Source organism: bacterium, assembly GCA_035703895.1.
Lineage (GTDB): Bacteria > Sysuimicrobiota > Sysuimicrobiia > Sysuimicrobiales > Segetimicrobiaceae > Segetimicrobium.
Genome location: DASSXJ010000263.1, coordinates 1 through 45,819, shown reverse-complemented (window position 1 = coordinate 45,819; position 45,819 = coordinate 1). Strand labels below are relative to the sequence as shown.

At 67.3% G+C, this 45,819-nt stretch carries 41 protein-coding genes; 8 read left to right on the top strand and 33 right to left on the bottom strand.

Features of this window, described 5'->3' with window-relative positions:
• From VFP86_17560 to VFP86_17535, 6 genes are all read left to right on the top strand, one after another.
• The coding region (locus VFP86_17560; GenBank protein HET9001451.1) for a sulfocyanin-like copper-binding protein at window positions 1–303 on the top strand (303 nt) is incomplete at its 5' end.
• A 164-nt stretch (window positions 304–467) separates the two neighbouring features.
• Window positions 468–1,295 carry a cytochrome c oxidase subunit II gene (gene coxB, locus VFP86_17555; GenBank protein ID HET9001450.1) on the top strand — a complete coding sequence of 276 codons (828 nt, stop codon included), beginning with the start codon at window positions 468–470 and terminating at the stop codon, window positions 1,293–1,295.
• 27 nt (window positions 1,296–1,322) lie between these two features.
• Complete coding sequence (locus VFP86_17550; protein HET9001449.1) at window positions 1,323–3,122, top strand: cbb3-type cytochrome c oxidase subunit I; 1,800 nt, start codon at window positions 1,323–1,325, stop codon at window positions 3,120–3,122.
• Window positions 3,123–3,124: 2 nt separating this feature from the next.
• The gene (locus VFP86_17545) at window positions 3,125–3,790 is read left to right on the top strand and encodes a cytochrome c oxidase subunit 3 (protein ID HET9001448.1); all 666 of its coding nucleotides are present in this window, start codon (window positions 3,125–3,127) and stop codon (window positions 3,788–3,790) included.
• 28 nt (window positions 3,791–3,818) lie between these two features.
• On the top strand, window positions 3,819–4,475 hold the full coding sequence (locus VFP86_17540) for a cytochrome c oxidase subunit 3 (GenBank protein ID HET9001447.1): 657 nt from the start codon (window positions 3,819–3,821) through the stop codon (window positions 4,473–4,475).
• 19 nt (window positions 4,476–4,494) lie between these two features.
• The gene (locus VFP86_17535) at window positions 4,495–4,794 is read left to right on the top strand and encodes a cytochrome C oxidase subunit IV family protein (protein ID HET9001446.1); all 300 of its coding nucleotides are present in this window, start codon (window positions 4,495–4,497) and stop codon (window positions 4,792–4,794) included.
• A gap of 11 nt (window positions 4,795–4,805) precedes the next feature.
• On the opposite strand, the gene VFP86_17530 is transcribed toward VFP86_17535, so the two are convergent.
• Both VFP86_17530 and VFP86_17525 read right to left on the bottom strand, forming a co-directional pair.
• Entirely contained in the window at window positions 4,806–6,419 is a 1,614-nt protein-coding gene (locus VFP86_17530) for a hypothetical protein (GenBank protein HET9001445.1), read from the bottom strand.
• The gene (locus tag VFP86_17525) at window positions 6,416–8,191 is read right to left on the bottom strand and encodes an NAD(P)/FAD-dependent oxidoreductase (protein HET9001444.1); all 1,776 of its coding nucleotides are present in this window, start codon (window positions 8,189–8,191) and stop codon (window positions 6,416–6,418) included. The genes VFP86_17530 and VFP86_17525 overlap by 4 nt, the downstream gene beginning before the upstream one ends.
• A gap of 120 nt (window positions 8,192–8,311) precedes the next feature.
• Between VFP86_17525 and VFP86_17520 the strand changes: the two genes are divergently transcribed.
• The gene (locus VFP86_17520) at window positions 8,312–8,953 is read left to right on the top strand and encodes a hypothetical protein (GenBank protein ID HET9001443.1); all 642 of its coding nucleotides are present in this window, start codon (window positions 8,312–8,314) and stop codon (window positions 8,951–8,953) included.
• 15 nt (window positions 8,954–8,968) lie between these two features.
• Here the strand turns inward: VFP86_17520 and VFP86_17515 are convergent, their stop codons facing one another.
• From VFP86_17515 to argC, 29 genes are all read right to left on the bottom strand, one after another.
• Window positions 8,969–10,333: an MmgE/PrpD family protein gene (locus tag VFP86_17515; protein HET9001442.1), complete on the bottom strand. Its 1,365-nt coding sequence runs from the start codon at window positions 10,331–10,333 to the stop codon at window positions 8,969–8,971.
• Window positions 10,334–10,358: 25 nt separating this feature from the next.
• Window positions 10,359–11,726, bottom strand: coding sequence for an MmgE/PrpD family protein (locus VFP86_17510; GenBank protein HET9001441.1), 1,368 nt, complete (start codon window positions 11,724–11,726; stop codon window positions 10,359–10,361).
• Window positions 11,723–13,102, bottom strand: a complete 1,380-nt coding sequence (locus VFP86_17505) for a M20/M25/M40 family metallo-hydrolase (GenBank protein HET9001440.1) — start codon at window positions 13,100–13,102, stop codon at window positions 11,723–11,725. The genes VFP86_17510 and VFP86_17505 overlap by 4 nt, the downstream gene beginning before the upstream one ends.
• A 39-nt stretch (window positions 13,103–13,141) precedes the next feature.
• Window positions 13,142–14,017 (bottom strand): ABC transporter permease, encoded by an 876-nt coding sequence (locus VFP86_17500; protein ID HET9001439.1) that lies wholly within the window; start codon window positions 14,015–14,017, stop codon window positions 13,142–13,144.
• Window positions 14,018–14,947 carry an ABC transporter permease gene (locus VFP86_17495; protein HET9001438.1) on the bottom strand — a complete coding sequence of 310 codons (930 nt, stop codon included), beginning with the start codon at window positions 14,945–14,947 and terminating at the stop codon, window positions 14,018–14,020.
• A gap of 21 nt (window positions 14,948–14,968) precedes the next feature.
• The gene (locus VFP86_17490) at window positions 14,969–16,612 is read right to left on the bottom strand and encodes an ABC transporter substrate-binding protein (protein ID HET9001437.1); all 1,644 of its coding nucleotides are present in this window, start codon (window positions 16,610–16,612) and stop codon (window positions 14,969–14,971) included.
• On the bottom strand, window positions 16,605–18,038 hold the full coding sequence (locus tag VFP86_17485; GenBank protein HET9001436.1) for an MmgE/PrpD family protein: 1,434 nt from the start codon (window positions 18,036–18,038) through the stop codon (window positions 16,605–16,607). The genes VFP86_17490 and VFP86_17485 overlap by 8 nt, the downstream gene beginning before the upstream one ends.
• 48 nt (window positions 18,039–18,086) lie before the next feature.
• Window positions 18,087–19,520 (bottom strand): 4-hydroxyphenylacetate 3-hydroxylase N-terminal domain-containing protein, encoded by a 1,434-nt coding sequence (locus VFP86_17480; protein HET9001435.1) that lies wholly within the window; start codon window positions 19,518–19,520, stop codon window positions 18,087–18,089.
• A 47-nt stretch (window positions 19,521–19,567) separates the two neighbouring features.
• Window positions 19,568–20,653, bottom strand: coding sequence for a deoxyguanosinetriphosphate triphosphohydrolase (locus VFP86_17475; protein HET9001434.1), 1,086 nt, complete (start codon window positions 20,651–20,653; stop codon window positions 19,568–19,570).
• Window positions 20,654–20,659: 6 nt separating this feature from the next.
• On the bottom strand, window positions 20,660–23,434 hold the full coding sequence (ppdK, locus tag VFP86_17470; protein ID HET9001433.1) for a pyruvate, phosphate dikinase: 2,775 nt from the start codon (window positions 23,432–23,434) through the stop codon (window positions 20,660–20,662).
• A gap of 61 nt (window positions 23,435–23,495) precedes the next feature.
• Window positions 23,496–25,631, bottom strand: a complete 2,136-nt coding sequence (gene glyS / locus VFP86_17465; GenBank protein HET9001432.1) for a glycine--tRNA ligase subunit beta — start codon at window positions 25,629–25,631, stop codon at window positions 23,496–23,498.
• Window positions 25,621–26,502: a glycine--tRNA ligase subunit alpha gene (locus VFP86_17460; GenBank protein HET9001431.1), complete on the bottom strand. Its 882-nt coding sequence runs from the start codon at window positions 26,500–26,502 to the stop codon at window positions 25,621–25,623. The genes glyS and VFP86_17460 overlap by 11 nt, the downstream gene beginning before the upstream one ends.
• A 44-nt stretch (window positions 26,503–26,546) precedes the next feature.
• A complete protein-coding gene (locus VFP86_17455; protein HET9001430.1) occupies window positions 26,547–26,789 on the bottom strand; it encodes a hypothetical protein in 243 nt (80 codons plus the stop codon).
• Window positions 26,790–26,843: 54 nt separating this feature from the next.
• Complete coding sequence (locus tag VFP86_17450) at window positions 26,844–27,485, bottom strand: isochorismatase family cysteine hydrolase (protein ID HET9001429.1); 642 nt, start codon at window positions 27,483–27,485, stop codon at window positions 26,844–26,846.
• A 65-nt stretch (window positions 27,486–27,550) separates the two neighbouring features.
• Window positions 27,551–28,342: a DNA repair protein RecO gene (gene recO, locus VFP86_17445; protein ID HET9001428.1), complete on the bottom strand. Its 792-nt coding sequence runs from the start codon at window positions 28,340–28,342 to the stop codon at window positions 27,551–27,553.
• Window positions 28,329–28,742: a cytidine deaminase gene (locus VFP86_17440; GenBank protein ID HET9001427.1), complete on the bottom strand. Its 414-nt coding sequence runs from the start codon at window positions 28,740–28,742 to the stop codon at window positions 28,329–28,331. Before VFP86_17440 ends, recO begins: the two co-directional genes overlap by 14 nt.
• 65 nt (window positions 28,743–28,807) lie before the next feature.
• The gene (locus tag VFP86_17435) at window positions 28,808–29,737 is read right to left on the bottom strand and encodes a dienelactone hydrolase family protein (protein HET9001426.1); all 930 of its coding nucleotides are present in this window, start codon (window positions 29,735–29,737) and stop codon (window positions 28,808–28,810) included.
• An 18-nt stretch (window positions 29,738–29,755) separates the two neighbouring features.
• Window positions 29,756–30,382 carry a YceI family protein gene (locus VFP86_17430; protein ID HET9001425.1) on the bottom strand — a complete coding sequence of 209 codons (627 nt, stop codon included), beginning with the start codon at window positions 30,380–30,382 and terminating at the stop codon, window positions 29,756–29,758.
• Between the two features lie 80 nt (window positions 30,383–30,462).
• On the bottom strand, window positions 30,463–31,113 hold the full coding sequence (locus VFP86_17425; protein HET9001424.1) for a DUF502 domain-containing protein: 651 nt from the start codon (window positions 31,111–31,113) through the stop codon (window positions 30,463–30,465).
• Window positions 31,110–32,384, bottom strand: a complete 1,275-nt coding sequence (locus VFP86_17420; GenBank protein HET9001423.1) for a hemolysin family protein — start codon at window positions 32,382–32,384, stop codon at window positions 31,110–31,112. Before VFP86_17420 ends, VFP86_17425 begins: the two co-directional genes overlap by 4 nt.
• Before the next feature lie 93 nt (window positions 32,385–32,477).
• Window positions 32,478–32,915, bottom strand: coding sequence for a diacylglycerol kinase family protein (locus VFP86_17415; protein HET9001422.1), 438 nt, complete (start codon window positions 32,913–32,915; stop codon window positions 32,478–32,480).
• Between the two features lie 19 nt (window positions 32,916–32,934).
• Window positions 32,935–33,390 carry an rRNA maturation RNase YbeY gene (ybeY, locus tag VFP86_17410; GenBank protein ID HET9001421.1) on the bottom strand — a complete coding sequence of 152 codons (456 nt, stop codon included), beginning with the start codon at window positions 33,388–33,390 and terminating at the stop codon, window positions 32,935–32,937.
• Between the two features lie 83 nt (window positions 33,391–33,473).
• Window positions 33,474–34,013 (bottom strand): arginine repressor, encoded by a 540-nt coding sequence (gene argR / locus VFP86_17405; protein ID HET9001420.1) that lies wholly within the window; start codon window positions 34,011–34,013, stop codon window positions 33,474–33,476.
• Window positions 34,014–34,016: 3 nt separating this feature from the next.
• Window positions 34,017–35,522, bottom strand: a complete 1,506-nt coding sequence (gene argH, locus VFP86_17400) for an argininosuccinate lyase (protein HET9001419.1) — start codon at window positions 35,520–35,522, stop codon at window positions 34,017–34,019.
• A 4-nt stretch (window positions 35,523–35,526) separates the two neighbouring features.
• Complete coding sequence (locus tag VFP86_17395) at window positions 35,527–36,801, bottom strand: argininosuccinate synthase (GenBank protein ID HET9001418.1); 1,275 nt, start codon at window positions 36,799–36,801, stop codon at window positions 35,527–35,529.
• A 5-nt stretch (window positions 36,802–36,806) separates the two neighbouring features.
• Complete coding sequence (locus tag VFP86_17390; protein ID HET9001417.1) at window positions 36,807–38,033, bottom strand: acetylornithine transaminase; 1,227 nt, start codon at window positions 38,031–38,033, stop codon at window positions 36,807–36,809.
• 35 nt (window positions 38,034–38,068) lie between these two features.
• Complete coding sequence (gene argB / locus VFP86_17385; GenBank protein HET9001416.1) at window positions 38,069–38,950, bottom strand: acetylglutamate kinase; 882 nt, start codon at window positions 38,948–38,950, stop codon at window positions 38,069–38,071.
• On the bottom strand, window positions 38,931–40,148 hold the full coding sequence (gene argJ, locus VFP86_17380; protein ID HET9001415.1) for a bifunctional glutamate N-acetyltransferase/amino-acid acetyltransferase ArgJ: 1,218 nt from the start codon (window positions 40,146–40,148) through the stop codon (window positions 38,931–38,933). Before argJ ends, argB begins: the two co-directional genes overlap by 20 nt.
• 15 nt (window positions 40,149–40,163) lie before the next feature.
• Window positions 40,164–41,210 (bottom strand): N-acetyl-gamma-glutamyl-phosphate reductase, encoded by a 1,047-nt coding sequence (gene argC, locus VFP86_17375; GenBank protein HET9001414.1) that lies wholly within the window; start codon window positions 41,208–41,210, stop codon window positions 40,164–40,166.
• 250 nt (window positions 41,211–41,460) lie between these two features.
• Here argC and VFP86_17370 point away from each other — a divergent pair, with 250 nt between their 5' ends.
• Window positions 41,461–42,051 (top strand): hypothetical protein, encoded by a 591-nt coding sequence (locus tag VFP86_17370; protein HET9001413.1) that lies wholly within the window; start codon window positions 41,461–41,463, stop codon window positions 42,049–42,051.
• 1 nt (window position 42,052) lies between these two features.
• Here the strand turns inward: VFP86_17370 and carB are convergent, their stop codons facing one another.
• Both carB and VFP86_17360 read right to left on the bottom strand, forming a co-directional pair.
• Window positions 42,053–45,253 carry a carbamoyl-phosphate synthase large subunit gene (carB, locus tag VFP86_17365; GenBank protein HET9001412.1) on the bottom strand — a complete coding sequence of 1,067 codons (3,201 nt, stop codon included), beginning with the start codon at window positions 45,251–45,253 and terminating at the stop codon, window positions 42,053–42,055.
• Window positions 45,240–45,819: carbamoyl phosphate synthase small subunit (locus VFP86_17360; GenBank protein ID HET9001411.1), on the bottom strand; the 580-nt coding region annotated here is incomplete at its 5' end. The genes VFP86_17360 and carB, both read right to left, overlap by 14 nt.

Here is a 45,819-nt window from a genome sequence, read left to right as displayed (position 1 = left end):
GCCACGGTCCAACTGACCTTGTCGAACAATGGGACCCTCCCTCACAGCATGGAGGTCATCCCGTTCACGACCACGCTGCCGGCGGCCGCGACCTCTACGCCGGCCTTTCCCGGGGCCGTGATGAAAAACGCCCAAGTGGGTATCACGAAGGGGCAGAGTGCGACGGTTCAATTCACCGTCAACAAAGCCGGCAAGTATCTCTTGATCTGCGGGTTCCCTGGGCACGCCCTCCTCGGCATGTACGGCACCTTCGAGGTCTCCCCGTCCGCGGCGGCTCAACCGACCATGGTGGTGAAGAAATAGCGGACACGCGCACCGGCTCCCCGATGCTGTGGGGAAGGGTTCCACGGGGTACAACGAGAACGAAAGACGCAGGAACCACGGCGGGACGCGGCGCGCGCTGTCACTAATGCCGAGCCGTGTTCTCGCTTTTGGGAGTCGCGACCACGCCAGGGAAAGGACCGCCGATGGCATCGTGGAGTGAGGCGCAGGACCACCGGCGGGCGGGGGTGTGGACCGGGATCCTCGTCCTCGCCATCCTCGTCGCCGGGGTCGGCTCGTTTGTGATCGCGAAATACAAGTGGTGGCTCCAACCCCTGGCCTCGGTACAAGGCAGGGTGATCGATCAGTACTTCAACTGGATTCTCCTCGTCACCGCGATCGCGTTCATCGCGACCCATCTGTTCCTCGCCGCCGCCCTCATGCGCTACGGTGCGCGGGGCGGGGAACGCGCCAGTTACTGGCACGAGCACTTGGGGGCGGAACTGACCTGGACAATCGTTCCGGGAGTGGCGTTCATCGCGCTGGGGATCCTCGGGGTGTTCACCTGGTCGAAGTTGTACAGCGCCCCTCCGCCAAACGCCCAGGTCGTGGAAGTCACCGGACGGCAGTTTTTCTGGTACGTTCGCTATCCGGGCGCTGACGGCAGGTTCGCCAGGACCGATCCCAAGTTCGTCTCCCAGAGCAACCCCCTGGGACTCGATCCCGGCGATCCCGCCGTGAAGACGAACCTCGTCGTCCTCAACGAACTGCACATGGTCAACAACCGTCCGATCGAGGTTCGTGTCCGCTCGGTCGACGTGATCCACAGCTTCTTTCTCCCGAACTTCCGCGTCAAGCAGGACGCGGTGCCCGGCCGGACGATCCCGATCTGGTTCACGCCAGACAAGGAGGGTACGTACCAGATTGCCTGCGCGCAACTGTGCGGGACCGGCCACTACACGATGCGAGGAAACGTCACGGTCGAATCGCAGGCCGCGTTTGACCAGTGGCTCCAGCAGCAGGCGGCCCACTAACGAGGGATCCTCACCAAGGAGAGCTTGATGGCGACAGCGACAGCACCGGCAACCCCGCATGAGGCGCACGCCGCCCACCCTCCCGAAAGCTTCATCCGTCACTACATCTTCAGCCTCGACCACAAAATGATCGGCAAGCAGTACTATTTCGTGACGCTGTTCATGGCACTGGTCGGCGGCGGGCTTGCGATGCTCGTGCGGGCGCACCTCGCCGCGCCCGAACGGGGCCTCCTCGATCCGGGCACCTACCTCGCCGCCGCGACCATGCACGGGACCGTGATGATCTTCTTCTTCCTGACGACCATCCTCACGGGCTTCTTTGGCAACTTCTTGATCCCCCTGATGATCGGGGCGGGCGATATGGCGTTCCCGTTCCTCAACATGCTCTCGTTCTGGACGTTCGTCCCCTCGGTGCTCATTCTGCTCGCGTCGTTCTTCGTCCCGGGCGGGCCGGCGGGGAACGGCTGGACCTCGTACGCCCCGCTCTCGGCGTTGCCGCAGGCCTCCCCCGGCTCCGGCCTCGGGCAGACCCTGTGGCTGGTGGCCATCCTGATCCTGATGACCTCCTCGCTGTTCGGCGGGTTGAACTTCCTCACGACGATCATCAACATGCGGGCCCGCGGGCTGTCGATGGGACGGCTCCCGCTCACGATCTGGGGGATCTTCTTCACCGCGATCCTGGCTCTGCTCTCGTTCCCCGTCCTCATGGCCGCGCTGGTGATGCTGCTCCTCGACCGGACGGCGGGCACCAGCTTCTTCGTGCCCGCGGGCGTGCTGATCGGCGGCAACGTCGTCCCTCACTCGGGGGGCGAGGCGCTCCTCTGGCAGCACCTGTTCTGGTTCTTCGGGCACCCCGAAGTGTACATCCTCATCCTCGGTCCCATGGGCATCGTCTCCGACATCATCTCCACGTTCTCCCGGAAACCCATCTTCGGGTACACCGCCATGGTCCTCTCGATGGCTGCGATCGGGTTTCTGAGCTTCCTCGTGTGGGGACATCACATGTTCGTCAGCGGGATGAACCCGATCCTCGGGGCCACGTTCACGATCTCGACGATGATCATCGCCATCCCGTCGGCGATCAAAACGTTCAACTGGCTGACGACCTTGTGGCAGGGGCGGATCCAGTTTTCCACCGCGCTGTTGTACGCGGTGGCGTTCGTCTCGCTGTTCGTCACCGGGGGGCTCAGCGGGATCTTCCTCGCGGCCTCACCGGTGGACCTCTACTTCCACGATACCTACTTCGTCGTCGCGCACTTTCACTTCGTCATGGCGAGCGCCGCGCTGTTTGCGATCTTCGCCGGGACGTACTACTGGTTCCCCAAGATCTTCGGCCGGATGATGAACGAGACGCTCGGCAAGATCCACTTTGTGCTGACCTTCATCGGCATCTACGGAACGTTCTTCCCGATGCACTTCCTGGGGACGCACGGGATGAGCCGACGGCTGTACACACCGAGTACGTATCCGTTCCTCGCCAGCGTCCAGCCGCTCGACGTCTTCATCTCGGCAAGCGCGTTCATGCTCGGAGCGGCGCAGCTCATCTTCGTCTACAACTTTTTCAACAGCGCGCTCCGGGGACCCAAAGCCGAGCCCAATCCGTGGCATGCCAACACCCTCGAATGGACGGCGGAGTCCCCGCCTCCCCACGGCAACTGGCCCGAGCCCCCCGTCGTCTATCGGTGGCCCTACGATTACGGCGTGCCCGGCGCGGCGGACGACTACCTGCCGCAAACCGTCCCCGGATCGCCCGCCCTCGCCGGCCACGCAGGGCGCGCCGGGGACGGCCACGGTGCCGGCGACGGCCACGCCGGCGGTGGGAGCTGACGATGCCGACCGAGTTCGTTCTCGCCACGAAGACCAAGACCGCACCGGCTCGCCACGGCGGCTCTGGGGGCCGTGGCGCCGGCCGCCCCAACGGGGATGGCGCCTGGCCGCCCCGAGAACCGGCCGCGCCTATCCCGGCAAACACAGCTCTCTTGGGCATGGCATTCGCCCTCGTTGCGATTGCCATGCTCTTTGTGGCGTTCACCACCACCTATCTCGGCCACAGGCAGGAGCCCGGGTGGACACAGATCCCGCTTCCGTGGATCCTCTGGCTGGACACCGGGATCTTGCTCGCCAGCAGCGCCGCAGTCGAGTGGGGACGACGGCAGCTCAAGCGCGGGGACACGATGGGATTCCGCCGAGCGCTGACGGCAGGCGGGGGCCTCGGGGTGGCGTTTTTGGTCGGGCAGCTCCTGGCGTGGCAGCAGCTCGTCCGCCAGGGAGTGTATCTTTCGAGTCAGCCTCACAGCTCGTTCTTCTACCTGCTGACCGGCGCACACGGCGTGCACCTCCTCGGAGGCCTCGTCGCATTCGCGATCATTCTGCCCCGAGCGTGGCGCGGGGCGTACACCCCGCCGGGGTCCGTAGCCGTCAATGTCTCCTCAACCTACTGGCATTTCTTGACCGGCCTCTGGCTATACGTGTTCATCATCCTGTTCTGGATGTAGGCGTGACCGGGAAGGAGACGGCGAGACAATGACCAGCGGGGTCGACGCCACGACTGTTCCCGAGGGGGGACCTGTCCCCGCAAGGGGGGACCAGGGTCTGGCGATGCGGTGGGGAGGCGGCCGATCGCCCTGGGATGTCAGCTGGGGCAAGCTGATGATGTGGCTGTTCCTCATCTCGGACGCCATGACGTTTGCCGCGCTCCTGATCGGGCTCTGGGTGACCCGACTGGGCAGCCCGACCTGGCCCAACCGGCTCGAGATCATCAACCTCCGCTTTGTCGCGACGATGACCGTAGTCCTCCTCTGCAGCAGCACGACGATGGCCCTGGCGGTCTTTGCGATCCGGCAGGGGGCCCGCCGACAGGCCGTGTGGTTTCTCGCCGCCACGATCGCCGCCGGCCTGGTCTTTGCGGGGATGCAGGCGACGGAGTGGACGCACTTCATCGGGGAGGGCGCGCGCCTGACGGGCAATCCGTGGGGCGTACCGGCGTTCAGCTTCACCTTCTTCGCCATTACCGGGCTCCACGGCGCCCACGTGCTGGGCGGGATTCTCTATCTGTGGGTCATCGCGGACCGGATCTCCCGCGGGCTCGGATCGGCGGAAGGCGTCGAGATCGCCGGGCTGTACTGGGGATTTGTCGATCTGGTGTGGGTCTTCATCTGGTCGTCGATCTACTTGCTCTGATCGGGGAGGCGCGCGGCACATGACCGAAGCAGAGCCGCAGGGCGTCACGCGAGTCTTGATTATCGCCTGGCTCGTCCTCGTCGCCATCACGATCCTCGAGGTCAGCCTGATCCTTGTCTTCCGGGTCTCGCCCGGGGTCCGCGTCACCGCGTTGATCTTGCTCGCGCTGATGAAGGCCAGCCTGATCGGCGCCTATTACATGAACCTTCGGCTCGAGCGATTGGCCATGGTCTATGTCGCGGCCGTCCCGCTCATGTTGCTCGTCCTCATGCTGATCTCCATCCTGCCCGACGCGGCGTCCCTGCTCAAACGACCGTAGGCCGCGCTCGGCTAGGGCGTCTTGGGGACCGACCCGTTCTGGCCGCACGAATCGTGCGGTCCTGCGGCGCCCCCGTAGACGCCGCCCCCACTCGAGGTCGTCCTCGGCGGAGCTGAGGGCGGCGCCGCGGGCGACATGGAGTACCCCGCACCGCCCGGCGGCATTCCACAGGTCAGGACAACGGGAAGGGTCAGCGCGACGACCACCACCAACGCCCAGAGCGCGGGGGCCGACGTGAGTACCTGTTCTCTCCGGCGCGCGATGCGCACCGCCTCGGCATCAGTGTGGGAGATCCACCAGGGGTTGTAGCGCGCCTCCAGGAGAAAGAATGTGATTCCCACCGCCGCGCCGTACGCGAGGTGGCCGATCAGGCTCGCGGTCAGAGCCCCGGCAATCTCGGGCGTCCACCGCGGCACCGTTCCCAAGAGGAGCGGCAGCAGGGTGAGGGGACCGAGCACCCACCAGAAGAATCCGTAGGAGACTCCCCAGCCCAGCGCGGAGCCGAGATCGAAGGATCGGCGCAGGAACAGCAGGCCGAAGCTGGCCCCGATCAGGTTGGCAATCACCAGGTGCACGATCAACCCGCTCCACGGCGAGGACGCGCCGATCAGTCGAGCGATCACCGGCAGAATGCCGAGCCGGACCATGATGATCGTGAAGATCAGGCCGCCGATGAGGCCGGCGAACGCTCCGCGCGCCAGCGCACGAAGGCCGCGTGTCCCCACCCCTTCTTCGTCCTCCGCGCCGACGTCGTCGAAAAAGAGCAGCCGGGCGAGCCCGTCCACCCAGCGATACACGAGCGCGAGAAAGGCGCCGGCGAGCAGGAAGCCGGGAAGCGCGGGGAACTGCGCGCGGGCGGCCTCGACCGACCAGCCGAGGCCCATCCCGGTCGCCAGCGGCACGAGCGTGAGCGCCCCGGCGACCCACCAAGCGAAGCCATACATCGTGCCCCGGATCAGCATCGGACCCGAGCCGTCGTGAAGTTGCGGGTACAGCCACGCGAATCCCACGCCGGACGCGATCCCGATGAGGACCGTCGCCGGCTCGGGCACGCGATGCGTGACAGGACTCAGCAACGCAGAGGAACCCAGCCATTGGGCCTGCCCGTCCACGAGGCGCCCAAACAGCCACCCCCCCGCAAGCCCGGCGAGTGCTCCGACGAGGATCACTTCACGCCCGATCCGGGATCCGGCGGCCCCCACTCGACGCCGCAGGATCACATAGACGATCGCGGTCACCGCCCCGTACCACAGGTGCCCGATCAGGCTGGGAAACACAGCCTGCGCGGAGCCCACGTCCCAGACCATGGTCCGGCCCAGCAGAAGCGGCAGCAGCGTCAGGGGCCCCAGGAACCACCACAGACTGCCGTAGGTCATTCCCCAAAAGAGCATCTCCCCGGCGCCCAGGCGCTGCCGGTAGACGAGCAGCCCAAACCCGGCCCCCACAATGGCCGCGATGGCCATGTGGACGAAGAATCCCGTCTCCGGCGTGCGGGCCCGCACGAGCGACGCCACGGTCGGGAGATAGCCGAGTTGGGCCATCGCCGCGCCGAACGCCAGCCCCCCCGCCAATCCCGCCAGCGCGCCCAGCAGCGCGCCGTGCCGGAGCAGAGGCGAACGGATCATGGGCGCGGCCCGTCCGCGGAGGCCTCCACGGATTGGGCGATCGTGGGCGTCGGTGCCGCCGAACTCAGCGCGATGTCTCGAGGGAAAAACATGTCGAGTGCCCAGTCGAGGGCGACCCGCACCTTTTTCTCGAACCCGGGTAGCTTACTGAGGTAGACCGTCCGCCACATGAACCACGCGAGGAACCCCGAGAACTTCCACCCGCGCACCTCCGCAACCGCGGTGCGGTGGCCGAGCGCGACGAGCACCGCAATCGTGCGGAATCGGAACGGCCGGGGTGGCCGGCCCCGCAGGGCGGCCGCCACATTGTCCGCCACGACCCATCCCTCGCGAAGCGCGTGCTGCGCCGTAGGCGGGCAAAACTTTCCCTGGTTCAGCACATCGGGAATCTGGGCGCAGTCCCCCGCCGCCCAAATGTTGACCAACCCGGTGACCTGCAGCGCCTCCCCCGCGGACACCGCACCGGCCCGGTTTCGTTCGCACGGGAGGGTGCGCAACAGCGGATGCGGCTGGTTGCCGGCGGTCCACACGATCGTCCGCGTCGCGATCTCATCCCCCCCGACAAGCAGCACGGCATCGCGCCTCGCCCCCGCCACCCTCGTGTTCAGCAGGAACTCGATTCCACGAGCTTCCAGCTTACGTTGGGCATACGCGGCTAGCGCCGGGCTGAGCTCGGGGAGGATGCGCACACCCGAGTGCACGAGGACGAAGCGCGGATCCGCCGATCGAATGCCCCGAAAGAAGCGCCGCACACTGTGAACGAGATCGAACAATTCCGCCACCATCTCCGTCCCCGCGAATCCGCCTCCGGCCACGACAAACGTCAGCTGGCGGTCGCGCTCCACAGGGTCGGGTTCCACATCGGCCTGCTCGAGCAGCCCGATCACGTGGTTGCGCAGCCGGGTCGCGTCCTCGAGCGATTTCAGCGAAAACGTGTGCGCTTCGAGGCCCGGGAGATCGTAGAAATTCGGAACGGACCCAAGAGCCAGGACGAGGTGATCGTAGCGCAGGGTTTCCTCTCTGGCCGACGGCGTCGCGCGCAACCGCACGGTTTGGGCGGCGACATCGACCGCCAGGACCTCGGCACGCCGGAACACCGTGCGCAGGAGCGCCGCCCGGACGGGGGCACTGATGTGTTGAGCTTCCAACCCGCTGGCCGCGACCTCGGCCAGCATGGGCGTAAAGAGCAGGTAGTTGCTCTCGCTGACCAGCGTGATCGACACGGCTCTATTCCGCCGCAGCAGGTGCTCGAGCCGCTGCGCGGCGCTCACACCCGCGAATCCACCCCCCAGAATCACGATGCGCACGGGGGGGGCGTCGGGGACCGGCGGCGGCGCCGGGATTCTTCGTCTCCACGCGCCCGCCATCAGGTAGAATGCCGTGCCCATCACTGCGCCGTAGAGGAGATGCGCGATGAGGCCGGGGAACCCCGCGGCGGCATCCTCGAGCGACCACGACGGGACCACGCCGGCCAGCAGGGGCGACAGGGTCAGGGGCCCGACGATCCACCAGAGCAGGCCGTAGAGCAGGCCGGCCGTTAGGCTCGACGCCGCGCTTTCGGGCTGGTACCTGAAGACCGCGCCGAACCCGGCGCCGAGGAGACCCGCGATCCCCAGCTGAACCGCGGGGGCCGCCTGCGGCGCGAGGCCGGTGAGCCCCACGGTCAGTGACATCTTCCCCTGGAGATGCAGCGTCGCGGCGAGGATGCCGCCCCCCGCCAGGCCGGCGGCCGCACCGGCCCAGACATCGCGGCGGAGCTCCAGGGACGTCACACGTAGAGACTACCACGATGCGCCTCGCAGTCGCTATGCGTCACGCGACGAAAGGGAACTCGCGCCGGATTCGCGAATCGAGCGTTCCCGAGCGCGCGGACTCGGCCGGGGGGAGCGTGGATGGAGAATCCCTGGGAGCACCCCGATTGGTACGATCTCCACGATACCACGTGGACGGCGGGACCAGAGCGAGAACCCGAGCATTACCGCGAGATGGTCCAGGCACTTCCCCCACTCGATCGCCCCGATCACCTTGTGGATGCTGGAGCGGGCACCGGAAAGCTCGCGTGCCTGATCGCGCGGAGCTACCCTTCCCTTGGCCGCGTGACCCTCATTGAGCCGAACGATCGCAAGTTGGCACGCGCGAAGACACGGCTCTCCGAGATCCTCCCCGGGGATCGCATTCAGGCGCTGCCGCTGGCCTTGGGAGAAGGGACGGTGTTCCCGCGGCTCCGCGCCACGGTGGTGACCGTGGGGAGCGTGCTCATGCCGATCATGGAGTCAAGAGGCGGATCGCTCGCAGACGGTCTCCGGTGGCTGAGGCGCTCGCTCAAGCAGCTGGCGGCCATGCTGGGGCCGGGCGGACTCCTCTATGACCTCGAGACGCTGAAGACGCCGTGGGCGAAAGGGTCCCTCACAGATCCCGTCCGCCGCCTGGCCTTTTCCGAACTCTCCGCGGAGATCGTCCGGGCGGGCTTTCCCGATGTGGAATGCGTGTATCGATTTCGCGATCGCGTCGCGCTCCGCGCCCGACGGCCTTAGAGGAGGCGTGATTGGCTACGCGCGAAGCAATCGGCCAATCTCACGGACGTCCGGCACCTGCTCGAGATGATCTACACGTTCCATGAGCCGGTTGGCATCGTCCCGCGAGATCCGCATCGTGGCCAAGTCGAAGAACTTGCGCTCCAGCTCCGTACGGGTCATCGGGTTTTCCCGACGGCCCTTGGCCCAATCCACCCGTTCAGAGAGCCGTCGCCCATCTTTGACCGTGACCTCGACGATCGCGGGCGCCGACGCCGGCCAGCGGTCCATCTCGCGGTCGCCGATCAACTTGACGCGCTCGTACACCATGCGAATCTGCGCGTTATCGCGACGGTCGTGCAGGATATCGTTCGGAACGATCTTGCGATCCACCGCGGCCACGGCGAGGATGTACTGGGCGCAATGCGACTTCAGGGGATTGTTGTCGATGACGGGAGCGCGATCCGCCTTCACCCGATGGACGATCTCCTCGATCTCGCCCGGGATGATGTCGTGCTTGTCCATAATGGCCAGCAGCGCGTCGAGGCCGCTGTGAATATCCCCGCAGCACGGGTGGCGCTTGAAGCCGCCGGTATTGGCGATCCAGAAGTCCTCGCCGAGCCGCTCGGTCAGGCGATCCAGATACATCTCCCCGGAGTACGCATCGTAGATGGAGTACTTTCCTGGGTCGAGAATCGCCGGGGGACCGCCGAGGCCCATGTGGGCCAGCAGCGCGGCCGTGACACCTCCCCGAGCGGCCATGCCGATGACGAACGGTCGCGAGTGTTCGGTTGGATCGCTTACCCAGGTCATGAGGCCCCCCGCGTTGCTGCCGGCGAGGCCGAGGGCATTGGCGAACTGCGGCTGCGTGAGGTTCAGGATGTGCCCAGCCGCCGCGGCGGCGCCAAAGTAGCCAAACGTCGCCGACGGGTGGAAGGAGTGCGGATACGAGTACGACGTGCGGCACGCTTCGCCGACCCGGCAGCAGATCTCGTAGCCGAGCGCCAGGGCTGCCAGAAACGTCTTGCCGTCCACACCCTCACGCTCGCCTACCGCCAGCGCGGCGGGGACCAGCACCGCGGGGACATGCTGGCGCGCGGCCGATCCACCCTCGACGTCGGCCGCGTACCCCATCGTGCCGTTGGCGAGCGCAGCGCCCTCGCACGATGCCATGAAGTCGCGGCCGATCACCGTGGATTCTGGCGTTCCCCCCATCTCACGGGCCAGGTCTCCGGTGAGCCACGAGGCCCGATATTGCGGGAGGGATGCCAGGAGAAGGGCGCCGATCGTGTCGAGCACGATCGTCTTGGCCTCCTCGATCACCTTCGACGGAAGATCGGCGAAGCGAAACCGTGATGCGTAGGCGGTGATCGCGTCGGTGTATCCATGAGGTTCTGCCATCGTCTCGTCCCTCCGGACGGTCCCCTCAGCGATCCGCGCTCAACAGTCGCGCCAGTTGCGATACATCGCTCAGTGCGTCCAGGCCCGTGACCAGGTCCGCGATCGCGTCGGCCCGCTTGCGGGAGATCGCTTTCGTGGCCAGGGCGAAGAATTTGGCCCGGAGATCGTCGGCGGTCAGCGGGTTCTCCGGATCACCCGTAGGGTAGTATACGGCTTCTGTGAACTCGCGCCCATCGCCGGCCCGCACCGTGGTGACGGCGGACCACTGCTCGGGGAAGCGCTGCTCCAGCGCATCATCCCCGAGGACCCGCACACGCTTGGACAGCGCCGAGATCCGGGGATCCGCGGCCCGGTCGCCCGTGAGCTGCTCAACCTCGACGCGCCCGTCGTACGCCGCCATCGCCAGGATGTATTGGGCGTTGTGGGACGGCAACTCGTTGTTGTCGATGATGTCCGCCATCGAGGTCGCGACGCGCGTCGTGAGCTCCACGATATCATCCCCGCGCAGGTCCTGCCGCGCCATAATCTTGAATAACCCGTCGAGCGGAGCGTGGATTTGGCGGCAGCAGGCATACTTTTTCAAACTTGTGCGGGCGATCTCAAAGCGGTCGCCGAGCTCGCCGGTGAGGGCGTCCTCAACGGAGAGCACGTCCACCCCGGCAAATGCGCGGAACGGATTGTGCTTGCCTTCGAGGATGTGCGGTGGACCGGTGAAGCCGAGCCGCGCGATCTCCGCGGCGGTGACCCCGTTCCGAGACGCGACGCCGATTTGGAACGCCTTGCTGAACTGCGCCGGCTCGGTCACCCACGCCAGGAGCCCGGAGGCCTGACAGCCCGCGAGGCCGAGCGCGTTGACCGTCTCCGACGGGCCCAGGGCCATCGCCCGCGCTGCGGCGGCGGCTGCTCCGAAATTCCCGTTGATCGAGGATGGGTGAAAAGAGCGCTCGTACAGGCGGACCGGGCTGAGCGCAATCCCGATCCGGCCCTCGACATCATACGCGGCGACGAGCGCCGCGATCAACTGCCGTCCATCGACGTGCTCCTGCTCGGCCACGGCAAGCGCGGCCGGCACCACGACATTCGCCACATGGGCATTCGCAGGATTGTAATTGTCGTCCAGCTCGAGGCAGTGGGAGATCGTCGCATTCGCGAACGCCGCGGTGACCGGTGACGCCTTCCGGTCGGTGCCCACCACGGTGCAGGCCCCGCCCTCGCCCACGCGTGCGACGAACCGGAGCGTGATGGTGCCGACGGGGTAGACGGAGCCCCCGAGCAGGGTGCCGAGGCAGTCCAGGACCACCTCCTTGGTGCGTGCCACCACGGCCGGCGGAATGGCTTGGTACTGCAGGGTGCTGGCGTAGCGCGCCAGCGTCTCGGTCGCTTGGACCCTCATGTCCACTCGTCCCCCTCGTCCGCCGGTGCGAGGTCGGCAAAATCGTGAAACAGACGGGCCGCGAACTTGATGCTTTCGATGTAGCCGTCAAGGTCCAGACTCTCGTCGGGCGCGTGGAAGCGCGAGTCGGCCGAGGCAAGCCCGACGTTGACGAGAGGGATGCCGAGGGGATCGGCCAGCTCATGATACGGCGCACCGATCCAGGGTGCGACCGGATACACGACAGGCTCCTCGCCGAGGAACTCGCGGGCGGACCGGATGATCATGCGCACAAACGGATGACCGAGAGGAACCTTCCCCGGATGCCGCTGGCTGATCGGCTTGAGGGTGACGTGCTGGAAGCCGAACCTGTCGAGATGGCGCCGCAGGATGGCCTCCATCTCTCCGGGATCTTGGTTGGGGACGAGCCCGAAGCGGACCACGCCGACCGCCCGCCGCGGCATGCCCTTCAAGCCATCGAGGACTCGGCCCGCGCCGAGGCCGGAGATTTCGACCGTCGGCTCGAGCAGCAGGCGGCCCACAGCCTCGCGGCCGGAAAGCCCCAGCGTCAGCGCCGGAATGCCGAGCAGGCGCTTCGTCGCTGCGTCGTCGAAATAGATGGCCCCGAGGCACGTCAACTCTTCGTCGCTGGGCGGAACGACGGCATCATGGAACCCCTCGATGGTGACCCGTTCGTCCCGCCCCTTCATGCTGGCGAACGCCCACACGATGTCCCACGCGGGATTTGGCACCAGCGCGGTCAGGCTGCTGTGGAACGTGTGTCGAGCGCCCATGCTCTCCATTTCGAAAAGGGCTCGGCCGCGGCAGCCGAGGCTCACCGTCGGGCGGCCGAGGGCATCTCGGTGGCTCCCCTCCCCGAAGGCCGCATCAGCGCGCAAGAGCGTGTGGTTCGCCTCAACGACTTCCTGCAGGTGGGGACTGCCGATCTCTTCTTCTCCATCGACGACGAACTTGATAGCGGTCGGGAGGTCTCCATACACGGCCCGGTACGCGTTGATGGCGCAGATCCGTGCGGCGAGCTCACCCTTGTTGTCGCTCGCCCCGCGTCCAATCACGCGGCCGTCCTTCGTCTCTGCCCCAAACGGCGGAGACGTCCAGTCTTCGACCGGCTCAACCGGTACGACATCGTAATGGTTGTAGAGCAAGAGCGTCTTGGCCGACGTACCCGAAAACGCGCCGACGATCACGGGGTACCCGTCCTGCGCCTGAAGCATTGAGATCTCGGCGCCCAGCTCCCCTAGGGCGGAAGCGACGTACCGAGCGCCCTCATCGATACCCTGGTTGTGAAACGAGACGCTCGGGATGCGGATCAGCCGGCGCAGGAACTCGACGTACGTGTCGCGGTGCGCGTCGATATGAGCGTAGAGGTGTTCCATCGTACTCCTCCCGGGGCCCCGTGGGCCGCGCCAGGGTTGTTACAGGCGACGCTGTGGATCCAGGCTGTCGTACAGGCCGTCGCCGAAGAGGTTCACCGCCAACACGGTCACGGCGATCGCAATCCCGGGAAACGTGCTGATCCACCAAGCGGTGCGCAGGTAATCCCGTCCGCGGGCGAGTATCAGGCCCCATTCGGGGGTCGGGGGCTGCGCGCCCATGCCGAGGAAGCTCAACGAGGCCCCGGTCAGGATCGCCACCCCCACGTTCAGTGTCGCCAGCACCAGGGCCGGCCCATACACGTTCGGCAGGATATGCCGCACCGCGATTCGGACACCCCCGCAGCCGACGGCGTGCGCCGCCTCCACGTACACGTTCTGCTTGGCCGACAGCACGACTCCACGCATCAGCCGGGTGAACCTCGGAATGCCGGCTACGCCCACCGCCAGCGTGACATTGAGCAGGCTCGGGCCCATCGCGGCCACGATGGCCAGCGCGAACAGGAGCGTGGGCATCGCCAGGAGGACATCGACCGCGCGCATCACGACCGCGTCCGCCCATCCTCCCCGATACCCCGCGATCAATCCAAACGCGACTCCCACGACGAGGGTGATCGCGCTCGCGGCCACTCCCACCCCCAGCGAGATCCGGGCGCCGGCCAGCACTCGACTCAGGATGTCGCGGCCGATTTCGTCGGTGCCCATCCAGTGGCCGTGTCCTGGAGGTTCGAGGGCAGTGGTGGGATGGGGCTTCGTCGGCGGATAGGGAGTGATCAGGGGGGACAGGATGGCCACGAGCACGAGGACCGTCAGGAGAGCGGTCCCGGCCACGGCGTTCCGGCTGCGCCGGAAGCCGCGGACGGCCGGGGGGGACGGCCGGCGGGATAGGCGCCCGAGGTCGGCCGGGGGAGTCCTCAATTACATGCCCCCGCCGGTCCGTACCCGCGGGTCGAGGTATCCATATGAAATGTCCACGAGCAGATTCGCGACGACATACCCGCACGCGACGAACAAGAGCGACGATTGCAGGGCCGGGTAGTCCCGGTACGTGATCGATTCAACAATGAGCCGCCCCAAGCCCGGCCGCGCGAAGACCGTCTCCACCACCACGGTACCGGAGAGGAGATTGCCGAGTTCCACCCCGACGATCGTCACCACGGGGATGAGGGAATTGCGCAGGGCGTGCCGGACGACGACGGCGAATTCGGCCAGCCCCTTCGCCCGGGCCGTCGTTACGTACTCCTGCCGCAGCGTCTGGATCAGGCTGACGCGCGTGAGGCGGCTCGTCACCGCGGTGCTATACAGCCCGAGCGTGATGGCGGGCATCAGGAGCCGCTGGAGCCCCGAGCCCGTCGTCACGGGGAGCCACCCCAGCCAGAGCGAGAAGGCGAAGATCAACATCATCCCCAGCCAAAAGCTCGGAATGGACACTCCCGTCAAGGCGACCGCCATACTGAGAGTGTCGATCCAACTGTGCGGCCGAAGGGCGGCGAGCGTGCCGAGGATGAGTGCGAGAACGACGGCGAGTCCCAGGCCTGCAAGGGCCAATTCCAGCGTGCTTGGAAACCGCTCGCGGATCAAGCTGCTCACGGGACGGCCGTAGCGGATGGAGCGCCCGAGATCGCCACGCACCACTTTGCCGAGGTCGGCCGCGTACTGGCGCCACAGGGGGCGGTCCAGCCCGTACTCGTGTCGGAGCGAGGCCAGCTGTTCCCCGGAGGCGCTGCCTTGGGAGATCAAGAGCGCCGGGTCCGCCGGGAGCACGTGCAGCACCATGAAGACGAGCGTATAGATCCCTAGGAGCGCTGGTATCGTGGTCAGCAGGCGCCGCGCCGCCAAGGCGAACACTGCTCGTGCCGGAGGGCTCGGTTACGCTTTGATCCAGGCGTCCTGGAAGTATGGGTACCAGGACCGCGCATCCATGTGAAAGTCTGACACGTTCGCCGCAGCCACCCAGACGAACAGCGATAAGTAGATGGGCACCACGTACGCCTGCTCCAGGATGCGGCGCGTCGCCCGCGAGACCAGGGCCAGCCGTTTCTTCTGGTCGAGCGTCGTGTCCTGCTCCTCGAGGACCCGATCGAGTTCGGGATCCTTGTTCATGGCCCAGGCAAACGTGCCCACATTCTTCGAGTGGAACAGATCGACAAGGTAGTGCGGATCGCTCGCTTCGAACTCGCGATTGATCAGGTGGTAGAGGCCCTTGCTGCCGGCCACCGCCCTGTCCGCCGGGGTGCCCGAGACGAGCTTTGCCGAGAACCCTACCTCCTGGAGCATGGCGATCATGAGCTCCTTGTACGCCTCTTTTTCCGTCCCGCTCGAGAACGCGTCTACATGCAGCGGCTTCCCGTCCTTCACTCGGACCCCGTCGGGGCCCGGCTTCCACCCAGCGGCGTCGAGCAACTGCTTCGCCTTCGCCGGGTCGTACTTGTAGAGGGTGTCGAGCGCTTTGTCGTAACCAAAGCTCGTTGGCCCGATGAGGTTCGCGGTCGGGCGCGCCACGCCGACGTAGAACTTCTTATAGATCGTCTCCCGGTCAATCGCGTGGTTGATCGCCTGGCGCACCGCCAGTTCATCGGTGGGCGGCTTCTGCGCATTGATGAAGTTGAACCACGTCGTCCCGGGCGACACGCCGTCGTAGATTCGGAAGTTGGGATCCTGTCGCCAGCGGGGGAGGCTTTGCGTGCCCGGCCAGGCCTCCACGTTGATCTCTTTGCGGCCGTCCATCAGGGCGTCGCGGGTGCCGACCTCTGGAATGAACTTGAAGGTCACGCGTGCCACCTTGGGGGCGGCGGGGTTGCTTTTTCCCGGGAACGGCTTCCCCCATGTGTACTGGGTATTGCGCTCCAGCGTAATGCGGCTGTCGCGGATCCACTCCACGAATCTGAACGGACCGCTGCCGGTGAGGTGGTTTTCGAAGTCCTGGCCGTACTTCTGGACGGCCGTGGGCGACGGGATTCCCAGGTAACCCTGGCTGAGCGAGTCGAAGATCGGCGCGAATGGCTCCTTGAGATGAAGCTCGAGCGTGTAGTCGTCCTTGACCACCGTCCCGTCGTACGGACCGAGGAGGGAGCGCGAGTACTGGGATTTCGTCGCCGGATCAACGCAACGGTCGAAGTGAAACTTGACGGCGGACGCGAGGAGCGGGGTGCCGTCGTGGAAGACGACCCCTTTGCGCAGTTTGAAGGCGATCACCTTGTTGTCCCTGGCCACCTCCCACGATTCCGCAAGCCCCGGATAGAACTTGAGATCGTTGCCGAGGTAGATGAGTGTGTCGAAAATCATCTGGGTGACCATCGTCTCGGGCGGTCCCCAGTACACGGCTGGGTCGAGGTGGTCGAGCGTGCGATACATGCCGATCGAGAGTTCGCCCGCCGCGGCGGCCGAAACCGTCGCCACCTGCCCCAGCGCCGCCGCGGGGATCGCCCGCGCCAGCATCGCGCCTATCCCGGCCGACGTGAGCGTGATGACGTCCCGCCGCGTGAGTCGGTGCATGCTGGTCTTCTCAGACATGGCTCGCTCCTCCATATTCGTCGCTTGATGCTGTCGCTTCATCGCGCTCCCCTCTGCGTTCGGACCGGAGCCACCGGGTCAATTGGCCAATCTCCTCGAGATGCTCGAAACGGTTCACCGCCCGGGCGATCTCTTCCCGTTGTTCCGCGCCCACGACGTCGCGTGTCAGAGCGCCGAACTTCCTCGTGAGCTCGGCGGAGGCGATCGGATTCGCCGGAGAGCCCTTGGGGTGGGTCACGTCGCGCACGTGGCGGAGGCCGTCCTTCGTGTCGACTTCCACGATAGACCGATAGAGGTCGGGGTAGGTGCGATCCAGCTCCTCGTCGCCCAGCACGCGAACGCGCTCGGACAACGATTTGATCTCGGGCTCGGTGCGCCGATCGTTCGTGATGTCTTGAAAATCGACGGCGCCCCGATGCGCCGCCAAGGCCAAGACGTATTGAGCACAGTGAGACCGAAGAGAATTGTTGTCGATCACCTTGTATCCGGACCTCGGGAAGCGCAGGGTAATGTGCCGGATCTCGCGGGCCGGCACGTGGTGGGCGGCCTGGATATCCAACAAGCCATCGAGACCCGGATGAAGGAATGCGCAGCAGGCATAGAGTTTGAAGTACAGCTCCATCACTTTGAACCGCTCGCCCAGGCCCTCAAAGAGGGCCGCCTCGTCCCACTGCCCCGTGAACGCCTCCCCGAGCGGATACTTTCCTTCAAAGACGGCGGGGGGTCCTCCAAACCCGCACCAGGCCAGCTGCGCCGCGAACACGCCGTGCCTCGACGCCAGCCCCATGTTGTAGGGACGAGAGTGTTCCGTGGGATCGGTCACCCAGGCCAGGAGGCCCGAGGCTTCGGTGCCAGCAAGGCCAAACGCGTGGCGCAGCGCGTCCCCCTTCAATCCGAACAACCGCGCCGCCGCGGCCATCGCACCAAAGGTTCCGGCGACACAGGTGGGATGGAACCCGCGGGCATAGAGCGCCGGCCCGCCGAGTGCGGAGCTCACCCGGCACGCCACATCGATCCCTACGACGATGGCGGTCAGAACATCCCGGCCCGAGCGTCGAAGCTTTTCCCCGACGGCGAGTGCAGCGGGCCCCACGACCGCGATCGCGTGCATGATCGCCCCAGGATGATGGCTTTCAATGTCGCAGTAGTACCCGAGGGTCCCGTTGACCACGGCGGCCGTCGTACAGTTGGTCCGCAGTGCTGTGCCGATGATTTGGGATTCAGGCGTTCCCCCGGTGTCGCGGACAAAGCGGACCAGCACATCGCCGATGTCGTACCGCGGTGACGTCGCGGCGAGCAACGCCCCCAGCCCATCGTAGATCACGGCTTTGGTTTGCTGAACCACTATGGACGGCAATTGCTCAAAGGAACAACGCTCGACGAAGCCCGCGAAACGACTCGTGCCCGTCTCTGTCGCCCCGCTCACCAGTTCACCCTCACGTGGATTCTCATTCACACCACGTCGCGATGCACTCTACCCCCCGATGCCGGCGAGCTCTCTCGCGAGCGCGACGTAGCGGTCCATCGGGGCGGTCCGGTAGATCGTCAGCTTCTCTGCTTCGATGGACCCCTCCGCATGGATCGCCAGCACGGCGTGGTAGCCGCCGAGATGCGAGGTCGTGACGTCCGAGATCAGGTGCAGCAGCCGCATCCGCGATTCGGCGTCGACCCCCTTCCCGCCGAGGTAGCGCTCCAGCAACGGACGGGTGGCGGGTTGCTCCCAGTCCGCCTGCCCCGGGGCCGTGACGAGCAGTCCGCCGGCGATCTCCTGCACGTACGCCACCGCTTGGTGGAACTGGGTGGCAAAGTGCAGCTTGGCGATGTTGACCGTGGCGGGATCCGGGACCGCGATCTCGAACGCCCCTCGATAGCAGTCGAGGGCGGCCATCCGGGTAAGCGCCCTGAGCGTCCGCGCATAGGCCACCAACCACGTGATCTTGTCGCGCACGTGCCCGGCCCTCTCGATCCCGTTGTACTCCGCGATCAACTGCGCGGCCCCGACGAGGAGGTCGACGAGCGGCAACTTGTAGGAGACCGCGGTAAACCGATGAAACTCGACGAACGTCCGGGCAAGCGGCCCGGCGTGCTCTGATTCCCCCTGCAAGAACACTCGATCCCGAGGCACGAAGACGTCGTCGAATACGGTGAGCGTTTCGGTCATGCGGTGCCGGCTCGACAGCGGATGCTCCAGCGGCGACACCGCGTGGCCTCCGTACGGGCTGACGACCAGGGTCAGCCCGCGCGTCGCGACTGGAACGGCGAACGCCACCGCGTAGGCGCGATCCCGGTCTCCCAGAGCGCGTGTAGGCAGGACGATGAGCTCATTGGCATTCATGCTGACGGACGTGTGCACCTTCGCGCCGCGCACCACGATCCCGTCCGACCGCTCCTCGACGATCCGGAGATAATAGTCCGGGTGCGCCTGATCGCTCGGCCCCGCGCTCCGATCCCCCTTCACATCGGTCTGCGCCACCGCCATGGCGAGATCCCGATCGCGGCAGTGGGCGTAGAAGGTCCGGATCCGATCCAGGTACCGCGTCCCCCGCGCCCGATCCACCTCATGCGCCACCAGGTGCAGGGCGAACAGCGCATCCGTCCCGATCTCCTTGAGCAGCGGCACAATCGTGCCCCCGAGCCGCGTGCTCGTCTCGATTAATTCCATTCGCCTGAGCAGATCGTCGCCGGTATGCGGAAAGGCGAAGTACCGGCTCATCTCTCCGCCGTCGGGATGCGGGACGATCGCCAGCGACCGGTACCGGGGATCCGCCGCCATCTCGTAGTCGAGCGCCGCGTGGTCGACGGCGACCCGGAGGGCCGGGTGCGTAGTGATGTCCGGCACGCGCTGGCCCTCGTAATACACCACGCGGCCGTCGCGCAGGCTGGCCCGATACTCATCCGCGGTTTTCATGCCGTCCCCTCCTCAACCAGGTCCTTGCGCGGCGACCGGCCGCGGCATCAGAAGCTCGCCCATGTGCGGGGCACGAAGAGGCGCTCGGCCGTCCGGATCGCGAACCGGTCGGTCATGCCGGCCAGGAAATCGCACACCGCCCTGGGAACCGTCGAGCGTCCCTCATCGAGCAGCCGCCGCGCTTCCTCTCCGATCTCTCCCGGGTGGTCGACGAAGTGCGCGAACATGTCGATCAGGAGCCGCTGCGCCTTGTCCACCTCCGCCTTGGCAGCCGATCCCAGGTACACGACCTCGAACAGGAAGTCCTTGAGCCCGTTGAGTGCGACTCGGACCTCATCCGCCATCTGGATCCGACCCGTCTCGGCCGAACGGGCGACGATGTCGCGGACCGTGGTGTCCACCCACTGCCCTCGGGTCTGCCCCAACACCTGGCGGACCGCCGCGGGCACATCGCGTTCGTTGATCAGCCCCGCCCGCATCGCGTCATCGGTATCATGATGCACGTAGGCGATCCGGTCGGCCACACGGGCGAGTTGTCCTTCGACCGTCTCGGGACCGGTCTCCGGCACCGCCTCGTCGAGGTCCGGAAAGATTTCGATGTCACTGGGTCCTTTCGAGTGACCGCCGATTCCGTTCCGGACCTCCCACGTCAGGTTCAACCCTTCTTCAACGGTCCCATCGCGGGTGCGGCGGCGCTCGAGGACCTCCACCATGCGGAGGCTTTGGAGGTCGTGCCGGAACCCGCCGTGCGCCGCCATCGCATGGTTGAGCGCCTCCTCGCCGGCGTGTCCGAACGGAGGGTGTCCCAGGTCGTGGCCCAGCACGATCGCCTCGGTCAGATCCTCATTGATCCGAATCGCCCGCGCGATCGTGCGGGCGATCTGGGCCACCTCCAAGGTGTGGGTCAACCGCGTGCGGTAGTGGTCTCCTTCCGGCGCAAGGAACACCTGCGTCTTGTGCATCAGGCGGCGAAACGCCTTCGAGTGGATGATCCGATCCCGGTCCCGCTGAAACACCGTCCGCAGCGGGTCGGGCGGCTCGGAACGAACTCGACCGCGGGAGCGCGCGCTGTGGACGGCGTGCGGAGCGAGCGCCTGGTCCTCCCACCCCTCCGTCACCTCGCGCGGGTTCATGACAGGCTAGCGATCGCGCTCGGCTCGCGCCTGCTTCTCCTTGAGCACGGCCTGCGCGGCGGCGAGTCTCGCGGTCGGCACGCGATAGGGGGAACAGCTCACGTACGTCAACCCCACCTTGTGGCAAAACTCGATGCTCTGAGGATCCCCACCGTGCTCCCCGCAGATACCGAGCTCGAGCTCCGGTCGAGCCTTGCGGCCGAGCCGCACCGCCATGTCGATCAGCCCGCCGACCCCCTTCGCGTCGAGAACCTGGAACGGATTCTCCGGCAGGATCTTGTCATTGACGTAGCGGAGGAGGAACTTGCCTTCCGCGTCGTCCCGGCTGAACCCAAAGATCAACTGGGTGAGGTCGTTGCTGCCGAACGAAAAGAACTCCGCGAGCTCGGCGATCTCGTCTGCGACGACGCACGCCCGCGGGATCTCGATCATCGTGCCGAACTTGTATGCGACGCGCACGCCGCGCTCGGTCATGACCCGTTCGGCGAGCGGCCGGACCCGTTGCTCCACCACCCGAAGCTCGTTCGGGTGGCCGACGAGCGGGATCATGATCTCCGGATGGGTCTTGACCCCCTCTTTCGCGAGGATGCAGGCGGCTTCCAGGATCGCCCGGACCTGCATGTCGATGATCCCGGGGTTCAGGATGCCGAGCCGGATGCCCCGCAGCCCGAGCATGGGGTTTTGCTCGCGCATGCCCGCCACGGCGCGGAGGAGCCGTTCCTTTTCCTCGAGCGCGCGCGGATCAGTGCCGCGGACCCGCAGCTCGGTGACCTCGGCCAGCAGGTCGTCGTAGCGGGGGAGGAACTCGTGCAGCGGTGGGTCGATCAACCGGATCACCACGGTCGACCCGGCCATCTCGCGGAGGATGCCGATGAAGTCCTGCCGTTGGATCGGCAACAGACGGTCGAGGGCCTGCTGGCGTTCCTCGTCGCTCTCGGCCAGGATCATGCGCCTGACGATCGGCAGGCGGTCTTCCTCGAAGAACATGTGCTCGGTCCGGCACAGCCCAATGCCCTCCGCGCCAAACACTCGGGCGCGCGCCGCATCTCGTGGGTAGTCGGCGTTCGCCCACACCCCGAGGCGTCGCGTGCGGTCGGCCCACCCGAGCAGCGTCTGGAGATCGCGATCTTCGCTCACGTCGGGATCGATCGTCCGGATCGCGCGGCCGAAGACCTCGCCGGTCGTCCCGTCGATGGAGATGAACTCGCCCTGGTGGATCACCTGGCCGTTCACGCTGAACTGGTGGGCGTCGGGGTCGACCCGGATCGCCTCGGCGCCGGCCACGCACGGCTTTCCGAGCCCCCGGGCGACGACGGCCGCGTGGCTGGTGGCGCCTCCTCGGGCCGTGAGGATGCCGCGCGCGATCAACATCCCGTGCACGTCCTCGGGGTTGGTCTCCGGCCGGACGAGAATCACGGCCTGGCCTCCCGCGCCGATCTCGACCGCGGTGTCCGGATCGAACACCGCGATCCCGGTGGCCGCGCCCGGCGACGCGTTGAGGCCGCGCGTGAGGAGCTTGCCCTCGCGCTCCGCCGCGCCCTTGTCCTCAGGGTCGAACCGGGGGAGCAGGAGCTGGTAGATCTGCTCCGGCTCAACGCGGAGCAACGCGTCGTCGCGCGCGATCAGCTTCTCGCGAACCATATCGACGGCGACCTTCACCGCGGCTTGGGCCGTCCGCTTGCCGGACCGAGTCTGCAGCATCCACAGCGTTCCGCGCTCCACCGTGAATTCGAGATCCTGCATGTCCTTGTAGTGCCGTTCGAGCATCTTGGCGACGTCTTGGAACTGACGGTAGACGTTGGGAAGCTCCCGCTCCATCTGGGCGATCGGGTGCGGGGTCCGAGTCCCGGCGACCACATCCTCGCCCTGCGCGTTCGGCAGGTATTCTCCGTACAGGCGCTTCTCCCCGGTGGCGGGACTTCGCGTAAACGCGACGCCGGTGGCGCTCTCCCCCCCCATGTTGCCGAACACCATCGCCTGCACGTTCACCGCCGTCCCGAGGTCGTGCGGGATCTTGTTGAAGTTCCGGTAGTCGACGGCGCGCTTTCCCATCCAGGAGTCGAACACGGCGCGGATCGCCATCTCGAGCTGGACCCAGGGATCGGTCGGGAAGTCGACCCCCTTCTGCCGCTTGATCAGTGCCTTGAACTCCGCGGCGATCCCCGCAAGGTCGCCGGCCGATAGGTCGGTGTCCAGCCTGGCGCCGGAGCGGCGTTTGCGCGCCTCGATGATCTCCTCGAACTGCTCGCCGGGGACGCCCAACACGATCTTGCCGAACATCTGCACGAACCTCCGGTGGGCATCCTGCGCGAACCGTTCATCTCCGGTGAGCGCGGCGAGCCCGCGGAGAGTCTCCTCGTTCAACCCCAGGTTGAGGACGGTGTCCATCATCCCCGGCATCGAGAACTTGGCGCCGGAGCGAACCGAGACGAGGAGCGGATTCTTGGGATCCCCAAACCGCTTTCCCATCTTGCGCTCCACAGACCCGAGCGCCCGGCGCACCTCGTTCATCAGCCCCGGTGGGAAGGTCTGTCCCCTGGCGTTGTACTCGTTGCAGACCGCGGTCGTGATCGTAAATCCGGGCGGGACGGGCAAGCCGACGCGGCTCATCTCGGCGAGGCCGGCGCCCTTGCCGCCGAGCAGTTCCCGCATCGATGCGTTGCCCTCCTCAAAGAGCCAGATCCGCTTGCGGGCGGCGCCCTTCGGGGGGGTCGCCCGGCCTGCGGGCCGCCGCGACACCGTGCGCCGCCGTGCCGCCTTGGGCAGATGTCGAATCGCCATTCGCGTCACCTCACAAAGTGAAGACCAACGCATGCTATTGGTGGAGACTAACCTTTGCTATTTAGGAGTTCCCGGAGGCCTTTCCTTCTCCAACGACGACCACGCGCGAGAGATCGGCGATCGGACGCACCAACCCCACCACGCCGGCGAGCAGCGCGAGCCGGTTGGTGCGGGCCGTCTCATCGTCGGCCATCACCAGCACGTCGGTGAAAAACTGATCGACGGGTCCGGCGAGCGCAGCGAGATACGCGAACGTCTCATCGTAGCGTCCCTTCGTCCGGGCCTCGAGCACCCGAGGCCGGACCTCCTCCAGGCTCCGGAGGAGACGCTGCTCGGCCGGCTCCTCGAGTGCGTCGGGCCTGAGGCGGCCCTCGAACTGGGGCGGCAGGATGCGCCGGGCGCGGTCGAACGCCGTGTATAAACGCAGAAACTCGGGATGGCGGCGGAACGTCCACAACGCCCGCGCGCGCACGGCCGCATCCTCGAGATCGTCGCACCCGGCCTCGAGCGCCGCATCCACCGTGTCGTAGCTGATTCCGGCATCGATCAAGGCCGTGCGGAGACGCTGACGGAGAAGATCCATCATCGCATCGAGGGCCGCCGTTCGAGCCTCCGGGTCGAGCGATCGATGGCTCTCGTCGAGCGCCCCCGCCGCGAGATCCCGGACATTGGCCCGGAGGTGCCGGTCGAGCACGATCGCCACGACGCCGTGGGCGGCGCGCCGAAGCCCATACGGATCCTGGGAGCCGCTGACCGCGAGGCCCGCGGCCAGTGCGCTCAGCAACGTGTCCAGCTTGTCGATCAGGGCCAGGCTCGCTCCGATATCGGAGCGGGGCAGGTCGGTCCCCCGAGGGAGGTACTGTTCGCCGAGCGCCTCCGCGACAGGGGCGGGCTCTCCGTCCAGCCGGGCGTAGATGCCTCCCACGATGCCCTGCAACTCCGGGAGCTCGCGGACGATATGGGTGACGAGATCGGCTTTGCTGAGGAGCGCCGCGCGGTGCAATTGGGCGGCCTGTCGCTGATCCAGCCGCAGCACCGACCCCAGACGCGCGGCGAGTCGGGCCATCCGATGGGTCTTCTCCTCCACCGTCCCCAACTTCTCGTGCACGACGAGGCCGGCGAGCTCTGGAATCCGGGATTCCAGCGGGCGCTTCCGGTCTTCCTGGAAGAAGAAGCGTGCGTCGGCGAGACGGGCCCGCAGCACCCACTCGTTCCCCTCCCGCACGGTGCGGAGGCCGCGGGTCCCCCCGTTCCGGAGCGCGACGAACGCGGGCAGCAATTGACCCGCCGCTCCCTCGACGGCAAAGTACTTCTGGTGATGCTGCATGACGGTGATGAGCACCTCGCGGGGGAGCGCCAGAAACTCCTCCGCAAACGTCCCCGCGAGCGCCTCCGGCCACTCCAGGAGCTGTACCGATTCCTCGAGGAGAGCGGCGTCCAGAATCGGACGGCCGCCGGCCCGTTGGGCCGCCCGGATCGCCGCGGAAGAGATCCGGCGACGGCGGAGCTCCGGATCGAGGAGTACCCGGTGCTTCTTGAGGGTTCCTTCGAACGCGCGGGCGTCTGCGACGCGCACAGGGCCCGCGCTCAGCAGTCGATGCCCGTAGGTCGTCCTGCCGGATCGTACGCCCGCGAACTCAAACGGGACGATGTCGCGCCCGAGCAGTGCCAGGACCCAGCGGACTGGGCGCGCGAAGCGGACCGACTCTGAACCCCACCGCATCGCCTTGGGAAACACCAGACCCGAGGCGAGCGCCGGCAGCGTGTCGCGGAGCGCCTCGATCGTCGACGTTCCCGGAGCGCGTGTCAGCGCGTAGACGTACTCGCCCTGGGGTGTCGTGCGCCGCACGAGTTGCTCCGGCGACGCGCCCTGGGCGCGCGCGAACCCCTCCGCCGCTTGGGTCGGGCGGCCGTCGGCCCCAAACGCGACGCGGGCGGCGGGACCGCGGACCTCGCGAACGAGATCGTCCTGCCGGGGGGCCACGTCCTCGACGATCAGCACGATCCGGCGCGGCGTGGAGTATGCGGTGATGTCCCCGGCCGGGATGCGCGCCGCGCGGAGCGCCGGCCCGGCGCCCTCGCGAAGTTGGTACGCGCCCGCCCACGCGGCCGCGACGGGCAACTCCTCGACCCCGATCTCGAAAACGAGACGGAGGCGACGGGAGCGTAGGACGGCGGCCGCCGTCCTACGCGGCATGCACGCGGCCCCGAAGCGGCCAGCCCATCTCCTCCCGCCGGGCGAGGTAGATCTCGGCGCAGCGCCGCGCGAGCACCCGGCAGCGACCCATCAACACGGCTCGTTCCGCGACTCCAACCGCGCCCCGTGCGTCGAGCAGGTTAAAGATGTGGGAGCACTTCAGCACGTACTCATACGCAGGAAACGCGAGTCGGGCATCGATGCACCGTCCCGCCTCACCTTCGTGTGCGTCGAAGAGCCGCCCCAGGAGTGCCGTGTCCGCGATCTCGAAGGCGTATTTCGAGTGCTCGAACTCTTCCTGGCGGCGGATCTCTCCGTACGTCACGCCGGGGGCCCAGACGAGGTCGAAGACGCTGTCTTTGCGCTGGATGAACTGGGCGATCCGCTCCAGCCCGTACGTCAACTCGGCGGAGACGATCGAGACGTCCATTCCTCCCACCTGCTGGAAATACGTGAATTGACTGATCTCCTGGCCATCGAGGAACACCTGCCAGCCGAGCCCCCAGGCGCCCAACGTCTGGTCTTCCCAGTCGTCCTCCAGAAAGCGGAGGTCGTGGTCGAGCAGTTCAAGGCCAATGGCCCGGAGGCTGTCGAGGTAGAGATCCTGGACCCCTGAGGGGGCCGGCTTGAGAACGACCTGGTACTGGAAGTACCGACCGAGGCGATTGGGGTTCTCTCCATAGCGACCGTCGGTCGGCCGCCGGCTGGGCTGGACATAGGCGACCTTCCACGGCTCGGGGCCGAGCGCCCTCAGAAAGGTCGCCGGGTGCATCGTCCCGGCCCCCATTTCGAGGTCATAGGGTTGTTCGATCACACATCCGTAGCCCGCCCAGTATCGTTCGAGGGCGATGATGAGTTCCTGAAAATTCATCGATCCCTCCTCCCCACGCATCTTCTGCTTGTTCGGGGGGCGGCCTAGCCGATGCCGAGGGGCTCTTCTTCCCGTTCGCGCCTGAGAGGAACCGACCCCAGAATCGTGGCGACCGCCAGCGCGGCCAACCCCGCCGCCGCCCAGGTGAGGGGCAGCTCGATGACCCGGTCCTCGGTCTGCACGCGCAGCATCCCGGGGCGCCCCGGCCGGACGGCCCGTCTGGCTTCGTCGATCGCCGACCCGAACTGGGCGAGCGCGCGTTTTGTCCTCTCGAGATCGATCTCCAATGGAACCACCTCCGCACGCCTATCTTATCACCCGGTCGGCACCGCCCGCACGCGCTAGCGGAACGTGATGAGATCGCTGCGGCTGAGGGTGACCTTGCTCTCTGCGAGCGGCGTGTTCTCTGCGTTCGCGAATCCGGGTTGGTTCAGCAGCTGGTACTGCGCAAGGAGCATGGGAAACGGGGCGGCGGAGATACCGTCCGTCGCCACCACGACCGTGTAGCCGCGCACGTTGCCGCCGAATGCGGTGTAGAGCACCGCGCCGTTCGCGGCGCTCCCGACGATGATGAGGATCTTGATGCCTTTCGACTTGAGGATATCGTCGAGCGGCGTCCCGTAAAACTTATCGGCGCGCCCGGTGACCTTCGGCTCGGCCGGCCGTGGCGCCACCTCGGCCAGGATGGTCGATCCAGGCGTTGGGGTCTCGGAGTAGATGACGGGCGCGTTGGCTTGACGCGCCTTCGCGAGCAGCGAAGCCGCCGCCGGGAGGGTGGCCTGACAGGCAGGCTGTGGGGCGCAAATGATCGACGTCAAATCGAGCACCAGGTAGGCCGTGGTCTTTCCGTCCACGACCACGGGCACGGGTGGTGGGAGCGTGGGGATCGCCACCTGCGCGGTCGCCGCCGGGGTGCCAACAGCCAGGATGAGCACGCAGAGGGCCAGTACGCGCGACCCCGACCGAATCTCGGAGGCTAGCAACGTTCTCCCCTCCTTTCATCGTGATGACGCCGTGGCTTCCGAAGATACGGATCAACAGATACGGATCAACGCGGCGAAGAAGAGTGCTGCGGCTCCCTGAGGCGCTTGATCACCAGCGGCGAGCGCAGCTTGGCCTCTAACCGGTGCTCCAAATGGAGCTGGACCAGCCTGGCCAACTCGCCACGCTGGATCGACGGGATCCGGAGGCGACCCGACCGCCGCTCGGGGGTTCGGATGAGATAATCGCACGCCGCGAGCACGCCGGGGGACACGCTCACCGCCCCGGAGTCCGCAGATCGGCACGCCGGGCACAAGGCTCCGCCGCTCCCCGGACTGAACGCCCAGGCCCCGGCGCCGCCCGACGCGCGGGGGAGGCCGCGCCCGCACTCAACGCACGCCGCGGTCTCGGGCTGGTATCCCAAGAAGCCGGCCAGCCGAACGCCGAACTTGAGCGAGGCGATCTCCGCGTCGTCTTCCCTGGCCTGGTCGAGCGCTTCCAGCGCCTCCACGATGAGCACGAAGATCTCTTCGTGCGGGTCGCGCTCGGGCAGGCCCCGCTCGATCAGCTCCATGACGTACGCGGCGTACGCCCCTCGCAGCAGGTCGAGCCGGACGCCGGAAAACGGCCGGACGATCTCGGCCTGCGCGATGATGTCGAAGGTCCGCCCGCGGGCCAACAGCAGCCGCGCATGGGTAAACGGCTCGATCCTGCCGGCAAGCCGGCTCGTCGGCCGCCGGACACCCCGCGCGGCAGCCCGCACTTTCCCGTACTCCCGGGTGAAGAGGGTGACGATCCGGTCGGACTCCCCGAGGGTCTGCTGGCGGAGGACGATCGCCTCCGCTTTATAGACCGGCATGGTGGGATCGCGTCCAGCCTCGCGTGAACGGAATCGGCAGGAGGGACTGGAGCGAGACCACCGCGGGCGCGCCGCGAGGCCCGGCGATGATCACCGTCTGCACACCGAACTCTTCCATCACCTGGCGGCAGGCGCCGCAGGGGGTCAGGGTAATCCCGGCGGGCCCGACCACCGCGACCGCGGTCAGCCGCCGCCGGCCGCTCGCCACCGCGGTGTGGATCGCCACGCGCTCGGCGCAGAGGGCGAGCCCGTAGGACGAGTTTTCGATGTTGCACCCGGCGTAGATCGTGCCGTCGTTGGCCAGCACCGCCGAGCCCACCGGGAACTGCGAGTACGGCGCGTAAGCCCGGCGGCGTGCGCGCGCCGCGGCGCGGACGAGCCGCGCGTATTGGGCCGGCAGGCGCGTGGGGCGTGCCGCCCCCGCCTTCCGATTTCCGCGCGCGGATGGGGTCCGCTTCGCCGTGCTCAAGCGAGCCACCGCCCGAACCACGCGAGCGTGCGGGCCCAAGCGTCTTTTGCCGCCGCCGCGTCGTAAGCTTGACCGGTGTCATTGAAGAACGCGTGGTGCGCGCCGTCGTAGACATGCATCTCGAAGGTCACTCCCGCCTTCTCGAGCGCATTCTTCATCGCGGCGATGCCCGGGTTGACAAAGGTGTCGAGCGATCCGTAGAGCGCCAGCACGGCCGCGTGGATCTTCGCCACGTCCTCAAGCGGCGGATTGGGACCGTAGAAGGGCACCGCGGCGCGAAGATCAGGGTTCTGCGTCGCGAACCGCCAGACCATCCCTCCGCCGAAACAGAACCCCATCGTTCCGATGCGATCGCCTCGGACGGCCGGCAATCCCTGCAGGTACCGCGCGCCCCCGTTCAGGATCTCGACGTGCCGCTCCGGAGGAGTCCGGAAGAGGTACGTCGACACCTCCGCGGAATCGGTGAATTTCCCCGTTCCCCCCTGGGGGGACACCAGATCGACCGCCAGCCCGGCGTACCCGGCTTTGGCGAGACGGCGGCAGACGTCCTTGAAGTGGTCGGTGAGGCCGCGGTTCTCGTGCACGACGATGACGCCGGAGGCCTGCGGCTTGTTTCGCGGCAATGCCAGATAGGCCTGAATGGCCGTGCTCCCGAGCGGAAACGACACCATCTTCGCATCGATCGTGGGATCATCGGGCGGGACGGTCACGGCCGAGGCCTGGGCCCGCAGCGGCGCGGGGGATGATGCGGCCTCCGCGACCTCCTCGGGGGTTGCGGCGAATCCCCGGCCCATGAGCACGGCGAGGCCCGCCGCCGCGCCTCCCGAAAACACGGCGATCCGCCGCAAGAACTCCCGCCTGTCGAGCCGTCCCGAGTGGTAGTCGTCCGTCCACTCGTCCAGGATGTAGCGTTCCAGGTCAGTCATACGCCCCCCCCTGGAAGATCACTGGGCGTGCCGCGCGACGAACTGAAACTCCAACGTGGCCTCGTTCTGGGCTTTGAGGACGCCTAGGATGGATGGGGGGTCGAACCCGAAATCGGTCATGTGGATCGTCGCGGTCGCGTCCCCCGTGATCGTCTCGCCATCAAACCGCAGCTTCGCGGCGAACGTCGTCGGCCGGGTCACCTCACGGATCTTGAGGTCGCCGGCGATTTGGACGGCGATCTCGCGGCCGGGCGTGTACGTGTCGGGCAGCCCCTGGATCTGGGTGGGCATGAACACGGCCATGGGGAACCGCTCAGATTCGAGCCACCCGCTCCGGATCCTGCGGTCGCGGCCGGATCGGTCCGACTTGAGCTGGCTGATATCGATGGTGATCGTCCCCACGCGGCTGCGGCGGGGATTCGCCCGGTCCAGGTAGATCTCGCCCTGGATCGCGTGGGTCGTCCCCACGGCCACGTGAAATTGATTGCCCTGGTCGATGAAGACTTCGCCAACCCGGTAGGACGCCTGAGACGCTGCCGGATCGATCACGAACCGTTCCTGCCCCACCGGAGCGGGGGCGGAGGGCGGAGCGGCGAGCGCTCCACTCCACGTCGTCGCCATCCCGGCCACCACGATCCCAGCCATCCTCCACCATGCACGCATCGCTCGGGTCCTCCGCTGCTTTGACGTCGCTCGCTGCCGCGGCCTTCGCACCCCGCAGCGGCTCATTTCGCGGCCGCGCCGCCCCCATCGCGTCCCTTGGGGAGCATCCCCCGCTGCGCCGTCGGAATGGCCATCCCCCCCGAGATGATCATCTTGAGCCCATCCTGGACGCTGAGCCCGAGAACCTGGATATCTCGCTCAGGCACGATCACGAGATAGCCCGACATCGGGTTCGGGCTCGCCGGGATGAACACATTGATCATCCGTTCCCCCGCCCTCGACGCGAGTTCCTGCTGGAGGGGGCCCTCGATCATCCCGGTGACGAACCCGATCTGATACAACCCCCGGCGAGGGTACTCGACGAGCACCACTTGTTGAAACGCCACCTGCCGGCCCTGGAAAATGCTGTCGCTCATCTGCTTGGTCATGGAGTAGATGCTGCGGACCAGCGGGATCCGGTGGAGCGCCTCATCGACGGCGCCCATCAGGCGGCGGCCAATGATGTTGGTCGTGATGACGCCGATCAAGAAGATAAGCACCAGGGTGGCGATCAGGCCCAGCCCCGGCATCGGACGGCCCAACCAGTCGTAGATGTAGGGACCGAGGAACCCGTCCAGGAGATTGAACAACCAGGAGAGGATCCCAATCGTCACGACCAGCGGAATCAGCACCAGGAGGCCGGCGAAGAAATATGTCCGGAGGCGAAGTTTCACAGTGGGGCGGCTTCCTCTTGCGGCGCCGGCGTCGTGCGTGTGATCCGCACCCGCGTGATCCGCTGCCCCAGGGTCTTTTCGACGCGCAGCTCCACCCCCGGCAGGTCCACCTTCTCGCCCTGCGCCGGCACCCGGCCGAAGAGCGCGTAGACCAATCCGGCCACGGTGTCGACCTCGTCGACGGGCAACCGGGTGCCGAGCAGCTCGTTGACATCATCCACATGGATGCGCGCGTTGACGAGCGCGGTGTTCGCATCGATCAACTGGATGGGCTTTTCCTCTAGATCGTACTCGTCCTGAATCTCCCCCACGATCTCCTCGAGGAGGTCTTCCACGGTCACGAGGCCCGCGGTCCCGCCGTATTCGTCGAGGACGATCGCCATCGACAGCTTCTTCTGCTGCATCTCCTTGAAGAGCTCATCGACCTTTTTGGTCTCGGGGATAAAGAACGCGGGACGCCGGACCTCGGAGACGGGCCGATCGAGCCTGCCCTGGCGAAGCGCGGGGACGAGATCCCGCATGTACACGACGCCGATGATGTGATCGATCGTCCCCTCGTAGATCGGCAGGCGGGAGTGGCCGTGTTCGGCCATCAACCCGATGGCCCCATTCACCGTCGCATCGGCCGGCACCGCCACGATGTCGACGCGCGGCCGCATCACCTCCCGGACCACGGTATCCCCGAACTCGAAGATCGAGTGGATCATCGCGCGCTCCTCTTCCTCGATGACCCCCTCCTCCTCCCCGACCTCCACCAGGAAGCGCAGTTGCTCTTCGGTTACCAACGGGGCCCGCGGGGTGATATGGCCTCCAAAGGGCCGCACGAGCGTCGTCCCAATCACCGAGAGGACCCGGAGCAGCGGGGTAAACACCCGCATCAGCGTGCCGATCGGGCCGGCGACGACCAGCGCCAGGCGGTCGGCGTGGCGCGCCGCGAGGGTCTTGGGTGCGATCTCGGCCGCGATGAGCACCACGAGCGTGGTCCCGAGAAACGCGACCCACTCCCCTCTGCGCCGGCCGACCAGTGACAGCGCGATCGACGTCGCCACGACCGAGGCCCCCACGTTGGCCATCGTGTTGCCGGTGAGGAGGGTGGTCAACAGCTCATTGGCGCGGTTCAGTAGGGCGTACGCGGCGCGGGCGCGGCGGTCTCCCTGGGCCCGCCGCTGGCGCAGCACGACCCGGTTGGCGGCAAAGAGCGCGGTTTCCGACGCGCTGAAGAAGGCCGAGCAGAGGACAAACAGCACGAGCAAGACGATCCGAAGGCTCAATCGGGAATCTTCCAAGCAGCGTCACCCCTGCCTTTCCGGGCAGGATGAAGCATCCAGAGCTGCACCGCCATTATAGCACACGGCCGCCGATCCTCAGGCTCGGAGGCGGGATGGGCGACGCGCGCGGACCGCACCGGCGGCCAGGATGAGCAGGCACACGACCCCCAACACGAGGGGGATGCCCCGAACCGCGGAGGGAGAGAGCTCGATGACGCGGGGCAGCAACACGAGCAGGCCCACGGCGACGGCGAGCGCTGCCGAGATCAAGACGGCCGCGGCCGAGACATCTTTCACCGCCGCCGCGGCGGGGCCGTGATCGGGATGAAGGAGATCGGTCAGTATCTCCACGGCCGTGTTGAGGAGCTCCGCCCCAAGCACGACCGCCACGGTGACCGCGAGGACGGCCAGCTCTACCGTCGAGACCCCCGCCCACGCGGCGAAGAAGAGCGCGCCGGCGGCGATGAGCAGTTGGGCGCGGAAATGTCGCTGCGTCCGCGAGGCGTGACGGAACCCCCGGAGGGCGCACGCGATCGCCTCGGGGAAGGACCGGCTACCGGCCGTCTCGGGCCTCGGTGCCCAGGATTCGCTCCAGGAGCTGCTTCTGCTTGGACCACATCGCCGAGGCGCCCGCTTCGCTGTCGTCCTCGTATCCGAGCAGGTGCAGCAGGCCGTGCACGGCGAGCAGCGCGACCTCCCGGCGAATCGGATGCTTGAACTGACGAGCCTGTTCTCGGGCGCGCTCGAGGGAAATGACAATGTCCCCGAGGGCCGGGTCCCCTCGAGCGCCGCTCTCGCTCTCCATCGGAAACGCCAGCACGTCCGTGGGCTGATCGACCCCGCGGTACTCGCGGTTGAGCACTCGAATGTAGGCATCGTCAACCAGCGCGACGCTGACATCGGGGGGTTGCGGATGTCCTTCGATTCGGAGCGCAGACATGACGACGTCTCGGATGAAGCTCGTCTCGATCGACACTTTGTGTTGCAGGTTCGTGACCCAGACTTCCATGCGTGGGTCCCCGGGCCGGCGTGGCTGGCTGATCCAACCTTCGTCCCATGCGGACCCGACCCCTCCTTGCGGGAGCGGCGGCGTCAGATCGGACGCCCTTCAACGAGCCGGCGAAGTCGGAGCAACACATGGTCGCGTGCCGCGCGACGGCGGGGCACCACCACGATCGTGTCATCGCCGGCGACGGTTCCCACGACGTCGCCCCACCGCATCTCATCGAGCGCCGCCCCCACGGCGTTGGCGCGGCCGGCCAGGGTATGGATCACCACCAGCTCTTCGCCCGCGTCGACGGAAAGGACGTACTCGGTCACAGCATGCCGCAGGCGGCGGAGCACGTCGACCGGCGATGGCCGATCCGGCACGACGTACCGGGAATGCCCGTCCCCCATCGTCACTTTGACGAGCCCGAGGCGCTTGATATCGCGGGACACCGTCGCCTGGGTGACCGCGAGCCCTTGGCGGCGGAGCGCGGCGGCGAGTTCTTCCTGGGTGCCTACAGGATGGTGGGCGATGATCTCTCGAATCCGTCGTTCCCGATCCGCGCGGGTCGCATCGCGGGGCATCGGTTCGGGAGCGCCCGCGTGCGGCCGCGTCCGAAGACGCCGCCCGGGATCCGCCGCCATCGATCAGCGCTCCGGCGCGCGCCGCTTCGGGGGAGCGCCCGGCGCGGCCGCGTCCCGCTCCACGGGCGCCGCGGGGAGCGCCGCCAGCCACGACAGGTTCTCGGTGATCGCTTCGCGCACGGCCTGGACCTGCTCTTGAACGCGTTCGGGAGCGGTTCCCCCGTGGGATCGCTTGCTCGCGACGGCTCCGGCCGGCGTCGTCGCCTGCGCTACGTCCGCATCCAGCAACGGACTGAACTCCCGATACTCCTCCGGGGAGAGCTCCCACAGCTCGCGGCCCCGCTCCTGAGCATAGAGGACGATCCGCCCGACCAATTCGTGGGCGTCGCGGAACGGCAGACCCCGGCGGGCGAGCGCGTCCGCGATCTCGGTCGCGCCCATGAACCCGCCGCGCAGGCGGGCGGCGATTCCGTCCACGTTGATGCGGATGCCGTTGAGGACGAGGCCCATCACCTGCAGGGAGGCGTTCGCGGTGTCGACCACGTCGAACACGGCCTCCTTGTCCTCTTGGAGGTCGCTGTTGTACGCGAGCGGAAGGCCCCGCTGCACCGCCAGCAGGGTGACGAGATCGCCCACGACCCGGCTCGCCTTCCCGCGGACGATCTCGGCGGCGTCGGGGTTCTTCTTTTGGGGCATGATGCTGCTGCCGCTGCTGATCGTATCGAGCAGTTCCACGAATCCAAACTCGGCGGTCGCCCACAGGACGATCTCGCCCGCGAGCTTGGAGAGGTGGATCATCAGCAGGGACGCCGCGCCGACGAACTCAACGGCGAAGTCCCGGTCGGACGTGGCATCCAGGCTGTTGTCCGCGATTCGAGAAAATCCGAGCAACTCCGCGACGAGCAGCGGGTCGATGGGGTACGAGGTCCCTGCCAGCGCGGCGGCGCCCAGCGGGAGGACGTCGGTCCGGGCAAAGGCATCACGGAACCGCCCGACATCGCGGTCGAGCATCCACACGTAGGCGAGTAGATGGTGCGCCAGGAGGACGGGTTGCGCCCGCTGCAGGTGCGTGTACCCGGGGATGATGATCGACGGGTGCGCTTCCGCCATCGCCAGCAGCACCTGCTGCAGCGCGACCGTGCGGCCGATGATCTTGACGATCTCGCTCTTCAGGTAGAATCGGAGATCGGTGGCGACTTGATCGTTTCGCGACCGCGCGGTGTGCAGCCGCCGGGCGGCATCTCCGATGCGCGTGCGCAAGGCCGATTCGACGAACGAATGGATATCTTCCGCCCCTCGAATCTTGAGCAGGCCGGCGTCCACCTCGGCCAGGATCTCACGCAGCCCCTCGACGAGCCGATCGGCGTCTGCGACCGGGACGATACCGCTCCGACCGAGCATGGTGGCGTGCGCGATGCTCCCCAGGATGTCGGCTCGATACAACCGGTGGTCGAACGGCAGCGAGGTGGTGAACGCGGCGATCGTGGGGTCCAGCTCGCCGCGAAACCGTCCTCCCCACATCCGGGCCGTGGCCGAGTCGTCCTGTGAGCCGCGCCGGGATTCTGGCATGGAGCTACCTCGACGGCGACTCCGGCCCGGATCCGGAGGTCGGCACCTTGGCCCGTGGAGGCGCGAGATCGCGCGAGAGGTCCGGGTTCACGTCGGCGAAAACTTTGGTGGGCAGTCCGAAGAGGTGGATGAACCCTTCCGCGTCAGCCTGGTGGTAGCCGGTGCTGCGGCCAAAGGTGGCCAGGTCATGACTGTACAGAGACGCGGGCGCGCGGCGCCCCACGACGACCGCGCTGCCCTTGAACAACTTGACCCGCACCGTCCCGGTGACCGTCTCCTGTGTCGCGGCGACGAATGCGTCCAACGCGCGGCGGAGGGGCGAGTACCACAGCCCGTTGTACACCAGTTCCGCGTACTTCGCGGCCAGGAGCGTCTTGTAGTGCTGTGTGTCCCGATCGAGTGTGATGGTCTGGAGGTGGTGGTGCGCCTCGGCGAGTACCGTGCCCCCCGGGGTCTCGTACACCCCCCGGCTCTTCATCCCCACGAGCCGGTTCTCCACGATGTCCACGCGCCCGACTCCGTGCGCACCCGCGAGGCGGTTGAGGTGCGACACCAAGCCGACGGGATCGAGCGCGCGGCCGTCCACGGTGAGCGGCGTGCCGTGCTCGAAGCCGATCTCCACGTGGGCGGCATCATCCGGGGCCTTCTCGGGATCCACGGTGAGCCGGTGCATGCCCGCGGGGGGGGCGGCCCACGGGTCCTCGAGTACACCGCTCTCAAAGGAGAGGTGCCAGAGGTTCTGGTCCATGCTGTACGGTTTCTCGCGGGTGACCGGCACCGGCACCCCGTGGGCCCGCGCGTACTCGATCTCCTCCTCGCGCGATCCGAGGGTCCACTCCCGCCACGGCGCGATCACCACGAGCTCCGGAGCGAGCGCCTGGTAGGCGAGCTCGAACCGAACCTGATCGTTGCCCTTGCCGGTGCACCCATGCGCGAGCGCGTCGCACCCCTCCGCGAGGGCGATCTCCACCTGCACGCGGGCGATCAGCGGACGTGCCAGCGACGTCCCGAGAAGGTAGCGCCCCTCGTAGACCGCGTCGGCGCGCAGCGCCGGAAAGATGTAGCGCGTCACGAACTCATGGCGGACATCCACCACCTCGACGGCGTCGGCGCCGCTGCGCCGGGCCTTCGTTCGCACCTCGTCGAAGTCGTCGCCCTGGCCGACATCGGCCACGACGGCGACGACCTGGCAGCCGTACCGCTCCTTGAGCCACGGAATGATGACGGACGTGTCGAGCCCGCCGCTGTAGGCCAGAGCCACCCGCTTGGGCTGATGCATGGCGCTCACCTCGCGGCCGCCTTCCCTGCCTCGGCGCCGACGGCGCTCAACGCGGTGCCGAGGATCCGGATCGCCTCATCGATGTCGCCGCGCTCCACAATCAGCGGGGGGACCAGCCGGATGGCCTTCGGCTGCACGTTGTTGACCAGGAGCCCCCGCTCGAGGCACGCCGCCACAACCGGCTCCGATGGGACGCTCAGCTCGATCGCCACCATGAGGCCGCGGCCGCGGATCTCGGTGATCACCGGGTGGGCGTTGGCCAGATCGCGGAGCTTCGCCAGCAAGTACGCGCCCATCTCGGCCGCGCGGTCCACGAGATCTTCCTCCTGGATCGTGCGCAGCACCGCCAGCGCGGCGGCGCAGATCAGCGGGCCGCCCGCGAACGTGGACCCATGGCTGCCGGGCTGAAGCACCTCCGCCAGCTGCCCGCGCCCCACAAATGCGCCGATCGGCACCCCGCCGCCCATCCCCTTCGCCAGGGTCACGATGTCCGGCGTGACGCCGGCGTGCTGGTAGGCGAACCAGCGGCCGGTGCGGCCGAACCCGGTCTGCACCTCGTCGAGGATCAGCCACAGCCCCCGTTCATCGCACACCCGCCTGAGTCCGCGCAGGTAGTCGTCGTCGGTGGGGTTGATCCCACCTTCCCCCTGGATCGGCTCCATGAAGACCGCGGCCGTCTTCGGGGTGACGGCCCGCTCCACCGCACCGAGGTCGTTCGGGGGCACCGAGACAAACCCGGGTACCAGCGGCTCAAACCCCTCGTGATACCGCGCGACCATGGTGGCGGAGAGCGCCCCCATCGTCCGCCCGTGGAACCCGTGATCCGCGACGATGATTTCGTACGCGTCCCGTCCCCGGACGGTGCGCGCGGCCTTTCGGGCCAGCTTGATCGCGCCCTCGGCGGCCTCCGCGCCGCTGTTGCAGAAGAACACCTTGCCGTCGGGGATCCTCAACACATCGAGCAGGGCGCGCGCCAACTCGGCCTGCTGGGGGATGTGGTACAGGTTGCTGACGTGGATGAGCTTGGTCGCCTGCTGCTGGATCGCCCGGACGTGGTGGGGATGGCAGTGACCCAGCACGTCGACGGCGATGCCCGCGACGAAGTCCAGGTACTCTTTGCCTTCTGCGTCCCAGAGCCGCATCCCCTGTCCTTCGACGAACGCGACGGGCAGGCGCCGGTAGTTCGGCATCAGGACCTGCCTCGACAGCTCGATGGTCTCCTGTGTGGTCATCGCTCACCCCACCTCCGGTTTTCTCAGCACCCGCGTCACGGGTTGAGCATCGTCCCGATGCCCCGCTCGGTAAACAACTCGACGAGCAGCGCGTGCGGAATCGCGCCGCTGATGATGTGGGCGCTCGGGACTCCTCCGCGGAGCGCCGCGATCGCCGCCTCGATCTTCGGCAGCATCCCCCGGCTCACCGTGCCATCCGCGACGAGTGAGGGGACGTCACCCGCGCGCAACTCGGAGATGAGCTCTCTCGCCCCATGGTAATCGCGGTAGACGCCCTCGACATCGGTCAGCAGCACAAACTTGCTCGCGCCGAGCGCGACCGCGAGCGCCCCGGCCGCGGTATCGGCATTGAGGTTGTAGCTCGTCCCGTCCTCTCCGATCCCGAGCGAGGCCACCACGGGGATATAGCCTTGCGCGCTGAGCTGCACCAGCAGCTCGGGATGCACCTGTTGCACCTCGCCGACGTGGCCGAGATCGACCGCGCCCTGGTACTTGCGGGCGATGAGGATCTGCCCATCTTTCCCGCTGAGGCCCACGGCCTGACCGCCCTCGCGAATGATCAGGGACACGAGGGCCTTGTTCGCGCGGCCGGCGAGCACCATCTCCACGACCTCCATCGTCTCCTCGTCGGTGACGCGGAGCCCCTGCACGAACTGCGACGTCTTCCCCAACCGCTCCAACAGGCGCGTGATATCGGGTCCGCCTCCGTGCACGAGAATCGGATGGATGCCGGCGCCTTTCAGGAGCACGAGATCCTGGGCCAGCGTGCCGTCCCGGCTCGAGTCGAGCACGCTCCCCCCGAACTTGACGACGACGGTCTTGCCCTTCCAGGCGCTCACATAGCGAAGCCCCTGGGCGATCACCCCGCCCTGTTCGGTCACCGCGTCGACGGACAGCCTAGGAGAGGTCCCCGGCATTTTCCTTCACGTATTCTTCAGAAAGGTCGCAGGTCCAGACGGTGGCTTCCGCTCGCCCCACGCCCAGGTCGACCAGCACCTGGACGTCCTGACCCGCCAGGTGCTCGCCCGCCTGCTCGATGAGTTCCGGACCCCCCGCCGGCATTCCGCGCTCGGCGACCACCACCGGTCCGATCCGGACCATCGCCCGATCCGGTTGGACCTCGGCGCCGGAGTACCCCACCGCCGCCAGGATCCGTCCCCAATAGACCCCCGCTCCATGGATCGCCGTTTTGACCAACGGAGAGTTGGCGACCGCGAACGCCGCGCGCTGGGCGTCCTCATCGGACTGCGCGCCGGCGACCGTGATCTCGATCAGCTTGGTGGCGCCTTCGCCATCCCTGGCGATCGCCTTAGCGAGGCTCACCGTGGCGCTGTTGAGCGCGGCTTGGAACGCATCCAGCGCCTCACCCGGGCCGGCGATCTCCGGCGCCCCGGCCTCCCCGTTGGCGAAGAGCAAGATCGTGTCGTTCGTGCTACGATCCCCATCCACGGTGATTCGGTTGAACGACTGGTCGGCCGCCCGGCGCAGGGCCGCCTGGAGCACCGCGGGCGGGACGGTCGCATCGGTCGTCAAGACGGTGAGCGTCGTCGCCATCAGCGGGTGGATCATGCCCGCGCCCTTGCTCATCCCCCCAACCGTGACGATCTGGCCGCCGATCGCCACCTGCACCGCCGCCGTCTTCTGGACGGTATCGGTGGTCAAGATCGCTTCAGCGGCGGTGGCGCCGTCGGGCCCCAGGACACGGACGGCCTCGGGGATGCCGCGACGGATCGCGTCCATCGGCAACGGTACCCCGATCGGGCCGGTGCTGCACACGTAGACGAGGTCTTCGGAGAGTTGCAGATGCTCGGCCGTCAGGCGCGCCATCTCCCGCGCGTCCCGCAGCCCCGGCTCCCCCGTACAGGCATTGGCGTTCCCGCTGTTCAGCACGACCGCGCGCCCTTGACCCGACCGGATCCGCTCCATGTCGACGAGAACGGGCGCGGCTTTGACCTTGTTGGTCGTGAACACGCCCGCCGCCGATGCCGGCCCCCGCGACACGACCAGAGCGAGGTCCTTCTTCTGCGGTTTGATCCCGCAATGCACGCCCGAGGCGACGAACCCCTGCGCCGACGTCACGCCCCCCTGCACCAACCGCGTCACCCCTCCACTCATTGGCCGGCCTCCTCGTTACGGATAGAGCCCAGGAACCCGGAGCCCGGTCGTCTCCGGGAACCCCAGCATGAGGTTCAGGTTTTGCACCGCCTGACCGGCGGCGCCCTTGCCGAGGTTGTCGATCGCGGCGATCGCCACGGCCATGTTGGCGCGCGGATCGATCCGCACCGCCACATCGCAGTAATTCGTGCCGGCCGTGGCCTTCGTTTGGGGGAGCGCCCCGTCCGGGAGAACGCGGACGAATGGCTCCTCGGCGTAGGCCTCCCGATACACCATCATGGCATCCGCGGTGGTCACCTTCCGGGCGAGTGGGGCATAGGCCGTCACAAGGATCCCCCGCGTCACCGGGATCAGATGCGGCACAAACGTCACCCGCACCGCGGTCCCCGTCTGTCCGGACAACTCCTGCTCGATTTCGGCCGTGTGGTTGTGGCCCGGCACGCTGTAGGCGCGCACGTCCTCGTTCGTATCGGCGAACGCGTAGCCGCCCGACTTTCCGCCCCGCCCCGCTCCCGAGACTCCCGACTTCGCGTCGATCACTATGCCGTGGAGCGCCGCGATCTCGCCGCGGAGGAGCGGGACCACGGCGATCAACGCCGCGGCCGGGTAGCAGCCCGGGTTGGCGACGAGGCGGGCGCGACGAATGGCGTCCCGGTGAAGTTCCGGAAGCCCGTACACCGCCTCCGCGAGATACTGGGGCGCCGCGTGGGAAAACTTGTACCATACCGGATACTCGGCCGGATCCTTGAGCCGGAAGTCCGCGGCCACGTCGATCACGCGTGTCCCTCGCTCCAAGAGCTCGGGGACGACCTCCATGGCCTTGCCGCTGGGGAGCGACACGATCACCAGGTCGGAGTCTTTCCCGATCGCCGCCGGATCCAGCGCTTCGGTCACCAGGTCCACGAACCCGCGGAGGTTCGGGTACAGCGCCGCGAGGGGTTGGTCTTTCTGCGTCTCCGCCGTGACGTGTGCGAGGCGGACCTCCGGATGGGTGGCCAGCAGGCGCACGGCCTCCGCCCCCCCGTATCCCGACGCCCCGATCACGCTGACCCGCACCGGCATCCTATCCACCCCGCCGCCTGCCCCAATATCGAATAATTATACTGTCGAGTGAATAAATTTGCAAGCGTCTGCACGGCCGTTAAAGGGGGCGGCCCGCGGGGAATAACAATGTGTGGGGACCCGGATTCCGCGGGAGCGGGCGATCTGGATCCCCGGGCATTGGGCACGGGGCGGTGGTGGCAGGGTGTGGGTCGAGGGGCATGGGCGATACTAGGCAGTCCTGAGAGATAGTCTCAGGAGGATACGCGGTATGAGACGGATGAATGCTGTGCTGGGTGCTGCGGTTGTAGCCGGGACGATGATGATATCCACCCTGGTGATGACCGAGGGGGCCGCGCTGAAGAATGTCCGCGACCCACTCGGCCGGTTTACGATCAGCGTGCCGGCCACGTGGAATGTTCAGACGTCAACGTCTTCGCGCGCCGCGGCCGTGACAACGGCGGCCCCCGCGACGTCGGGGCTCCCCGATAGCGTTGACGTGATCGTGCAGGATACGTCCTCGGCGCTGTCTCCGCAGGCCTGCGTCGGGGAAGCAGACATGGTCATGCGGTTCACAATCCACAGCTGGACGACGGTTCAGCAGGGTGCGACCACGCTGGGGGGCCTGCCTGCGTATAGTCGGGTGTATGTCTGGCGCGCCCAGACAGGGCAGCAGCGCGAGAGCGTGCAGAGCTGCGTGACCAGGGGACGGCGGGCGTTCATGGTCGTGGGGACGACCGCGAATACCCCGCTCACTGTGCGCGAGCATCTTCCTCAGTTGCAACAGATCATGAACACCTTCCGGCCCCTCGCGTCTGCGCCCCCTCCGGAGGCGCCGGCAACGCCGGGCCTGGGTCATTAATCTAGAGCGGAGATACCTCTGCGGCCGCCTGGGGCGAGAGGATGTGCCCCTCGTTGATCGCGGTGACGACGTCGAGGAACGCCGACGCGGTGTCGAGCGAGGTGAAGCACGGAAGGCGACGCTCGAACGCGGCGCGGCGCAGCGCAAAGCCCGCCCGGCCCGGAATCTTGCCCCGCGTGGGGGTGTTGACCACCAGGCTCACCGCGTGCTCGTGAATGAGCCGCAGGGCGGTGTGGTCGCTGCCGTTCTTGCTGACGCGGACCGCACGGACTCCCTCGCGCGCCAGGAACCGCGCGGTGTCGTCCGTGGCGAAGACCGCGTAGCCGAGGTCGGCGAAGCGGCGGATCAGCGGCATCGCCGAGGTCTTGTCGCGATCGGCGATGCTCGCCAGGACGGCCCGGTTGGCGGGGATCGTCACCCCCGCGGCCAGGAGCGCCCGGTAGAGGGCACCCGGCAGGGTGGTGTCTTGCCCCATCACCTCGCCGGTCGAGGTCATCTCCGGGCCGAGCACCACGTCCACGCGATGCAATTTTTCCATGCTGAACACCGGGGCCTTCACCGAGATGCGCGCCGGAGGCGGCCGGAGCGTGATCCCGGGGTATCCGAGGTCGGCGAGCGATGCGCCGAGCATCACGCGAACGGCGATCGGCACGAGCGGCACGCCGGCCGCTTTGCTGACAAACGGCACCGTGCGGCTGCTCCTGAGGTTGGCCTCGAGCACGTACACGGTGTCGCCCTTGATGACGAACTGGATGTTGAGGAACCCGCGGACGTGCAGTGCGCGGGCGATCGCGACCGTGTGCGCCACGATCTGATCCCGCTCCTCCGCGGTCACGTGGACGGCCGGGAACACCGCCAGGCTGTCGCCCGAGTGCACCCCGGCCCGCTCGATGTGCTCCATCACCCCCGGCAGGTAGACGCCCTCGCCGTCGCTGACCGCGTCGATTTCAACCTCCCGGCCGTCGAGATAGCTATCGAGCAGCACGGGCCGGTCCTCGTCCAACGCGACCGCGGAGCGGAGATAGTGGACGAGTGCGGCCTCGTTCTCGACGATCTGCATCCCCCGGCCGCCGAGCACGTACGACGGCCGGACCAGGAGCGGGTACCCCAAGCGGCTGGCAATCCCCAGCCCTTCGTCAACCGAGCGCGCCGCCCCGCCGGCGGGACATGGGATGCGCAGCCGATGGAGGAGGGCATAGAACTTCTCGCGGTCCTCGGAGACGTCGAGATCCTCGACGGCCGTCCCCATGATCCGTACGCCGGCATGGGCAAGCGGTCCGGCCAGGTTGAGCCCGGTCTGGCCGCCCACCTGCACAATCACGCCCGCCACCTGCTCGCGCTCGATCACGTGGAGGACATCTTCCAGTGTGAGGGGCTCCACGTACAGCCGGTTCGCGACGTCGAAATCGGTGCTGACCGTCTCGGGGTTGTTGTTGATCAGGATCGCCTCCCGGCCCTCGGCGCGCAGCGCCTTCACCGCGTGGACGCTCGAGTAGTCGAACTCGATCCCTTGCCCGATCCGGATCGGGCCGGAGCCGAGGACGAGGATCCGCTCTCCGCCGCCGGCGGGGCCTTCGTCCTCCTCCGCGTACGTCGAGTAAAAGTACGGCGTCATGGCGGGAAACTCGCCGGCGCAGGTGTCGACGATCTTGTAGACCGGGCGGATCCCGGCGCGGGCGCGCCGCTCTCGCACGGAGCCGGCCGTGGTCTCCCAGAGGGATGCGATCGCGCTGTCGGCAAACCCCATCGCCTTGGCCTCGCGCAAGACGTCCACGTCCTGCCCGCGGCGCAGCTCGCCTTCCATCCCGACGATCCGCTCGATCTTGTGGATGAAGAACAAATCGATCCCGGAGAGATCGGCGATCTCCTGCGCCAGCATCCCGCGCCGGACCCCTTCGGCAATGGCAAAGAAGCGTTCGTCGCAGGGCTCCGCGATGCGCCGCCGGACATCCGCCACCGACCACGCGGAGGCGGATGCATACCCGAGCCCATCGACCTTGAGGTCGAGCGACCTCAGCGCTTTGAGCAGGGCCTCCTCGACCGACCGCCCGATCGCCATCGTCTCGCCCGTCGACTGCATCTGCGTGCCCAGCCGCCGTTCAATGCCCGGAAACTTGTCGAACGGCCACCGGGGGATCTTGACCACGACGTAATCCAACGCCGGTTCGAAGCTGGCGCGGGTCTTGCCGGTCACGGCGTTGGGGATCTCTTCGAGCGTGCGCCCCAGCGCGATCTTCGCCGCGACGCGGGCGATCGGGTATCCGGTGGCCTTGCTCGCCAGCGCGCTCGACCGGCTGACCCGCGGGTTGACCTCGATGACGAAGTACTGCGCGCTGTGGGGGTCCAGGGCAAACTGGATGTTGCAGCCCCCCTCGATCCCAAGCCCACGGATGATCCGCAGGCTGGCGCTCCGCAGCATCTGGTATTCACGATCGTTCAGCGTTTGGCTCGGCGCGATGACCACGCTATCGCCGGTATGCACGCCCATCGGGTCGAGGTTTTCCATGTTGCAAACGGTGATGCAGGTATCGACGCGGTCCCGCATCACCTCGTACTCGATCTCCTTCCACCCGGCCAGCGACCGCTCGACCAGGACCTGGCCGATCCGGCTTGCCGCCAGCCCGAGCGATGCGATCTGTTCGAGGGACGGCCGATCCACGGCGACCCCACCCCCCGTACCCCCCAGGGTATACGCCGGCCGGATCACCACCGGATAGCCCATCTCCTCCGCGAACACCCTGGCCTCGTCCACCGATCGCGCGATGGCGCTCTCGGGGACCGGTTCGCCAAACTCGGTCATCGCATCCCGGAACAACTCGCGGTCCTCCGCCCGCCGGATCGCCTCGAGGGGGGTTCCGAGGAGGCGGACTCCGAGCCGGTCGAGCACACCGGCCTCGGCCAGCCCCACGGCGAGGTTGAGGCCCGTTTGGCCGCCGAGCGTGGCCAGGAGCCCCTGAGGGCGCTCTCGCTCGAGGATGCGCGTCACGAACTCGACCGTAAGAGGCTCGATGTAGATCCGATCGGCCGTATCGAGATCGGTCATGATCGTCGCGGGATTGCTGTTGACCAGGACGACCTCGACGCCCTCCTCGGAGAGCGAGCGGCACGCCTGGCTGCCGGAGTAGTCGAATTCGGCCGCCTGTCCGATGATGATCGGCCCTGAGCCGATCACCAGCACCTTGCGGATCTCAGCGGGGCCCATCTGTGCCCGCGCCCGCGTGAAGAGCTCCGGACGCCCACGGGGCCCCGATCATGGCCATCCACTGCTCGAACAGGTAGCCGGAGTCGAGCGGACCGGGGCGACCCTCGGGATGGTATTGCACCGACATGATCGGAAGGATTCGGTGGCGCAACCCTTCTACGGTGCCGTCGTTGAGGTTGCGGTGGGTGACGATCACCTCCGTGGCGTCGATCGACCCCTCATCCACCGCGTACCCATGGTTTTGCGTGGTCACGCAGACCCTGCCCCGCTCTTCGTCCTTGACCGGATGATTACTGCCCCGGTGCCCAAAGGGGAGCTTGAACGTCTCCGCCCCCGCCGCCCGACCGATGATCTGATGCCCGAGGCAGATCCCGAAGATCGGGAGACGCCCCCACAATCTCTGCACCTGTGCCACTTGGAAGGCCAGACGTCTCGGATCACCGGGCCCCGGTGACAAGACGAGCCCGGCCGGCCGGAGCTCGAGGATCTCCTCCGCGGTGGTCGTGTGCGGAAGCACCCACGTGTCGCACCCGTGCCGCCGCAGGTTTTCGAGGATGCCCCACTTC

Coding starts and splice junctions, on each gene's coding strand:
- coxB (HET9001450.1), top strand. CDS start 468: ATGGCATCGTGGAGTGAGGCGCAGGACCACCGGCGGGCGGGGGTGTGG.
- VFP86_17550 (HET9001449.1), top strand. CDS start 1,323: ATGGCGACAGCGACAGCACCGGCAACCCCGCATGAGGCGCACGCCGCC.
- VFP86_17545 (HET9001448.1), top strand. CDS start 3,125: ATGCCGACCGAGTTCGTTCTCGCCACGAAGACCAAGACCGCACCGGCT.
- VFP86_17540 (HET9001447.1), top strand. CDS start 3,819: ATGACCAGCGGGGTCGACGCCACGACTGTTCCCGAGGGGGGACCTGTC.
- VFP86_17535 (HET9001446.1), top strand. CDS start 4,495: ATGACCGAAGCAGAGCCGCAGGGCGTCACGCGAGTCTTGATTATCGCC.
- VFP86_17530 (HET9001445.1), bottom strand. CDS start 6,419: ATGATCCGTTCGCCTCTGCTCCGGCACGGCGCGCTGCTGGGCGCGCTG.
- VFP86_17520 (HET9001443.1), top strand. CDS start 8,312: ATGGAGAATCCCTGGGAGCACCCCGATTGGTACGATCTCCACGATACC.
- VFP86_17515 (HET9001442.1), bottom strand. CDS start 10,333: ATGGCAGAACCTCATGGATACACCGACGCGATCACCGCCTACGCATCA.
- VFP86_17510 (HET9001441.1), bottom strand. CDS start 11,726: ATGAGGGTCCAAGCGACCGAGACGCTGGCGCGCTACGCCAGCACCCTG.
- VFP86_17505 (HET9001440.1), bottom strand. CDS start 13,102: ATGGAACACCTCTACGCTCATATCGACGCGCACCGCGACACGTACGTC.
- VFP86_17490 (HET9001437.1), bottom strand. CDS start 16,612: ATGTCTGAGAAGACCAGCATGCACCGACTCACGCGGCGGGACGTCATC.
- VFP86_17480 (HET9001435.1), bottom strand. CDS start 19,520: ATGAAAACCGCGGATGAGTATCGGGCCAGCCTGCGCGACGGCCGCGTG.
- VFP86_17475 (HET9001434.1), bottom strand. CDS start 20,653: ATGAACCCGCGCGAGGTGACGGAGGGGTGGGAGGACCAGGCGCTCGCT.
- ppdK (HET9001433.1), bottom strand. CDS start 23,434: ATGGCGATTCGACATCTGCCCAAGGCGGCACGGCGGCGCACGGTGTCG.
- glyS (HET9001432.1), bottom strand. CDS start 25,631: ATGCCGCGTAGGACGGCGGCCGCCGTCCTACGCTCCCGTCGCCTCCGT.
- VFP86_17460 (HET9001431.1), bottom strand. CDS start 26,502: ATGAATTTTCAGGAACTCATCATCGCCCTCGAACGATACTGGGCGGGC.
- recO (HET9001428.1), bottom strand. CDS start 28,342: ATGCCGGTCTATAAAGCGGAGGCGATCGTCCTCCGCCAGCAGACCCTC.
- VFP86_17435 (HET9001426.1), bottom strand. CDS start 29,737: ATGACTGACCTGGAACGCTACATCCTGGACGAGTGGACGGACGACTAC.
- VFP86_17430 (HET9001425.1), bottom strand. CDS start 30,382: ATGGCTGGGATCGTGGTGGCCGGGATGGCGACGACGTGGAGTGGAGCG.
- ybeY (HET9001421.1), bottom strand. CDS start 33,390: ATGGAAGTCTGGGTCACGAACCTGCAACACAAAGTGTCGATCGAGACG.
- argR (HET9001420.1), bottom strand. CDS start 34,013: ATGGCGGCGGATCCCGGGCGGCGTCTTCGGACGCGGCCGCACGCGGGC.
- argH (HET9001419.1), bottom strand. CDS start 35,522: ATGCCAGAATCCCGGCGCGGCTCACAGGACGACTCGGCCACGGCCCGG.
- VFP86_17395 (HET9001418.1), bottom strand. CDS start 36,801: ATGCATCAGCCCAAGCGGGTGGCTCTGGCCTACAGCGGCGGGCTCGAC.
- VFP86_17390 (HET9001417.1), bottom strand. CDS start 38,033: ATGACCACACAGGAGACCATCGAGCTGTCGAGGCAGGTCCTGATGCCG.
- argB (HET9001416.1), bottom strand. CDS start 38,950: ATGCCGGGGACCTCTCCTAGGCTGTCCGTCGACGCGGTGACCGAACAG.
- argJ (HET9001415.1), bottom strand. CDS start 40,148: ATGAGTGGAGGGGTGACGCGGTTGGTGCAGGGGGGCGTGACGTCGGCG.
- argC (HET9001414.1), bottom strand. CDS start 41,210: ATGCCGGTGCGGGTCAGCGTGATCGGGGCGTCGGGATACGGGGGGGCG.
- VFP86_17370 (HET9001413.1), top strand. CDS start 41,461: ATGAGACGGATGAATGCTGTGCTGGGTGCTGCGGTTGTAGCCGGGACG.
- carB (HET9001412.1), bottom strand. CDS start 45,253: ATGGGCCCCGCTGAGATCCGCAAGGTGCTGGTGATCGGCTCAGGGCCG.